This window comes from Pectobacterium betavasculorum (assembly GCF_000749845.1).
Classification (GTDB): Bacteria; Pseudomonadota; Gammaproteobacteria; order Enterobacterales; family Enterobacteriaceae; genus Pectobacterium; species Pectobacterium betavasculorum.
The window spans coordinates 1-56801 of the sequence record NZ_JQHM01000010.1; the positions used below are offsets into that span (position 1 = coordinate 1).

Sequence of the window (56801 nt, forward strand, 5' to 3'; positions counted from 1 at the left end):
GCCTGTCACTGAGTCTGGCGAGTGCGTTGCCGGATATCGATTTTGGCGCGGTGCTCGACCAGCCGTGCGAGCTGATGATTTGGTATGAAGGTGAATTGAAGCGTCGTGTCAGCGGCATTATCAGTGGATTCACGCAGGGCGATACCGGATTCCGGCGCACGCGCTATCAGGCGGAAGTGCGTCCGGCGCTGTGGCGGCTGGGGCTACGCACCAACGCCCGCATTTTTCAGGCGCAGAAGCCGGAAACGATTATCGGCGCGTTGCTGGAAGAAGCCGGTATCACTGACTACGCCTTTGCGCTGCGCCATGAGCACGCGGTGCGGGAATACTGCGTGCAGTATCGGGAAAGCGATTTAGCCTTTATCACCCGTCTGGCGGCGGAAGAGGGATTGTACTTCTTCCACGAGTACGAGGAAGGTAAGCATCGGGTAGTGTTTGCCGATGACGCGGGGGCGTTGACCAAAGGCCCGGCGCTGTTCTTCAATCTGGCGACGCAGGGATTGAGTGAAGGTGAATACGTGCGGCGTTTTCACTACGCGGAGCGGGTGAGCACCGCGGAAGTCGAGCTGAAAGACTACAGCTTCAAGACACCAGCTTATGGGCTGTCGCACAAGAAGATGAGCGGTGAGCTGGCACACCAGCGCGAAAGCTATCAGCACTACGACTATCCGGGGCGCTATAAACAAGACCCGAGCGGCAAGGCGTTCAGCGGCTATCGTCTGGATGCGTTACGGGCAGGCGCAGTAACCAGCGAAGGGGAATCCAACTGCGCGGGGCTGATGCCGGGCAATACGTTTACCCTGACGGAGCACCCGAATGCAACGCTGAACGGGGTATGGCAGACGGTGAGCGTGACGCACGTCGGGCAGCAGCCGCAGGCGCTGGAAGAGGAAAGCGGCGGCGAACCGACGACGATGAGCAACAGCTTTGCGGTGGTGAAAGGGACGACGACGTGGCGCGCTGCGATGCCGTACAAACCGATGGTGGACGGCCCGCAAATCGCCACGGTGGTGGGGCCGGCGGGAGAAGAGATTTACTGTGATCAGGACGGTCGGGTGAAGCTGCAATTTCCGTGGGACAGATACGGTGCGAGCAATGACCAAAGCTCCTGCTGGGTGCGGGTCAGTCAGGGCTGGGCAGGCGGTCAGTACGGCATGATCGCCATCCCGCGCATCGGCCATGAAGTGATCGTCAGTTTCCTCGAAGGCGACCCGGACCAGCCGATTGTGACGGGCAGAACCTTTCACGCCACCAACCGTCCTCCTTACGACCTGCCTGCCCACAAGACGCGCACCGTGCTGCGCACGGAAACCCATCAGGGCGAAGGGTTTAACGAGCTGCGCTTTGAAGATCAGGCTGGGCAGGAAGAAATTTATATTCACGGCCAGAAAGACCTGAATGCGCTGATTGAGAACGATGTGGTCTGGCATATCAAACATGATGCCCACACGGAGATTGATAATGAGCGCGTCACCCGCGTTAAAGCCAACGATCACCTGACGGTCGACAGCGAGAAACGTGATCATATTAAAGGCGATTACTCACTGAGCGTCGATACCTCGATGCACCAGAAACTCGGGCAGGCATTACTGGTTGAGGCGGGACAAGAGGTTCATCTTACATCCGGCAACAAGATAGTGCTGGAAGCGGGGGCTGAACTGACGCTCAAAGTGGGTGGCAGCTTCGTGAAAATTGACCCGAGTGGCGTGACGTTGGTCGGCTCCAGCATCAAGATGAACTCTGGCGGCAGCCCCGGTTTTGGCTCTGGCTGGGCAGGCCAAATGCCCATCTTTCCAGGGGAGGTTGAGGTGGTCAAACCGCCACAACCGCCACAGGTTCCGCCTCTTGAAAAACCGGTCTGTATTCCTTGTCTGCTACGTGCTATGGCGCAGGGCGATGCGTTGGTTCAGGGAGAATAAGATGCTACCCAAAACAATCTGGCACCGGAATGCCTGTATCGTCCTGCTGGAAGGGGCTTACCTCACCCCTGAGCAGCGGGAACGGTTGAGTGAAAGGCCATTTTTTCCGCTCTATTTTCATGATGACGTGTTTGAACTGATCAATCTTGGACCCTGGCTTTGGCACTGTCCGCAAGAGGAAGAAGAGTTACTGGCTACGCTCGTTCAGCAGGGGCATGTGGTTGGCCTGTTGGAGAGCGACCAATCCCTTAGCGCTTTGCAAAAGCAACTGGCTTTGGGGGCGAGGGTGATTGAACCCGAAGGGCAATTTAGCCAATTGCTGCGATTCTACACGCCGCACGCGCTGCCTCTGCTTGTCGAGCAACACGACGCCCCGTGGCTCGGTGGGCTTTTTGGGGGGATCGACCGCTGGTGGTTACGAGAATACGACGGCAGTTGGCGCGAACTGAGTTTATCGATCCCTCCCACGGAACCTGTTCTGGTGAAATTGACGCCTGAGTTATATCAAGCGTTGCAAGGTTCACCTGACGAGCAGCGCCTGCTGGCTCTGTGGCAAGAGGGGGAAAGCATCAGACATTTCCCGCCCTGTGAAAGAATGAGTATGGTTCGCAAGGCACTGAATAAAGCCGGGCAGGCTGGCGCGACAGAAGCACAACGACGGCTGTGGGCATTAGCCTATCTGGAAGGTGGCCGTCAGGCGTTGGAAGAACAAAAGAGACGAACATGAGTGCGGCAAACGGTTTGATAAGAGCAATTTCGGGACTGATAACGGCGATATGGCAGATCTTGCCGCGCTGGGGACGGTGGCTGGCGAGCATTCTGCTGGTGCTTTGGCTGGGCTGGACGTTCCTGATACAGGAACGACACGGCGGGGCGTCAATTGTTGTTATGTCAGTTATGGATCGCCCCATTAGCTATGCCTATGTCAACGGTAATATGGGGGGAAATACCTTTGCATTTGATGGACGAAATGCGGGGGGAAAAACCGCAGGCCCTTATCGGATCGGCGGAAAGACGGTCAAAATAGATTGGGAGTTGGATATGACTGAGGAACAGGAAAAAGCAGGATTCCAATTTGAAAAACATACGACCACTCTGTCGATGCCGAAACGTGAGAAAGGGCAGGATGATTTCTGTGTGCTGTTTTTACCAGATAATAAGCCGATGATACGTTGGGCCTATCGTTGTCACCTTGACATGCAGGATGTAATAAACCCTTACCGGACGAGGAAGTTGTAATGGTGGATTGGGATGAGTTGGAATGTCGCGTTGTCCGTGAAGAAAGCCGTCATCAGGCGGGCATGGTGACTATTCGGCGCATGACAAGGAAAGTGAACCAGCAAGAGAAAAAGGGACGAACATGAGTGCGGCAAACGGTTTGATAAGAGCAATTTCGGGGCTGATAACGGCGATATGGCAGATCTTGCCGCGCTGGGGACGGTGGCTGGCGAGCATTCTGCTGGTGCTTTGGCTGGGCTGGACGTTCCTGATTCAAGAACGACACGGCGGGGCGTCAATTGTCGTCCATTCGGTGGTCGACCGCCCCATTAGCTATGTGTATGTCAACGGCAATATGGGTAGCAATACCTTTGCCTTTGATGGATTTCATGCCGGAGGAGGAGGAAGTGCTGGACCTTATCGGATAGAGGGAGATACGGTCAAAATTGATTGGCTATTGAGTGCCACCCTAAAGCAACAAGAAGAACAGGGGCTTCGGCCTGAGAAACATACTATCACCCTACCGATGCCGAAACGTGAGAAGGGGCAAAATGGTTTCTGTGTGCTGATGTTACCTGATAACAAACCGATGATCCGGTGGGCTGAAAGTTGTGTCGTTGAAATGGATAGCATCGTCGACACCTATAGGACGAGGAGATAGATAAGGTGGATTGGGATGAGTTGGAATGTCGCGTTGTCCGTGAAGAAAGCCGTCATCAGGCAAGCGTGATGGCATCCTGCGCATGACAAGGAAAGTGAACCAGCAAGAGCCAAAGGGACGAACATGAGTGCGGCAAACGGTTTGATAAGAGCAATTTCGGGGCTGATAACGGCGATATGGCAGATCTTGCCGCGCTGGGGGCGGTGGCTGGCGAGCATTCTGCTGGTGCTCTGGCTGGGCTGGACGTTCCTGATTCAAGAACGACACGGTGGGGCGTCAATTGTTGTTCATTCGGTGATCGACCGTCCCATTAGCTATGTCTATGTCAACGGCAATATGGGAGGGAATACCTTTGCGTTTGATGGGCTTAACACTAGCGGCGGTACAGCAGGCCCTTATCGGATAGACGGAGATTCGGTTAATATTAAATGGTTACTGAGTGCCACTCTAAGGCAGCAAGAAGAACAGGGACTTCAGCCTGAGAAACATACAATTACTTTACCGATGCCGAAACGTGAGAAGTGGCAGGATGATTTTTGTGTACTGTTCTTACCAGATAACAAGCTGGTCGTACGTTGGGTAAGCAGTTGCTATCTTGATATGGATGATGTTATTGCCCCTTATCGCACAAGGAGAGGACGATGATTGACAGGGACGATCTGGAGTGTCGAATTGCTCGTGAAGAAAGCCGTCATCAGGCGAGCGTGATGGCTACCCGACGCATGATAAGGAAAGTGAACCAGCAAGAGTCAAAGGGACAGTCATGAGTGCGGCAAACGGTTTGATAAAAACAATTTCGGGATTGATAACGGCGATATGGCAGATCTTGCCACGCTGGGGGCGGTGGCTGGCGAGCATTCTGCTGGTGCTCTGGCTGGGCTGGACGTTCCTGATACAGGAACGACACGGCGGGGCGTCAATTGTCGTTCATTCGGTGGTCGACCGCCCCATTAGCTATGTGTATGTCAATGGCAATATGGGTAGCAATACCTTTGCCTTTGATGGATTTCATGCCGGAGGAGGAGGAAGTGCTGGGCCTTATCGGATAGAGGGTGACACAGTCAAAATAGATTGGGAACTTGATATGACAGCAGAACAGGAGAAAGCTGGACTTCAATTTGAAAAGTATACAGTTACCCTACCGATGCCGAAACGTGAGAAGGGTCAAAATGGTTTCTGTGTGCTGATGTTACCTGATAACAAACCGATGATCCGGTGGGCTGAAAGTTGTGTCGTTGAAATGGATAGCATCGTCGACACCTATAGAACGAGGAGATAGATAAAGTGGATTGGGATGAGTTAGAATGTCGCGTTGCTCGTGAGGAAAGTCGTCATCAGGCAGGGATCGGCACTTGCTCACTGGCGTTACAGATAGGCTTTTTCTTTGATGGCCTGAAACGCAATATCAACGTGGATGAAGAGAGCCAGCGTCTGACTAACGTAGGCCGTTTGTTTCGATCTCATCCTTTAGAAATCAAAGCCAGCCTCACATCCTCATACTCTTACACCAAAGTTTATATTCCCGGTTTAGGTACCCCTCTTGACGATACTCCCTCTGAAAGGCTGGACAGCATTCTGGATGCCAGACAGCAGGCGCTGCCTGAGGATTATGCCGATGCGCTGGTGGAGCAGGGCAAAGAAACGGCGGTCGATACTGTTAAGGGCGTTTTCAAAGGGGACTGGAGTCAGGTGCTCGCCAATAAGCTGGGCGACTTAGTGACCATGAAGAGTGGTTTCGATGCCACGGTGTCTGCGGCCAAAAAGGCGGCGAGTCGTGCACTGCTCGAAGCGACCGAACCGATTCGGGATAACCCGATCGTGGCCGAGTTGTTAATGACCGGCGTCGATGCGCGGGTGGATTCAGCAAAGAACCAGTTCAAGCTGAACGTGGAGGATGTAAAAAAAATTAACCAACTGCCCATCAAACTGATCCAGATTTCGGTATTCGGTGCCGATCTGGGCGCCGCGTTGGCCCGACGCTTTATCGACGAGTTACTGGAGTCGGTCTGTAGCAAAGTGGGAAATGAATACCGCTACGCAGACAGTAAGGTCGAGGTGATTTTTGCTGGCCTGTTCGACTGCACGCGCCGCAGTTCGCTGGATATGGGGGATACCGTGGCGACGGCCTCTGACGGGGCGGGGCTGCTTGCCCGTAATCCCGTTGTCGGGATTTTTACCACGGCCTTTGGTGCGAAAGTGATTGAATTCGACAAACCCCTGCATCCCGCCGTCAAAAACGCCCTGCACCTGATCGCGGCACATGAACGGCGAGAGTATCGCCCTCTGTTGCCTTTGGGGCCGCTCCGGTCCGGCTGGCGTGAAGTGCTCTGCCCCGGCATCAGTGAAGATGTGACGGGCGGGCTGCTGCCTAACGAACAACGCCCCAGTGCTGAACTGTGCCGGGTGCCGCTGCACCAAATGTACAAAGCCGCGTGTCGGGCGCAGGTGCCTTTTCCCAACTTTAAAACGTTGCGTGAGAAAGACCCATATGTAGCCAGCTATTTCATCATGCAGGATAGTCGGCTGGGATATTCCGTGAAGAAATACAGCGAGTTCTACAGCAAATGGGTAGGGAAAATGAACCCGACACCGGAAGCGTTCGAACTGCACATGATCCACTACTGCTTTTGGCTGGGGGAAAAATTGCATGACTATAAAATACTCCGTCAAAACGTGAGCGGAAGCGAGCGGGATAAACTCAACGCGCAGTGGGGCTGGTTAATACAGGTCGGGCGCGATGCGGAAAACGTGCTGAGAAGCAGGGGGCTGCGTCGGCAGATGTATCAAGGGGCCAATTTGGTGAAGTTCTTTGATGGCGCTAAGCGGGTGCCGCGTGAGGCGGATATCTTCTTCAATTATTTTATGCACGATTTTACGTCTGAGGAACTCAAGTTCGCTACCCTGAACGAGCAGGCGAATACGATGTTGAGGAACAATAATTTCTTCGTCCCGCGTGGCATAGAGCGAGTCGCTGCCGATGACGACGTTGCTGCGTGATCGTTGCAAAATCTGACTATTGAGAGAAAAGGAGTAAAAAATGGGTAACGCCGTTAAAGTAGGTGATAGCGACACGGGGCACGGCAGCCATCCACCGACGCCTGTCGTGGCGGGTTCCTCAACGGTCAAAGTAGACGGTCAGCCGCTAGCGCGGCAAGGCGACCCTTTGGCTCCTCACGGCCATGATCGGAGCATTAGCAGCGGTTCATCCAGCGTACTCGTTGATGGTAAACCCGCGGCTCGTTCCGGGGATGGCGTCAGTTGCGGTGGCGTGGTGATAGGCGGGGGAACCGTTACCATTGGGTGATGGATTCGCCGCGTCCGTGCGGCCTATCCTGAGTCTTTTTGTCGATAGGTGGCGTTGTCGTTACGTCAACGCCGTCTGAAATATCCCTTCTTTAACGTCCTGTGGCGTGACTATGCCAGTGTCGAGTACCCAGCCGCTGATTAAGGCGGCGGGGGTGACGTCAAATGCCGGGTTGTAGACCGCCGCGTTTTGTGGTGCCCACTGGCAGTGGCCGAAGCTGCCATAAACGCCGGTGACTTCGGCGGCGGCGCGCTGCTCGATAGGAATAGTTCGACCATCCGGGCAGGCGGGATCGTGCGTGGTGTGCGGTGCTGCAACGTAAAACGGAATCTGGTGATAGTGCGCCAGTACCGCAAGGCTGTAAGTGCCGATCTTATTGGCGACGTCGCCGTTGGCGGCAATACGGTCTGCGCCGACCCAAATCGCATCGACTTGCCCCTGCGCCATCAGGCTGGCGGCCATCGAATCACAAATGAGCTGATAAGGAATGCCCAGTTCGCCCAGTTCCCAGGCCGTGAGGCGTCCGCCCTGCAAGAGAGGTCGGGTTTCATCGACCCACACCTGAGTAACCTTCCCCTGTTGGTGTGCACGCAGCAGCACGCCGATAGCGGTGCCGATGCCGGCGGTTGCCAGCCCACCGGTGTTGCAATGGGTTAGCAAACGGCTGTTTGGCTTCACCAGCGCTGCGCCACGATCGGCGATGCGTTCGCACAGTGCGCGATCTTCTTCTACCAACCGCAGCGCTTCTTCCGCCAGCGCAGCGACAAATTGCGGCTGCGCCAGCGCCAGCTTCATGCGATCCAGATTGTTCATCAGGTTGACGGCGGTAGGGCGCGAGGCTCGTAGCGTTTCCAGCGCCTGCGCCAGTTCAGCCTGCGATAAGCCTTTCTCCGCCAGCAGCGCGAGCAGCAGGCTGGCAGACAGGCCAATGAGCGGCGCGCCGCGTACCCGTAGCGTCTGGATATGCTCAACCAGTGATGCGACATCCAGGCAAGGGAGCCAGCGTTTTTCTTGCGGTAGAGCCTGTTGATCGAGAATCCACAGTTGGCTATCAACGATTTTCAGGCTGGTTGTGTTAAGTGTCTGCATTGGTCGTTAAATCCATGTTGCATCGATATTCTTATTCTGCCAAGATGCTCAATAGATGTATAGACGTCCGAACGTTTTTATGTCCGTATCTTGAATTTAAGCATAGCGAGGAGTTGGAATGTCACTTTACCGCACTTTTACGGCGGATGACGCTGTTGAATATGCTCGCCAGTACGGCGGTGTCAGTCAGCCGCAAACGCTGGTAGCCGCAGAAGAGATCGGCGATGGCAATCTGAATCTGGTGTTTAAAATTAAAGATGAAACGGGTGTCAGTCGGGTGATTGTTAAACAGGCGCTTCCCTACGTGCGCTGTGTCGGAGAATCCTGGCCGCTGACGCTCGACCGCGCCCGCATTGAAGCTGAAACGCTGCTGACACACGCGCGTTTTTGTCCGCAACATACCGTGACGGTGTTACATCACGATCCCGAACTGGCGGTGATGGTTCAGGAAGATCTCTCCGATCATCGCATCTGGCGCAGCGAGTTGATCAAGGGAGTGGATTATCCTCAGGCGGCGGCGCAGTTAGGGGAATATCTGGCACAAACGTTATTCCATACTTCTGATTTCTATCAGCATCCGCATGAGAAGAAAGCGGCGGTGAGCCAGTTCACTAACCCTGAACTGTGTGAGATTACCGAAGATCTTTTCTTTACCGACCCTTATATCGATCACGAAAGAAATCAGTTTGATGCGGCGCTGACGCCGGATGTACTGGCATTGCGTGACGATCGGGCGTTGAAGCTGGCGGTGGCGAGGCTGAAGCACGGCTTCCTGAGTAAAGCTGAAGCGCTGCTGCACGGTGACATCCATAGCGGATCGATCTTTGTCGCGGAAGGGCGCTTAAAGGCGATTGATGCTGAATTCGGTTTCTATGGGCCGATGGGGTTTGACGTCGGCACCGCGATTGGCAACCTGCTGCTGAATTATTGTGGCCTGCCGGGGCTATTAGCCCCGCGTGAGGCGGCGGCAGGGCGTGAACGGCGTCTGGAGGATATCCGTACGCTGTGGCAGACTTTTTCCGCTCGTTTTCTGGCACTGAATGAAAGTGACAGCCGCGATCCGGCGCTGGCGGAATCGGGCTATGCCGCGCTGTTTTTGCAGCAGGTTTGGCTAGATGCTATCGGCTACTGTGGAACTGAACTGATTCGTCGCACGATTGGGCTGGCGCACGTTGTGGATCTGGACAGCATTCAGGAGGCGGAAGCGCGTTTAGCGTGTCAGCGCCATGCTCTTTCGCTGGGCAGAACGTTGGTGCTGGCGGCTCCGCATATCGCGGATGTGGATGCGCTACTGGCGCGTGTGCGGCAGAGCGGTGCTTAATAATTAGTTAGCAATTCCATGATCCGCTCCCGTCAACAAATCTGATGGGAGCGGCAATCTGATGATGTCTTATCTCTATTTCTTCCCTTTATTCATCATGGCCTGTAAATCCGCGAAAGGATTATGCGTGGCAACCCCAACATCTTTCTGCGCATCTTCACCTGCAACGACGGTCGAACCGTACATATCCGCATCGGTGTATTTCGAATGCTCATGGTCGTGGCAGTAGAGGCAGAGCATTTCCCAGTTACTGCCGTCTTCTGGGTTATTGCTGTGATCGTGATCGATGTGGTGAACGGTTAATTCACGCAGGTTGGAATAGACGAACTCACGTGAACAACGACCGCACACCCACGGGAAAAGTTTGAGCGCTTTTTCGCGGTAGCCGCTTTCAAGTCTGGCGTAGTTCTTAGGGATGTAAGCCATGTGTAGGGTTTCATTCAGAAGGAAAGATGATATGGATTTTACAACTGATGCACGTGTAAAGGAAAGAACAGGCCGGTATAACCGGCCTGATTCTCGCTTCTATTTATGCTGCTTCGGTCTTTCTTTCTGGCTGCGTTACGGACGCGGGCCTGTTGGCGGCCAGTGCGTCGAACGCAAAGTCATCCACGTTGATTGAACGTAAGCGGCTGGCTTCGGCTTTGGTCAGAATTCCCGCTTCTTCTGCGGTAATCTGACCTTCGATCAGCGCTTGCTCTGCCAGTTGATCCAATCGCATGAACGGCAGCGGTTTATCGCTGGCCTTCGACAGGCGGTGGTAAATCGGCTCGGCTGCGATGATATCCCGCAATGCTTCTTCCAGCAGCCCGACAGGATTGTGCTCACTGGCAACCAGATATTGGCCGCGTCCCAGACGACTGCGCGTTTCCGATGGCGTTTGCAGAATCTTCGCGACCTCATGGTCGAGGCGGTCAGACGGCGCAGCGCAGCGCAGACCCAGCGGGAAGATGATGAAAGTCAGCAGACCCGCGACGGCACGATTCGGGAAGTTACGCAGCAGCTCGTCCAGCGCCTGCTCGGCCTGATGCAGACTGTCCTGCACGCCCCAGTGCACCAGCGGTAGATCCGCTTTCTGGCGACCTTCATCCTCATAGCGTTTCAGTGTCGCAGAGGCTAAATAGAGCTGGCTGAGAATATCCCCTAAACGTGCCGAGATACGCTCACGACGCTTTAGGCTGCCGCCCAGTACCGCCATCGACACATCTGCCAGCAGGGCCAGATTCGCACTGAGTCGGTTGAGCTGTTGGTAGTAGCGACGCGTTTTGTCGTTCACTGGCGCACGGCTTAGAAGGCCGTTGGTCAGGCCGAGCCAGAAGCTGCGCACCTTATTACTGCCGACATGGCCGATGTGACCAACCAGCGCACGGTCAAAGCGTGACACATCGTTGTCCTGCGCGGCTGCCATTTCTTCCAGCACATAAGGGTGACAGCGAATGGCACCTTGCCCGAAGATGATCATGCTGCGCGTCAGGATATTCGCCCCTTCCACGGTGATGGCAATCGGGGCACCCTGATAGCTGCGCGCCAGAAAGTTGGACGGGCCGAGACAGATTCCTTTACCCCCGGCGATATCCATCGCATCCAGCACGCTGCGCTGACCTCTGTGGGTACAGTGGTATTTGACGATAGCGGAAAGCACCGCTGGTTTTTCACCCTGCATGATGCCGCTGGTAATCAACGTTGCGGCAGCGTCCATCACGTAAGCGTTACCCGCTATGCGTGCCAGTGGCTCTTCGATGCCTTCCATCTTACCGATGGAGATTTTGAACTGGCGGCGGATGTGGGCGTAAGCACCGATGCCGAGGGCAATCGATTTCAGCCCGCCAGTAGAGTTGGACGGTAGCGTAATGCCGCGCCCAACTGACAGGCACTCCATCAACATACGCCAGCCCTGACCTGCCATTTTCGCACCACCAATGATGTAATCCAGCGGGACAAAAATGTTCTCACCCTGCGTCGGCCCGTTTTGGAACGGAATGTTCAGCGGGAAATGGCGGCGGCCGATTTTAACGCCGTCGGTATCCGTCGGAATTAACGCACAGGTAATCCCTATGTCATCCTCATCACCTAGCAGGTGATCGGGATCGTACAGCTTAAAGGCCAGACCGAGCACGGTGGCGACTGGCGCAAGTGTGATATAGCGTTTATTCCAGGTCAGGCGCATACCTACGACCTGTTCCCCGTGCCAATTGCCGTAGCAGACAATGCCGATATCGGGAATCGAACCCGCATCAGATCCGGCTTCCGGGCTGGTCAGCGCAAAGCAGGGAACTTCCTGACCGCGTGCCAAGCGTGGCAGATAGTGATCTTTTTGCGCTTGCGTACCGTAGTGTTGCAGCAGTTCGCCGGGGCCGAGTGAGTTGGGAACACCGACGGTGATCGCCACAATACTGGAGACGCCCGACAGTTTTTGCAGCACCTGCGCTTGTGCATAGGCAGAGAATTCCAGCCCACCGTATTGCTTTTTAATGATCATGGCGAAGAAGCGATGTTCTTTTAAAAATGTCCACAGTTCCGGTGGAATATCGGCGCGTTCGTGGGTGATTTCAAAGTCGTTGGCCATCCGGCAGGCTTCTGCAACTGGCCCGTCGATAAACGCCTGCTCTTCAGCCGTTAACTGCGGGCGCGGGTAGTTATGCAGCTTTTTCCAGTCTGGTGCGCCGCGAAACAGGTCGCCTTCCCACCAGGTTGTTCCTGCATCGATCGCTTCTTTTTCCGTGTTCGACATCGGCGGCATGACCTTCTGGAACATGCGTAGTGCGGAAGCGGAAACCAGCTTTTGACGCAGGGCGGGAACCGTAATCGGAATCAGCAGAAGCACGAGCGGAATCATCAACCAGACGGGCCACAGCAATACCGCGGACATGGCGGCGAAGTAGGCCAGCAGTATGGCGCTGCCGAGCAGCAGGCTGAGCCGATGGTAAAACATCGCGCCGATGATAATCAGTAGGAGGAGGATACTGATAGCAACCATAACGTGTCTCCAGCATGTGATCGAATTAAGGGTTTCCCCCTTCCACCGAGCGTTACGTGATAGTGGAAAGCGAGAGCCGTTTCATCAGTGAAATAAGGCGTAATAGGTCAATGTTGTAAGAGGTCTGACCTGTTGCTTATATTTGTTGTAGTTTATTTGATTATTTTTATCAATTTGTTTACATCATAATTACAACTCACTTCACAAACCGAGCGACCGTCGTAAGTTTCCTGACAGGCATCAGCGATCCTCTCGATCCCGTGATTACGCGCTTCTCGCTGTTTGTTCAATCCGCTACACTGCATGCAGAAGATGATACTGTCACCAGACAAAATGAGAGGATTCCATGTATCAGGATTTAATCCGTAGTGAACTGAAAGAAGCGGCAGAAACACTGAATAATTTCTTGAGTGATGATGCAAACATTCAGTCGATTCAAAACGCTGCGGTACTGCTGGCTAACGCGTTTAAAGCGGGTGGTAAAGTGATTTCCTGCGGTAACGGTGGCTCACACTGTGATGCGATGCACTTTGCCGAAGAGCTGACCGGTCGCTACCGTGAGAATCGTCCGGGCTATCCGGCCATTGCGATTTCCGATCCGAGCCATCTGTCTTGTGTCAGCAACGATTTTGGCTACGATTTTGTCTTCTCCCGTTACGTTGAATCGCTGGGACGTGCAGGTGATGTGCTGCTGGGGATTTCTACTTCTGGTAATTCTGGCAATATCATTAAAGCCATTGCTGCGGCAAAAGCGAAAGGCATGAAGGTCATTACGCTAACGGGGAAAGACGGCGGTAAAATGGCGGGATCGGCCGATGTGGAAATCCGTGTTCCGCACTTCGGTTATGCCGATCGCATTCAGGAAATCCATATCAAAGCGATTCACATCCTGATTCAACTGATTGAAAAAGAGATGGCGGATCAGTAAGCCGTATTAATAGGCTCTACATAGTTCGAGTTTCAGGTCGTCAACGTATAGGCAACTTGAAATATGACGAGAAGGGAAGGGTTGGAAGTCAGATGTGTGAACTGCTGGGGATGAGCGCGAATGTACCGACGGATATCTGCTTTAGCTTTACCGGGCTGATACAACGCGGTGGGAAAACTGGGCCGCATCGAGATGGCTGGGGGATTACCTTTTATGAAGGGAACGGCTGTCGTACGTTCAAAGATCCGCTACCAAGCTATAACTCGCCGATTGCCCGGCTGGTGCAGGATTATCCGATTAAATCCTGTGCGGTGATTTCACATATTCGACAGGCGAATCGTGGCGCCGTGTCGCTGGAAAATACCCATCCGTTTACTCGCGAGCTATGGGGGCGAAACTGGACATACGCCCACAATGGGCAGTTGAAAGGTTACCATTCGCTTAAGACGGGCATGTTTCGTCCTGTCGGCCAGACGGACAGCGAATTTGCTTTCTGCTGGCTACTGTCCCAACTGTCCGAGCGTTATCCGCGCACACCGGGTAACTGGCCAGCGGTATTCCGTTATATCGCTAAACAGGCGGATGTCCTGCGTGAGAAAGGCGTGTTTAACATGCTGCTGTCGGACGGGCGCTTTGTGATGGGGTATTGTTCAACCAAACTCTACTGGATCACCCGCCGCGCGCCGTTTGGTAAAGCGACGCTGTTGGATCAGGATGTGGAGATTGATTTCCAGCAGCAGACGACACCCAATGATGTCGTCACCGTGCTGGCGACGCAGCCGTTAACGGGTAATGAAGCCTGGCATCAGATTATGCCAGGTGAATTCGTTCTATTTTGTTTCGGCGAACGCATACTTTAAGGTTGGCTGACTGGTCATCAACGGTGGGTTAACGACATATTGCCCGTTAAAAACCGTGATGGCCGGCGGCTGATTGTGCTGATTAAAATAGGTGTACCCCGGCTGAAGCTGTTTCCAGAAGCTGGCGTAGGTGGAACTACGGTGGCGCTGCATATTCTGTTCCGTCATGCGGAACGGATAGATGGCGATATCAATTTTCGCCTGCCCATGGCGTAGCGCCGCTTCGGCATAGCGATAAATCTCATCCATGTAGTTGTTGGTCATGGCATAGCAGCCAACCGACACGCATTCGCCGTGGATCATTAAATAGCGGCCAGAATATCCCTGTGATTTATCATAGTCGTTGGGGAAACCGATATTGATCGCGCGGTAATATTGGCTGTCTGGCTTGAGCTGGCGCAAATCGACCTGATAGAAACCTTCCGGGCTTTTTAAATCACCTTCAACGCGTTTTGGCCCTAATCCGCCCGAATATTTACAAATTGGATATTGTTCCAATAAACGATATTCGTTGCCGACTTTCGCATAAAGTTCGAATATTCGCTCTTCTTTAAAGATCTGAATATAGATCGGAGAGCCTAATAATTGCTGTTTTAATTCTTTTGCTATCGGCGCAAGCGGCGGCGCGATCTCGCTGGCGGCGCTGGTAACAACAAGAGAAGGCAAAAAAAACAACATCGCAAACGATAGCGCGATTTTTTGCATTATGGTTCCTGATAATAAAATTGCTGTGCTACATGCGGTATCCCTGTAGCGCTACTGGCGTTTTAGCGTAAGAGTTGGGCGACCGTTATGGTTCTGTATTTCGTCGTCATAGATAACGATGAAAACGAAATCACATTATCATTGGTTTCATATTAATCAAGCGTTGAAAAGCGCTAAAAAATAACATTTACAAAAAATGGCCCGAAAGAATGCGAGCCATTCAATTTGAGATCGTTTTTACGTCGTTAATTGCGGAGAAAAGCGTATCAGGCGCGGGTGGCTTCTATCATCATAATGTCGGTGACAAAGGAACCGTCGGGCTGTACCTCAAAATGCTGCACAACCTCGTCTGCCAGCGTTTTCTGCAACTCGCGAATAGCGACAGTGAAATGTTCTGGTGTACGCATACGTGCGATCCAACTGCTGAATTCCAGCGTCAACCTGTCGCTGGTGACGTTACGCACAATAAACCCCTCTTCTGTAAACAGACTCAGCCATTCGCCCGGCGCGTAGTTGCGCACATGTGAGGTGTCACGCAGCTTCTCTACCGTCTGCAAATACGCTCATATCTGCCAATTCTCTGAGTGGTCCAAAAGCGTTGGGAGCGTTCTTACGGGCGTTGCGTGAGCGGACAACGCCTGAAATGGTTGGTCTGCCTGCCTCTGGGCGGCGGCGCACCAGCGGATTGCGCCGCGAAGAATTGGCGCAAATCGCCCGAATTAGCACCACCTGGTATACCTGGATTGAGCAGGGGCGTGATGTGTCCGCTTCGGCCTCTGCGTTGACCCGTTTATCACAGACATTAAAACTGGAACCCGCCGAGCACGACTACCTTTTTAGTCTTGCTGGCGTGAAGGATCCTCAGAAGCAGAATAGGGCAACGTCGCTGGATGTACAGGTTGCTGCCAGCCTGCACCACATTATCTGCCCTGCGTATCTTCTGGATGGTTGCTGGAATATGCTCGCGTGGAATGCGCCGTCGGAACAGTTGTTTGCCGGATGGTTGGGAAACGATCCCGAACCGAATCTGCTGCGCTTCATGTTTCTTAATCCACTGGCACGATCGCTGGTGGTGGACTGGCCGGAACGAGCAAAGCGCGTGGTGGCAGAGTTTCGTGCGGAATCAAGTCATTACGCGATAAACGAGTCCGTAAGGCAAATCGTGATGGCGCTGTGTGAAGAAAGCTGCGAATTCAACCTTCGGTGGTCGCAGCAGGCAGTCACCGCCCGTGAAGGCGGCGAACGACGTTTTCATCATCCTTTGCTTGGCGATGTGGCCTATCATCAACAGACTTTCCATCCTGCCGGTCATGGGGAAGTTAAGCTGGTGATGCTCATCATGCAGTAAACACGGCAAGCACCGCGCAACTTGTCTACACTGACTTTGATCTGTATATTCATACAGCATTGTCAGAGGGCTAGTATGCGCAAAATCATTCATGTTGATATGGACTGCTTCTACGCAGCAATTGAGATGCGCGACAACCCACGCCTGCGCGATATTCCTCTGGCGATTGGTGGAAGCGCCGATCGACGCGGCGTTATTAGCACCGCTAACTATCCTGCCCGCCGCTACGGTGTCCGCAGCGCGATGGCGACCGCCACCGCCCTGCGCCTGTGTCCGAACCTCACGTTGTTACCGGGGCGCATGGACGTCTATAAGTCCACCTCGCGTCAAATCCGCGAGATTTTCGCCCGCTACACCTCTCTGATCGAACCGCTTTCTCTGGATGAAGCCTATCTCGATGTCACCGATAGTCCGCATTGCAACGGTTCGGCAACGCGGATCGCTGAAGAAATCCGTAAAACCATTGCGCATGAACTGAATCTGACAGCCTCGGCAGGGATTGCGCCGATCAAGTTTTTGGCGAAGGTCGCGTCTGAGTTAAATAAGCCGAATGGACAATATGTGATTACACCGGAGCAGGTGGATGATTTCCTGCTCGCGCTGCCGCTGGAGAAAATTCCCGGCGTCGGAAAAGTGACGGCGAAACGGCTGGAAGAACGTGGCCTGCATACCTGTGCCGATGTGCGGGAGTATGCGCTGGCGGATCTGCTAAAAGCGTTCGGCAAGTTTGGCCGGGTGCTATGGGAGCGATGTCAGGGGATTGACGATCGGCGGATTTCACCGGATCGGCTGAGGAAGTCGGTTGGGGTAGAGAAGACGCTGGCGCAGGATATCCACGACTGGGATCAGTGTGAAAATTTGATCGAACAGCTTTATCAGGAGCTGGAAGTTCGTCTGAAACGGGTAAAGCCCGACCTGCATATTGCGCGTCAGGGGGTAAAACTCAAGTTTGATGATTTTCAGCAAACGACGCAGGAACATGTGTGGCCAGTATTGAATAAACAAGATCTATTGAAGCTGGCGCAACAAACCTGGCAGGAGCGGCGTAAATCCAGAGGCGTCAGACTGGTTGGGCTGCATGTGACGCTGCTCGACCCGCAAATTGAGCGCCAACTGGTGTTTGATTGGGGGTAGTCGGAGATGGTTGGGAATAAAAAGGCGACGGATAGTCGTCGCCTCGGTTTTTACAGTAATGCGGTTAAACGCGTGGCGGAATCGCTCTCAGCAGTTCTGTCAGCAGTTTCCAGTACAGATCCACGCTGCCGATATGTACTTGTTCATCTGGCGAGTGCGGTCCGGTGATGGTCGGCCCGATGGAAACCATATCCATGTCTGGGTAGGGTTTCTTGAACAGGCCACATTCCAGCCCTGCGTGAATCACCATAATGTTCGGCGTCTTATTGAACAGCTTCTGATACGTTTCGCGTACCAGCGCCATGACCGGAGAATGCGCATCTGGCTGCCAGCCCGGATAGCCGCCTTTCGGTGATGTTTTCGCGCCAGCCAGTTGGCCGAGCGCCGTCAGCGTGCCGACTACGGCGTCTTTACCGCTGTCGATCAGTGAACGAATAAGGCAGATAATTTCCGCATGGTCGTCTTCCATGGTGACAACACCGAGATTCAGTGACGTTTCCACCACGCCTTTGACATCATCGCTCATGCGGATCACGCCGTTCGGCGTCGCGTTGAGCAGCGCCAGCAGACGGTCACGGCTGTCCTGTGTCAGCGGGTGTTCGTTACTGTCGCTGGCTTCCACCAGCACGGTCAGGTTTTTCTCAACGGCAGACAGTTCATTCTTCAACACCGCCAAATACTCCTGGCTCAGCGTCTTCAACTGCTCGACGTTAGCCGCAGGCAGTGACAGCGTCGCGAAAGCTTCACGTGGAATCGCGTTACGCAGCGTGCCGCCGTTCAGATCGAGAATGCGGATATCCAGTGCTTTCGCCTGCTCGAACAGGAAACGTGCCAGCAGTTTGTTAGCGTTGCCCAGTCCCAGATGAATGTCGCAGCCGGAGTGACCGCCTTTCAGACCTTTAATCGTCAGCTTCAGCGTTTGGTAACCGGCAGGTGGCACTTCACGCACCAGCGGCAGACGGGTAATAAAATCAATACCGCCCGCGCAACCCATGTAGATCTCACCTTCTTCTTCCGAGTCAGTGTTGATCAGAATTTCGCCCTGAAGCCAGTTAGGTTGCAGGCCAAATGCACCGTCCATACCGGCTTCTTCGGTCATGGTCAGCAGCACTTCTAGTGGACCATGCTCGACGTGCGGATCGGCCAGCACTGCCAGCGCAGAGGCCATACCAATACCGTTATCCGCGCCCAGCGTGGTACCGCGTGCTTTCAGCCATTCACCGTCAACGTAAGGTTGGATCGGATCGGTAGTGAAATCATGGACGGTGTCGTTGTTTTTCTGCGGCACCATATCCAGATGCGCCTGCAACACGACAGGTTTGCGATTTTCCATGCCTGCGGTTGCCGCTTTACGCAGCAGAATATTGCCAACCTGATCGCGCTCGGCATAGATGCCTTTCTCTTTAGCCCATTCCAGAATGTGCGCGGCCAGCGCTTCTTCATGATAAGACGGGTGCGGAATGGAACAGATCTTGGCGAAAATATCCCACAGAGGCTGGGGGGAAAGCTGAGACAATTCAGACACTATTTCAGTCTCCTTGTTAGCGCCTGTTTTCGCATTTTGGCGTGCAGGGCTAGAGGTTAAAAGTTGATCGCGGTTAGCCACGTAAGGTGGTGTGTCACAACAGAATATCATCTTCCATCAAAGCAGGGGAAATTGCCGTCGTCTCCTTTTACTTTTCCTGCTGCAATACGAATCAGTGGGCTTGGTAGGGCACAGTCTGTCAGGAAAAACTCGGTTCTCACGTTGAGAAAAACTGGTTTTTATGTTGTTGGCTATCTATAATCTCGCGCAACCTTTTTCCCCCCTCAGACTCAATTTAAGCCGGTTTTTATTCGGCTGGGATATATTTTATGAGCGAAAAGTACGTCGTAACCTGGGATATGTTGCAAATTCATGCCCGTAAACTGGCAGAGCGTTTACTGCCTGCCGATCAATGGAAAGGCATCATCGCCGTAAGCCGCGGTGGTCTGGTTCCTGGCGCGCTGCTGGCTCGTGAGCTTGGCATTCGCCACGTTGATACCGTTTGCATCTCCAGTTATGACCATGACAACCAGCGCGAAATGAAAGTGATCAAGCGTGCCGAGGGAGATGGTGAAGGGTTTATCGTCGTTGACGATCTGGTTGATACCGGCGGTACGGCAAAGGCGATTCGCGATATGTATCCGAAAGCGCACTTTGTAACTATTTTCGCCAAGCCTGCTGGTCAACCGCTGGTCGACGACTACGTGATTGATATTCCGCAGGATACCTGGATTGAGCAGCCGTGGGATATGGGCGTGGTGTTTGTTCCGCCTTTGTCTGGCCGTTAATTATCGATCCCTAACAATGCCCGGTTTAGCCGGGCATTGTTGTTTCTACCCCTTATGATTTATGGCGCGAGACTTGATCCGATCGTGTCTTTCTACCGTTGGTATTTGTCTTCCCTAGCCTGAGTTCGTTACACTTTAACGGGTGACGAAGAAGTCGTCCGATGTCCGCTAACGGCGGTTCACATTAACGGAGGCTGCTGTGACGCAAGCTAACCTGTCTGAAACGCTATTCAAACCATCCTTCAAACATCCAGAAACCTCGACGTTGGTCAGACGTACGCGACACGATCAGGAAACTCAGGGGTTACATTCTACGCTGGAAGGAGAAAAGACCAGCAGTTGGTATCGGATGATTAACCGACTGATGTGGATTTGGCGTGGTGTCGATCCGTGGGAAATCGAAGATGTGCTGTCGCGTATCGCCGCGAGTAAGGCTGACAGAAGTAACGAGCAACTGCTCGATACGGTGATCGGTTATCGGGGGGGGAACTGGATTTATGAGTGGACGAAGCAAGGCGCAGACTGGCAGCAGCGGGCAATAGAAAGTATTGATAATGCGCAAACCGGACAGTTTTGGTTGAATGCAGCCAACCTCTACAGCATTGCCGCGTATCCGCACATTAAAGGCGACGAACTGGCGGAACAGGCGCAAACGTTGGCAAATCGCGCCTATGAAGAAGCCGCTAAATACCTGCCTTACGAACTCAAAGAACTGGCCTTCCCGATTGCAGGCGGCGGTACGCTGACCGGCTTTTTACATATGCCATCGCAAGGAAAAGCCCCTTTTCCTACCGTCCTTATGTGCGGCAACCTTGAAATGTTGCAGAGTGATTATCACCGCCTGTTTCAGGACTATTTTGCGCCAGCGGGCATGGCGATGCTGACGATTGATGTTCCCTCCGTTGGATTTTCTTCCCGCTGGAAGTTGACTCAGGATTCCAGTTTCCTGCACCAGCAGGTCTTACGTGCGCTGCCGGATGTCCCGTGGATCGATCACACTCGCGTTGCCGCATTTGGTTTCCGCTTTGGTGCCAATATTGCCGTTCGGCTGGCTTATCTGGAATCACAGCGCTTATGCGGCGTGGCCTGTCTTGGCCCGGTGGTGCACCATCTGTTAAGCGATCCGACTCGCCAGCAGCAGGTACCGGATATGTTTATGGATGTGCTGGCAAGTCGGTTGGGTATGCCGTATTCGACGGATGCCTCGCTGAAAACCGAACTGGGGCGCTATTCGCTGAAAACGCAGGGGCTACTGGGACGTCGCTGCCCGACGCCGATGCTGGCAGGCTTCTGGGATAACGATCCGCTCTGCCCGAAAGAAGAAGCGAGCCTGATTGTAAATTCATCTGCACAAGGGAAGTTGATGCCGGTTAATTTTTCGCCGGTGTACCAGAATTTTGATCGCGCACTACAGCAAATCAGCGCGTGGTTGCAGGATAAAGTGTGTTGAGCATGATGAAAAACACTTAGGCGCCGAACCGGCACCGTATGCCAGATGGTTGATAAATTGCCATTCTCTGCTAAAAAGAATGTTCAACCAGAGGAGATCGTAGATGATGTTACCGAGTGGACACTCCAAAAGCCGACTCATGAAAAATTTTACGGCGTTGGGGCCTTATATCCGTGAAGCGCAGTGCGGGGATACCGCGTTCTTCTTTGATTGTCTGGCGGTCTGCGTCAATATCAAGCCAGCGCCAGAAAATCGCGAGTTCTGGGGCTGGTGGCTGAATTTGGAAGATACCGGTAAAGCCTTTGCCTATGAATATCACTATGGTCTGTTTGATAAGCAGGGCAACTGGCGTGAAGAAAAAATTAAGGACAAAGCCGTGATTGAACAGGTAGAAAATGCCAAACAGGCTTTCCATGTCCGACTGGAGAAACTGCTGCACTCGCTGGAACCCGCCTGTACCCTCGTCGCACGACCGTGATGCTTCCTTGACGATCCCCGATTTATTCGCAGGTTTTCGCGTTGTGCCTGTTGGCATAACGCGTCTGTCCTGCTACAACGTTTTCCTTATTCTTATTTTTTGACATCCAACGGCAGAGAAATTATGAGCGGCAGCCAGACTTTGGTTGTAAAACTAGGCACCAGCGTGCTAACCGGCGGTTCGCGCCGTCTTAACCGCGCCCACATTGTTGAACTGGTGCGTCAGTGCGCACAGCAACATGCGGCAGGGCATCGGATTGTTATTGTCACCTCTGGGGCGATTGCCGCCGGACGTGAACATTTGGGTTACCCCGAACTACCGGCCACGATTGCGACCAAACAACTGCTGGCCGCCGTGGGTCAAAGCCGCCTGATTCAACTGTGGGAACAGCTGTTCTCCATCTACGGTATCCACGTCGGGCAAATGCTGCTGACACGTGCGGATATGGAAGATCGTGAGCGTTTCCTAAACGCACGCGATACCATGCGCGCGCTGCTGGATAACAACATCGTTCCGGTGATTAATGAAAATGACGCGATTGCGACCGCGGAGATCAAGGTCGGCGATAACGACAACCTATCCGCGCTGGCGGCGATTCTGGCCGATGCGGATAAGCTGCTGTTGCTGACCGATCAGGCTGGGCTGTTTACTGCCGATCCGCGTAATAATCCTGATGCTGAGCTGATCCGTGAAGTGGCTGGCATTAACGATGCATTGCGCAGTATTGCGGGAGACAGCGTGTCTGGCCTCGGAACGGGCGGTATGTCGACCAAATTACAGGCTGCCGATGTTGCCTGTCGCGCAGGTATCGACGTGGTGATCGCCGCAGGCAGCAAGCCAGGCGTGATTGGTGATGTGATTGCCGGTATTTCTGTTGGGACGCGTTTTCATGCACTGGATGCACCGCTGGAAAGCCGCAAACACTGGATTTTTGGTGCACCACCGGCGGGGGAAATCATTGTTGACGACGGTGCACTTTCGGCGATTTTGGAACGTGGCAGCTCGCTGCTGCCTAAAGGTATTCGCACCGTGGACGGGAATTTCTCTCGTGGCGAAGTGATTCGCGTGCGCAGCCTGGCTGGCCGCGACGTGGCGCATGCTGTGACGCGCTATAACAGCGATGCGCTGCGTCTGATTGCCGGCCATCACTCTCAACAGATTGCCGCGATTCTTGGCTACGAATATGGTCCGGTAGCTATCCACCGCGATGATATGATTATCAATTAAGGAGTTCGCGATGCTTGAACAAATGGGTAAAGCGGCAAAAGCGGCCTCTTATCATCTGGCTGTCTTGAGCACGGCGCAGAAAGATCGCGCGCTGCTGACGATTGCGGATTTGCTGGAAGCTGAGAGTGCAACGATTCTGGCGGCTAACGCGCTGGATTTAGCCGATGCGCGCCAAAATGGCATGAGTGAAGCGTTGCTGGATCGTCTGCTCTTAACGCAAGAAAGACTGAGTGCGATTGCCAGCGATGTGCGTCAAGTATGCCGCCTGACCGATCCGGTAGGGCAGGTGATTGATGGCAACATGCTGGATAACGGGCTTAAGCTGGAGCGTCGCCGCGTGCCGCTGGGCGTAGTCGGTGTAATTTATGAAGCGCGCCCGAACGTCACCATTGATGTAGCTTCCCTGTGCCTGAAAACCGGTAATGCGGTGATTTTACGCGGTGGCAAAGAGACATACCGCACCAATGCGGCGACGGTAAACGTGATTCAGCAGGCGCTGTCGCAGTGTGGCCTGCCTGCTACTGCGGTGCAGGCGATTGAAAGTCCAGATCGTGAACTGGTTAATCAACTGCTGAAGTTGGATCGCTATGTGGATATGCTGATTCCGCGCGGTGGTGCAGGCTTGCATAAGCTGTGCCGCGAACAGTCGACGATTCCAGTCATCACCGGGGGGATTGGTGTTTGCCATATCTATGCGGATGACAGCATCGATTTCGACAAGGCGCTGACGGTGATTGAAAGCGCCAAAGTGCAACGTCCTAGCGCCTGCAACAGTCTGGAAACGCTGCTGGTCAATCAACGTATCGCCGATCGTTTCCTGCCAGAACTGAGCAAGAAAATGGCGGCATCGGGTGTTACCTTGCACGCCAGCCCTTCCGCTATGCCTTACCTGACTGGTGGCCCAGCAAGTGTCGTTGCCGTGGAAGAAGCCAACTACAGTGATGAATGGCTCTCTAACGACCTGAACGTCACGCTGGTGGACTCCCTGGATGCGGCTGTTGCCCATATTCGCGAACATGGCACACAGCACTCTGACGCGATTCTGACTCGCTCCTTGAGCAATGCTGAACGCTTCGTGCGTGAAGTGGATTCCTCAGCGGTGTATATCAACGCCAGCACGCGTTTCACCGACGGCGGCCAGTTTGGTCTAGGCGCGGAGGTGGCGGTCAGTACCCAGAAACTGCATGCACGTGGCCCAATGGGGCTGGAAGCGCTGACTACCTATAAGTGGATTGGTTATGGTGATGATTTAATTCGTGCCTAATCGATGAATAGCTGCGTATATCAAAGAGATATACGCAGCATGATGTTCACTCTGTTATTTTTATTTCATTCTTTTTTCTAAATAAAATATATCATTCCAGTTCTGATTCTTTTCTTCGCGGTATTTATTTAAATACAGCAATAGAGAATAAATCAACCATGCAAGATAAACATCCTCCAATCGCAACAAACTAGGCTTTTTGCGATATTTCACACAGAGTCATAGCCTGTCTTGCTATCGGAAGATAATTATTTTTCCTTTGTTGTAATAATACATTTTTTCATATTAATGCTGATGTTTCTCAGCGGAATTATTGATTGAATTGGCGGTTTCACGAGCCTGTTTTTCTGCACGGTTGTTAAAGTTATCCGCTTTCGTTTTGGTATCAGTCCAGCCTTTTTCGGCGTCTTTTCTGACTGCGGATTCTCTGGATTTCACATTAGCTTTGACGTTGTCAGTTTTTTCCCGAGTTTCTGGCCCTCTTGATTTGAGATCGGATTTGAAATCATTCACTTTTTCCCGCGCCTGAGTTTCATGCTCATGCGCTTTAGTTCGTGCTTCTGACACTTTCTCTCTCGCTTCAGCACGATCGTGGCTGAAGGCAGACTCCAGATCGTTTGCTGCCGCCATGCCAATGTAAGTGGTTCCCAGTATTAATCCTAAAAACAGTGGTTTCATATTCATGGTCTATTTCCTCTTACAGCACGTTATAATTACGCTAACAATAATCTTGCCGTCGACAACGTATTATTGAGAGCTTCACGTTAAGACAATGTCCTTTTCGTCCTGGTCGCCTAAGTAGAGCAAAATAGAAAATAAAAAGAATAGGGAATTATCTTAAACCGTACAGGTGAGTATTGTTATGTGTTGCGGTTATAGTAGAAAGGTAAAAAGGTATTTTTATTGTAAATATCACGCTGTATATAAAACTGAATATTTATCTCCACGGAAAACTACCTTTTTACATAATCAGGTATTATCTTTTTGGTCATTCTTCTGAAAAAGATGGCGATTTAGGTGACGTGTTATGTATGCGCCTCTGTTAAGCCAAAAAGATATAGCATATGCCGTTATTAGTACGGAAAATTATCACCACAGAGTGGATGATGATAAAACCAGCAGACGATCGCCAAACGCTTGACTTGCTGTACCATTATCACTAATTTGTCACCCCGTAGTTCACGTCTGGCTCTCGCTACGACGACCCTAAGCCGATATAGCTCAGTTGGTAGAGCAGCGCATTCGTAATGCGAAGGTCGTAGGTTCGACTCCTATTATCGGCACCATCCTCCCTATTTTAACGTCTCCCTAAGTCTACTCAAACACCCTTTAAACCCTTATAATACGCGGTTTCACGGCCCTTATTGTCCCTGCTCGTCTACTCACGTTCACAGAAATCTACGGTGAGTTGGGGGTATCAATGGGGGTATTCGCTGTTCGGTCTAAAGGAGATACCCCCAGATGAAGCTCAATGCCAGACAGGTCGAGACTGCCAAGCCCAAAGAGAAACCCTACAAGATGGCTGATGGTGGTGGCCTCTACTTATTGGTTAAAACCAACGGGTCACGCTACTGGCGTTTAAAGTATCGTATCGATGGAAAGGAAAAGTTATTGGCGCTGGGGGTATATCCCGATGTGTCCTTGGCTGATGCCAGAGCAAAACGTGATGAAGCTCGAAAGGGTATCGCTGGGGGTATCGATCCTTTAGAGGTTAAAAAAGAACAAAAAGTTGAGCGTGAAGCGCAGATCAAAAACACCTTTCAAGAAATTGCGCTCGAATGGCACAACATGAAAGTGAAGAAATGGTCTGCGGGGTATGCCTCAGACATTCTTGAAGCGTTCAACAAAGACGTCTTCCCGTTCATTGGTCAACGTCCTGTTGCAGACATCAAGCCGTTGGAACTGCTAAACGTGCTTAAAAAGATGGAAGACAGGGGAGCTACCGAGAAAGCCAAAAAAGTGCGCCAACGCTGCGGCGAAGTGTTTCGCTACGCCATCGTGACAGGCAGAGCCGAGTATAATCCCGCGCCAGATCTCACCAGTGCCATGCAAGGGCATGAGTCTACACATTACCCGTTCCTGACCACTGAAGAGCTTCCTGCTTTCTTTAAAGCCCTTGCTGGCTACTCTGGTAGTGAACTGATGGTGCTGGCAGCGAGATTGCTGATCATTACTGGCCTGAGAACAGGTGAATTGCGCGGTGCGTTATGGTCAGAAATCGATACCAAGAAAGCGCTATGGGAAATTTCCGCTGAACGCATGAAAATGCGCCGTCCTCATATCATCCCGCTATCTACCCAAGCGTTAGCCATTATCGAACAGATCAGAGCAATGACGGGGCAATTTCCTTTACTGTTTCCGGGACGCAATGATCCAAGTAAGACCATGAGCGAAGCCAGTATCAATCAGGTATTTAAGCGAATTGGCTATACAGGCCGGGTTACGGGTCACGGCTTTCGTCATACCATGAGCACCGTTCTTCATGAACAGGGCTACAACACCGCATGGATTGAAACCCAACTGGCCCATGTTGATAAGAATGCTATTCGTGGCACCTACAACCATGCGCAATATCTCGATGGCAGACGCGAGATGCTGCAATGGTATGCCGACTACATGGTAAGCCTTGAGAAAGGCGGCAATGTGGTGCAGGGAGCGTTTAATCGGCGTGGGTAAGGATAACTGCTGATGAAAGAAGGGCTATGTCTTAACGGGCATAGCCCTTTTTCATGGCTAAAGCAGATAAGAATTAGGTCAGAATTTAAACCGCAAATATATAACCAATTGATTATTAATCATATTTAAAGATTTTTTAAAACAAGAAAATAAGTAGCACTTTTTGCTAAATCACTCTACACCCAGCCCAGCGACAGCTCCCCCACTATTTCATCCGGATTTGTCTAAAAAACGCTCAATTCAGCTTCAATTCTGATTTTCCGAGGGTTGAACGTCATAAGCGATCTGCAGATACTACATTCATCAAAACAACAACGGAGAAATATATGACAACAAGAAGACTTATTCGCCTGCCGGAAGTGATGAATAAAACAGGATATAGCAAAGCATGGATTTATCGACTTATTAGCAGGGGCGTATTCCCAGAACCGATAAAGATTGGAATAAGAGCCAGCGCTTTTGTTGAAAGTGAAATCGATGAATGGATTGAAAACATTATTCAGTTTTCACGTAAACACGCTGATTAATGAAAAATACACTATTAATATGATTAGGAGGTTTTATGTAAAACGTTAAATGCTGTTTTTTACAATACTATAAAACAAAAACTAAAATATTTTATGCATTAATAATGCAGGGTATTTTACACTATAAACAAAGAAAAGGAAAAATATATGAATAAGAAAAATAATGGTTTTGATAGGATCGCTACTGAGATGTTTCTACTATCAGCTATGAAAGAGTATTACCGTATTTATTGGGATATAGTCAAAAAAGGGCCAAAAGAGGCATTTAATTTACTTACTGATAATCATCATATGGAAACAGTCTATGACCAAGTAATAGAACGAGCTAAAAAGGGTGTAGCAAAAAATAAGCGCTATCTTATCGATTTCGAAGGGGTGAGAATGGAGGTAATGACACTGCATACCAAAGCCTTAGTGTTAGCCTATATGTAAATCTATTTGGCCCCTTATTGGGGCTGAAAATAAACTAAATATTAAATAATCATATAAAAGTGAGGGTTAATTATGTCTAAAAATAATAAAGTTAAAAACAAATCTACAAAACTGTTCCTTGATCTTGCTAAAAGATCGTTTGAGGTAAGTTGGATCAGTTTACAAAATGATCACGATGGGGATATAAGAGAGTATATTAGTGATCATGATTTTATGAGTGCAACTATCATGTGCGTAATAATGCATATTAAAAATAACTTTGAGAGTTTAACACAGAAAGAAGGAAATAATGGAAATATTGACGAAGTTGATCTTAAGGTAATCGCTAATCTGCTGGTGAGGCATTCGTATTTATTTGTTCATAAATCTTTGTAGTTTCCATTGAAGACATATTTGCCTCGTAAGGGGCAGATAAACAACCTTTATGATAACAGGAGAAATCTGATGATTGATGAGTTCCACGTTATGTTTATGTATAAAAAAATCCAAGCTGAAGCCGCTACTACTGATATCAAAACACTGAACCAACTGTTGAAGAAGTTCCGAAAAGTGGTAGAGGAGCGGCGTGAAGAATATTATCAGGATATTGGCAAGAAGAAGGCGCGTAAACTGAGGATAAAGAGGATTCTCACGTTGATGGGGAAGGATAGAGTTTCACCAGAGGAGCTATGCTCTGTTGGCTCAGACTTGATCTAAAACTTCTGTAGCTCAGGGCAATACCAAATCTGACAGACAGCTTTATGCCAGAGGCGAATGTTAAACCATCAAAAGAGATAGTAAAGCGGAAGTAGCTCAAAACGACGTGCCTTGCGCCTCTGTTGATTCATCCAGTTATTTTCTTGTTTTTACCCCTCAAATGAGGTATAAAAAAGGGAAAATAATGATGGGGCCTTTACCGATGTACTCGCATAATCTCGCAAAAACCGTTGTATTGGCTGATCCGAATGATGTCGAATCTTACCTGCAGCCGATGAACCTTAGCCAAAGCGATCTTGCGCTTATCCTTGAGCGTGGCTTGTCTGGTCGCTATTCGACGACACAAAACCACCCCGCAACTTCTCGGGGGCAGTATTTCTACGGTGAAGGTGTAAGTGCAGCCCGTGAAATTCTAGCATCCAAAGGATATTCGCGATTGTCTTTGCGAAACGTAGAGTTGACCGTCAGCGATAAGGTGGCAATTTACCTTTGCCGTGGTTGTAGTCAGACTGGCTTTGTACATGGCTATCCTGAGTCACGTATGAAGAAGGGCGACTTTACTCGCGAGCTTATGGGGCTAATCCATAATAACAACCCGGGTCAGGGGGAGTTAACGCTGGGCGATAGTCAGATCAAGCTAGATTTAGACCTGCCGGAAGGCGATATTATTCCCCTACTTCCTAATAAAATCGGAAGGGACTTATGGTTTTTACTTTACGAGTTATATGATCTGGATGAGTTCGATCGGAAAGGCATTCGTGCAGAGCTATCTCGACCTGTTTCTTACAATAACAAGAATGTTGTTAACAGCTTCTCTACTCGTTTGATTCTTGATATCCATCAACCGGATCCAATTGTTCGGAAAGGTGATGCTCCTCAGTTTACACCTGACATCGATCTCGACATTTTGAAAACAGGCTAAATATGCAACATGTTTAATTCAGAGCGTTTATGTATAGCAAGAGAACGAAGAGGCCTGACTCAAAGAGCACTAGCTGAAGCGGCTGGGTTAACCAGCAAGACAATTTCTAACTATGAAAAAGCCGGTATCTTTGATGCGATCGCAAGCGATAGCATGGAGAGAATCTCTGCTGTCTTAGAATATCCCATCGAGTTTTTCCTCGATCGGGATGTTCCTTCGTTAACACCCGAGGCAGTCAGTTTTCGCGCAATGACAAAATTAAGTGCGCAAAAACGTGATTCAGCTCTTGGGGCTGGGAAGTTGGCACAGGAATTATCGGCATGGATTGACGGGCAATTCAAGTTACCAAAACCTAACGTTCCTGACAGTAGCTTCGATGGCTATTCAGAGCCTGAACGTGCCGCCAGAACGGTTAGGGAAGCTTGGGGAATAGGTGAACTATCGATATCCAACATAGTTCACTTGCTTGAAGCCAATGGTATTAGGGTTTTTTCACTTGCTGAAAATTGCGTTGAGGTGGATGCTTTTTCTTTTTGGATGGACGAAAAACCTTTTGTTCTGCTGAACACAATGAAAACTCCAGAACGAAGTCGTTTTGACGCGGCTCATGAGCTTGGTCATTTAGTTCTTCATAAGCATTCATGTAACAACGGGCGTCAGGCGGAACAGGATGCAGATCGTTTTGCATCGGCATTCTTGATGCCTGAACGTAGTATCTTAGCCTCGGTTCCAAGGATGCCAAGACTGGAACAGCTCATTTTGCTAAAGAAGAACTGGAAGGTTTCATTAGCTGCACTAGTGCGACGTACGTTTGATGTTGGGTTATCGACAGAGTGGCATTATCGCCAACTCTCAATAGAGCTTAACCGTCGTGGTTACCGTACGGGAGAACCTCAAGGTATGCCGGAACGTGAGAAGTCATTGATTTTGGAAAAGGTCTTTTCAGCATTGCGCACTCAAGGGATAAAGCGCACCGAGATCCTCGGGCAACTTAGGTTCCCTGCTGATGAAGTAAGTGCCCTGACGTTTAACAACCGCTTCTTCATGGAAGCTATTACAGGCGACGGTTCTCAATCGAATATTGAGCGTAAGCAACCTCCCCAGTTAAGCCTTGTCAAATAGGATTATTTGTTACGAACGGCGGTTGATTCCGCCGTATTTATAGTTATCTCCACAAGCCCTGTATACTGTTCCTTCCAAATAAATTTTAATACATTTTCTATACTCATTTTTCGTGTGTAATTTAGGCTGTTGTATCATTTATTCTTAAACTACGATGTTAGTTCCTCACTGAATATTCACTTCTTCAGGAAGCAGTTTTCAAGTGAATGTTTAAGTTAACTAAGTCTTTTCTTGCCGCTTCATTTTCTTTCGTTCGTTTGTATACCTTTCTGGGTTTATCGATGTTAATACTATTTTTAGCATTGGGAACGGCGTTATTCTTTTTCTTCTTACTAAAAACAAAGGCATCCGTGTAGATCTCTTTCGTTTCTGTTTCCAACGCTAAGCTTCGTCTTTCTTGCTTTGAGTAATCAGTATAGTTTTCTGGATATTGTTCAATCTCAGCATTAAGACTTCTGGCATTACTTAAATGCTCTTTACGTTTCTCATCAAGTTGATGACTCATACCCTTGGCGAAAATATTTGAGTTGATATATAGATGTCCATGATGCTCAACGAGTATTCCTTTCTGTTTTAGCTTTTTAAAGATGTTTGACATATTACCAGACGCGATATTCAACGCTTTACAGAGTGAAGACTGTGAAAGGTTGATAAGATTTCCGAACTCCATGTATTCTAAAATATAAGTTAATACACGGAATTCATTCTTAGATATATCTAAATCAGAAAAAATACGAAAGTTGGAAGTGAAAGCAAAAACATAAGGCTGTGCAAATGAGATTGCTTTATCTTCTTCTGTTGCAATAACGGTAGTTGATTTTATATCTTTGTTTTGCAGCAAGTGTCTTGCGATATCAATCTTTTGTTCAGTGGTTAATGTTTCAAATAAACGAAGTAGTTCAGTGTCATTAGTATTCATATTATTCTCTCTTATAGTTTTTATTATGTTATTTTTAATACTATGCAGAAAAATAAAAGTCAATAGTTAAACTATAAATAAAATAGAACTTTTATTATTATGCTATTGCTATATGTTAAAAAACCTATGTTCAAACATAGATCCTGCTATGTTCGAACATAGGACGGATCTATGTGCGCACATAGGTATTTACTATGTTTGAACATAGCAAAAAGAGGTGTGAAGCCTTGATTTTATTGGGCTGGGACCGTGCTTATAATTAAATAATTAGTAAGAAGTTAAGAGAGTCTAGCTTTCCTTTTTTCTTATGTACAGAGAGTTTTAGGTAGAAAGATGTGGTTTTCTTGATGATTATATTCAGCGATGTGATTGTTTCGTACAATCACGAAGCGCTGTTTTCTTTTTTAAAATTTATAATCACAGTATTCCTGTAGGGGATGAGGTTTTCTCTTAAATTTATTAGCGGCTAACGCCGAAATTCTTTATGGATAAATCCATCATTAACAGGGACAAGCCCTGTTCCAGCAATGTGATTGTTTTGGACAATCACTAAGTGCTGCTTCGTTGAATATAGTTTTCCTATACGTTTAAGAGCAAATGCTATATGTTATCGCGGTAATACTGTGTGCAGACATAGGATCAATTTGTTTATTATATGATGGAATGATCTAAAAAAGATCTTCCCTCTATTTACTATCAATATTGAGAAGTTATCTCATCAAGATAAAAATACATATTTCAGAGTTAGGGCGTAGCCGTGCTCATGAAAATAGGTTCATCGTTTTCGATGGAACATGAGCGTTAGCTCATAATATAAATATATTTTCAAAAGAAGATGAAAATAAAAAAGGAAAATGTTATCACGGAAAAATTATTTTTTTTTGCTGGAATTGATGAATAGCATTAAAATCAAGAGGCATATTATTATGCCAATAAGCTCTTACTATTTATGGCTTGTGTGGTTAAATATGTTAACGGAATAAACAAATAATTAAAAGGCACATCGCAACGATAAAATTTATTTCTTCGAATGATGCTTAATTATTTCCTCAATTGAATCAAAAATTTTGATGAAATTTTTAAAGTCAATAGTGTCTTTGTTTTTTAGAACAACGTGTTTGGCAAAATATTCTTTACCATATTCATTTGGCTTACAGTCTTTATTGGTTTTGTTAAATACTTTACCATTCAATGTAGTGGCTAGTGTTTTAGTATCAAATAAATCTTCCAGCGAAGAGTCTTGACCATCTTTTAAAGGTGTGAATATAACATAAAGGTTTTTTGTAACCCATAACCAATCAACCTTTCTTATATCCTCACGACTTAACTTTATATTAGGAAAAACATTCGACAAAAGCAATGAAAAAATATCCCCGCTTCCAGTGGAACCGCTATCATTATCCAATATAATTATAACGGGGTTAACACCACCATCTGCCTTATACTTCTCTATATTCCGGTCATAATCTTTTATGAAATTTTTGATATGTGAACTGCCATCTTCCAATTTCAGCAAAAATTTTGTTTTTGCATTTTTAATAAAAAATGAAAATTTATAATCATTAATCTCGCCTTTATATGATTTCTTTTTTTCAATAAGAGAAGGGTATTTTTTGCACAGTGAGTTTAATGCCACTCTTAAGTAGGTTATATCAGTCTTACCTTCTGTAATAACCGTTAGTTTTGTATTGAAATGAAATCTAGTAAAATAAATGAAATCAGCAAGTAATCTTTCTCGCTTATTAGGCATATGTTTTGAATTATTGGGAAGGTTGTTATTATACTTATCGATTGAATCAACAAATCCAAGCATGCCTTGAATTTCATTTATTGTTCCAAATCGGGGTTCTCTTGTCTTTTTGTCTATAAGAGTGTATTCTCCGCTAAGAAATAGTTTATGAACCATAGATCTAACTCTACGTGAATATTTATCATCAACTGAAATCTTAGAATTTACAGTTAACCCAGTAACCTCTTGTCTTAGTGTATTAAAGCGTAGGCGAGTCTTATCATTGTTTATACTAAACCCAGCCCTTAGTATCTCTTTAATAAATCCATTATTTAGATTAACCTCTTTGTCACTGTGGTTTGATACAATGGCCTTTGGAAATTTCTTCTTGTTTGTTGATATGGTTATATCATCAGCGTATCGACTATAAGTACATCCATTTTTCTTACAGATATTGTTAAGTCGCTGATCAAGTGATTGTAAAATTAAATTTGAAATTACTGGTGAGCAAGGGCTTCCCTGAGGGAGTTTGTTTTTATAACAAGCTATCTTAGCTATAAGATTGGCAATATTACTATGGAGTTCAAAAAACTTGTTTTTGATGAAATAGCCACTTACTCTCCCATAATTAAATTGATCAAAGAAATTTGAAAGATCAATGTTCAGAACCCATTTTTTTGATTTATGTCTCTCAGCATTAGTTATTATATTTTTACCAAGTTCAAAACCATGAGATAATTTATTATTGGATTTGTTCTCATTTCGTATAGTGGTAAGACAATCTAAAAGCAAATCAGAAATTTTTCTTTGAATCTCTTTCAACTCTTCGTCAGGAGCCGAAATAACTCTTTGGGTTTTATTTTTTTTTAATATGGTAAAGTCGGTATAGAGTTTTTCGGTGTCTCTCATATAGACAACTCTAGTTAGAAATACCGGATCTAATTCTAATAACCGAGCAAAGTCTGGTTTGCTGAAGCAAAGCTTCAAGCGTGCAAGCTGAGTTGTCATCGTCTCTCCTTGAATAGCGGTGCGCGGGCACTCCTATGCATTTAACCGTTGACCGCAAGATACGCTATGAGAATCATAGCAGGCGAGAACTTGTAACATTGAAAATAAAAGATTGCGAAACACAACCTAAAAATCTGCCTGCGCACCTCTAATTAATCTCCCATGATGTAAATCACTTTGCAATGTTTTTCATTAAATTGCTCTAAATTTATTGCCGCAACTATTCTAAATAGCTTCACGTAGTAGCACTACACTTGGAAGTGTGCGCCCTTCCGTCCTCGTTGTCCTCGTTCGATGCGAAGTGAAGCATCAATGTGCGAAGCTATTTAGTTGTGAACTATACGAAATTGAAACCATCTGTCATGTTGACAAGTAGTCATAGCAAGATTAATCCAACATTCCGCGCGAAACCTTACTTGCTGTCTGGCTAAAATTATATCGGTCAACAACATTCCCTTTGAACCAGATCTCAAGGGAGTTCATATGCTCTGTGTTGCTGTTCTTCAGCAGGGCCAGACCGGGGATGTAGTTCGAGATCTGGCTTTCGCCAGACATGCTGGAGTAAGACCACATTTCCTGACCGTCATTTGTAGCTCGTGTTTGTGGTTCCCCGAATGCATTAATAACATCTTGCTGGGTAGTTTTCCCTTTAACTATTTTGGTTTTTACGGTTTGTTGCGATTCGTCTTTCAGGGATTTGTTGCCATAGGTGGTGCAAGCGGTAAGAGGCAGGAGTACCAACGCAGCGATAAACAATTTTCTCATGTTAACTCCATAAACAGTAAACGTAAAAATAGGCGTAAAGAGGCCGGAGCCAGTGTTATGCCGCATCTGGCTATTAAAGTTTGTGTTAACCAATAGTGAAAAAAAGCCGCTTATTAAAAGCCTGTGATTTTTTTATCTAATCAGCTAGCGGCATCCTTCACTGTTGTTTTCCCTGATGTTGCATTGATAAAGTCCAAGAAAGGGCCATAGAACAGTGCTGGCTGTTGGTCATAGGGTTATGTTCTATCCCTACAAACCAGCGCATAAACGGTCCAGTGAGCCTTCTGTTCACTCTATCCAGTAACGATTCATCTAGCAAGAAAATGATCGGTAAATCAGATCGATAAATTGATATTGATAGTTATTAACGATTAATAACGTTTTTTCGATCGGTAAGTTAATTGATTTAATCGATCGATATATATTTAATGATAGGTGATAACTATCATTATTTTGATTTTGATCGTTACAAACGATATGACGGCCCACAAAAATAATTTAATCCTATCAATTGGTTAATCAGGTGGTTTTGCCGTGTTGTGCCAGTAACAACAAGCTTTAACGACTACTGGGGCACAGCAGGCTACCTCTACATAACAGCATTTTGATTATCAGGATGGATAGGAAGATGAAGAAGATTTTGCTCGTTGCTGGTGCTGCTCTTGTTCTGGCGGGATGTGGTGAGAAAGGCGACTTTGAAAAGGCTATCAACGCGAAAATTGCAAAATCAAAGGTGTGCACTAAATCAAGGACAGATCACTTTGCGTTCAACAAAGGTTTTCCAGTAAAGGTTAATCATGGCTACCGTTCTGCTGGATACAATGTCAGCGATGAAATCCTAAGAGGGCTTGTTGAGCAGGGTCTGCTCACTGTTTCGCAGCAACCTAACGGCTTTGGCAGCGTTGATGTTCTGGAAGTAACAGACAAAGGACAAGAGGTTGAATTTTGGAACCGTGAGGAAGGTGCCTGCGTTGGTCATCGTGTTGTAGCTGAGATCACAAGCTGGACTGAACCGAGTGATGGTAATAGCGCTAAAATCACACAAGTGACTTATACGTGGAAACTCGACGCTGTTCCGGGGTGGGTGGATAAAAATGCGTTCTCTGGCGTGAAGGGGATGGCTGAACCAGAAGAAGCAAAAATTGTTCTGGTGAAAACCAATAAGGGCTGGGCCGTACGGTAATTACAGGAAAAGACGCTATGAACACTATCTATTGGGCGTTTTTCATTGGCCTGCTGATAAACATACCATCACTGGCTCCGGTGCTGTTTCTCCGTAAGGTATCAAAGAAAGTGAAGGTATCGATGGCGGTGAGGCTTTTCCTTCTTAACGCCTTCTTAGTCATATCTCTGGTGACGGTATCGCAGAATACAACACAAAAATATGGGCTGTTTCCTATATGGCTGGTCTTTGCCGCCATTGGGCTATTTGTGGTCATGCTGGTGCCAACGGTAAAATTTATGCGTAATCATTTAACTGTAGGTAAAAGCAGGGCTGTTATCCTGTCATCATTCCTGATTGTCTATGCCATTAGGTTTCATGGCGTTTTTTCAGTTGGAAATGGTAGTGGATATACGCTTAACGGATACAATGCAGTATGGACATTTTTCTTTTTGTTTGCCAGTTTGTTGGTTTATCTCGGTTGTGCTGGGAGTAAAACATATTCTGGATCTTATGCGCCGCACTCAGATTATGTTGAGCCGACCAAAGAATATGAAACACAATCCCAAATTGACTACGATATTGCTGTGAAGGGGCGGAGTGTCCTATCTGATCCCAATCTGAGCATCGTTGAGCAACAGCGTTATCGCGATGCTATTGAAAAAAGAGATAATTAATACTAACCATTTAATAAAAAGCCGAATAACATCGGCTTTTTATCAGATTTAAATTTCATCGAGACTTTGCTAACCATATCGTTCTTTCACAGCTGGGATCATTTTCTATATGATAAATAATATCAAAACCATTATTATCTAACTGGCTGCGATATTCTTCCGGTGATAAGCTGGCATGGTATAGGTCATCACCAAGAAATTTTCTGATAACTTCCCCATCATGGGTTCCGCTGGTAAACATTAGCATTGTTCCTTTGTGAGAATGTGCCTTATAGAGAGGAAACATTTTTCTTTGGTCATGCTGAGTTAGATGGAAGAAGCTGTCCCAAGCAAGGATGCCATCAAAGGATTTATTCAGTGATAGTGAGCGCATATCGCCTATAATCCAGTTATGCGAAGGATGACGTTTTATGCAGAGTTCAATTAATGGTGAAGATGAGTCAATCCCTGTAAGCTTATATCCTTGATTGATTATATATCCACCCAGCGGATTACCAGAACCACAGCCAATGTCAAGTATATTGCCGTTCGATGGGGTTTCTGATAAAAAACGCTCCATCCAAGATTTCTCACGGAAATTTTTTTGCCTTATCTCATCCCATTTATGAGCATGTTTTTTATAAAAATCAATGGTGGTTTCTGATATAGGGTTTGGCATAAAACCTCTGTTAGCAACATAATTTATAGACATTGAATACCATGTTTCGTCCGTTCAATCCAATTGCTTGTTTTACATTCAATCGTGATGATAACCCGGCGGTTTCAACTGTGGTGTAGGCGGTTTTCTATCCCCCGAAAGCGTAGGTATGTATTCCAGAGCGCTATCTGGTTGTTCGGGCTTAAGCTGACGGCTTGGGAAACGCCTGATCTCCTCCTTGGTAGGCTTGTAATCATCACTATTAAATTTGACACGTCTTTCATGCTCAGCACGTGGTACATAGATCCCCTGCACTTCATCAAACACATAGTTTTCGGCAACACGCTTGTCATGGTCAACATCAGGAGCAACAGGCTTCTTCTAGGCCCAGACAAATTTCTCTTTTATGTATTCAACCACCAGTAGGGTGAAACGCTTGAACACATTACTCTGACGAGGTTTAACCTGCTTCCACTTACTTTTAACAGAAGCGCGTTTAACCACTCTGGTAGTTGAAGAGGATGGAGTTTTCAATTTGCTGCGTATATGAGGTGCAGAGGCTACCAGAACAGGTTTTTGGCCTTCGGATGATGATGACTGCGAACCTGTTTCTGGCAATACGATTTCAACAGGCTCAGGCAGTTCGGATACGGTGAAACTTCTGAGGTCAACAACGATCTGAAGATCCAAATCTTTGAATGTGTTGTATGTGGCCTGAGCTTCTTGTTTCATCTCATCACGAACAGCCTGTTCAGCAGCACGATTCTCCTGAACGTGCTTATTGTTCCACTTGGCACGATGAACACGCTGCATTGGTGGACGGCTGGTCAATGTTGCCTTTGCAAGCCATAACGCTTTTTCTTCAACATCCAATGTAATAGCGGCGGTTTCGACTGCTTCCGCGTGTTGAGCACCAATAGAGCGATGATCAATACGTTCATTACTGCCAGCAGCAGTAAGATAGCGATTGGCAATCACTGACCATGATTCGCGCCAAAGGATCACGTTTTTCTTGTCGTTCCAGCTTCTTTCTTTTTTACCGAAGCCATCAGCGGTGATCGGTTTTAATGTCAACATCACATGCGCATGAGGATTATTGCTATCAAGATCGTGAAATGCGATATCAGCAATCATTCCCTTATCAACGAAGTTTTTCTGACAGTATTCGGCTACTAATTTTATCTTGGCTTCATTGCTAAGCTCACAGGGAATAGCCACATCAAAATAACGGGCTGTCTGACCATCTTTCTGACGCTCGACCCTTTCAACCTCATTCCATAAAGCGGCAGAGCTTTCAATAATATGAGCAGGGGCGGAAACAGGTGCTAATATCTGATGATGGAATAAATCTGTCCTGTGGCTGAAATCATATGGGTTTCCAGTGCGATCATCTGTTATTCTGCAACGCGCATGATAAGCAGCCTTCCTACAGGAAGACATGCCCTCAGAACGTTTCACAATTTTAAACTCCAGATGAAAAATCGCCATATAATAAATAACCTCAAATATAACTATGTTGCTGTTAGTTTTTCGTAAGAAAAACTTTTGTGTTGACGTTGACCTTTCTTTTAGCCTGCGGCAGGCAACCGTCGGTAGACCCCACACGCTCACGAAGTGAGTGTATAAGTGGGCATTGTTTTCTCTAACAATGTAAAAACCGCTTACTTAATTAATACGAAATATATGAATGTCTGTAAAACCAGAACAGAACAAAACGCCAAATTAAGCGGCGCTATATGGATGAAAGGGCGAAGTATTCCGCTATATTAAACAGAGGGGTTTTGGATGGTGTCCGAAGGACAAGAAAAATGTTAATTTTTCCCGCCGTAAGGCGGGAAAACACTCAAACAAGAAAATAGTGGCTTTTATCTGTAGTTTCTCTGTTGCACAATTCACAGCTTAAAATGGAAAATCAGAGTGAAAAATTAACAGATAAAATTAAAAATACTAACGAGAAAAATTAAGTAACGTGGTGAGTATTAGACAAAACAGTGAGTGATTACTATCGCATAGTGTTGCTTAATTTAATTTTCTGCCATAATTTTTGCAATTTCATTCAGCTGGTCAGACCGCCATGCCTTAATGGTATGAAATTTATGGGACAGTTAGCCGCTCATATATAAGCGCTTAACCCACTTAATCGCTCATTTGTGAGCGGTTAAGTTAATTATATAGTGGCTAACAACTAAACTTGTCAATATGGGTGATATAAGTTAAATAAAATGGAACGTGAAAAAGGAGAATAACATGAAACTTGGTGAGTTGGATGAAACAGCATTAATTTTAATTGGCATTAATGCTGTGATATGGGCTATTAATGTCAGTCTTGTGAGCTTGTATTTTATAAAATAAAATGAGTTTCCTATATTGATAATTATTCAAAATATGGTAAAGGATAATGAACAACAAACACAAGGAGGTTTAATGTATAAAAATAACGATGAAGCCATTGATTGGGAAGCCAAAAAACTTCTTGATGAAGGTGTTTATACCGATACAGAACAAGCCTATTTAGAAGCAGAAAAACGAGTGAATCAGATAAGGGAGAAATTCAGAGAGCATCAGGTTAAACAGCAATTTAAATTGAAGATAAAATCAATCAAGAAAAAACTGAATAATGATGACTATGCGAATGTTCCTTATAATAAAAATAGAAAATATTGGGAGAGTGACATATGACAACAAAGACAATCAAACAGCAAATTGCTTCAGCACAGGAACGCTTATTCTTCTTGGAAGCTAAAAAGAAACAACAAACAAAAAAAGAAAATACACGTCAGAAAATTATTTTCGGTGCAGAGGTTGCCAAAGCCTTAGGATGTGATATTGGTTATGTAGATAAGGAACTGGTCTTTGGGATTCTGCTTGATATCCCGAATCTTCATGAAAGTGATGTTGATGCCTACAGAGCACAAGGCCAAGTCTATATCGAAAGTGTTTTAAATAAATCCAAGTCCTAATCATGTTTTTCACGCCCGAACGGTGAACCGGCCTAAAACTTGCTTTTAGACCGGTGAACTGTTGAGCAAGCCCCAGAGGGCGCGGTAGTTATCGAAATAATAGATAATAAATTTGTTTTTAATCCTAACTTAATTATACCATTAATGTATAGCATAGGAGGTATTATTAATGTTGGGTAAAGTAAAAATGTATTCAGTTCAAAAGACAAAACAACTAAATGTTTCTCTTATTTGTGGTCTTGCATTGTTTTCAATAGATTCTTGTTTTGTGTCGTATTTGGTTGATCTAATAGATGAAAATGAAAGAATGAACTATTGCCTGACACATTACAATGAAGGGAAAGGCACGACGGAAGCAATGATAACAATAGCAAGAAAGATCTGTATCAACTACCCGATGTATATAAATACAAACGCCATTGCCAATCATTAGTGTCTTTTCTGATTTCTCTTTATGTTTTACCTTGAACTCTTTTTATTTTCTGTTAATTAATGATTACGTGAAAATAAAAAGGGCGATGAAAATGAAAATATTAAACAAAAAAGGTTTTTCCTTATTGGAAATAACATTGGTTTTAGGTATTAGCACTGCAATGGCTTTTATGAAGTTTCAGGACATGAAAAAAGATCAAGAAAATATCATGGCGAATACCGTTGGTGCTCAAATGAAACAGATGGGGGAGGCGGTTAACCGATATATCAGCATCCGCTATGACAAGCTTTCAACCCTGTCATCCAGCAGCAGCCAGACCAGCGATCCGGGACCAAGAACCTGTTCGGCTAATGGCTGTGAAATTACCTATCAGACGTTGCTCAATGAAGGGTTGCTTCCTGCGGGACATACTGGCGTCAACATGCAAAAGTCTTCTTATAAGATCTTGTTAAAACGCGCTGGAACCACACCTAACTATGTTATCAATGGACTGATAATAACAACCTTGCCTTGGACCGAAGGAAACCGTGTTCGCTATGACTTGTTAGGCAAAGCCATGCAAGCTGCTGGCATTGATAGCGGCATGACGCAATCAGCATCTGTTGCATCAGGTTCAGGTGGTCAATGGACAGAAAGCCAAAATAATTATAGTGGGATCAACGCAGCGGGATTGTTGGCCTACCGAACAGGATACGATTCCTCTATGTATTCGGTTTACCTGCGTCGTGATGGCACATTACCAATGACGGGCGATCTCAACATGGGAGGCCAAAGCATCAACAACGCCAAAGACATTACCGCGTCAGGTGATGTCAATGCGGCTTCTTTCAATGGTTCCTATGGGCGCTTTGCCAAGAACGTGAGCGTTTCAGAAGATTTTTCAGTGACGGGCTTCTCCTCCTTTGGCAAAAACGTATCAATGAATAGCTACCTTACCGTTAAGAACGGCGTGGATTCTGATAGCTATGTAGCGGCTAAAACCAACAGCAGTCGTCTTCAGATTGGGGGCGGTGGTTCCAGTAATCAGAATGCAGTGTTGATTAATGTCTCAGGCGGTGCGGGTGATGGTTATCTCTCCCTCAATGGTGATAACAACTCATCTGTTAAGCTGGATGTATGGGGAAGTCAAAAGATACGTGGTGATCTTGTTTTGTCAGCGTCAAATGATGGCAAAACCACGGGCGGGATCAGTGCATCAGGCAATATAGCGGGTAGATATATTCAACCAACATCAATAGCCACAACCGGGGAGACATGCTCATCTAACGGGCTTATCAGCAAGGCTGTCAATGGTTCGCCTGTGTGGTGTGTTGATGGCGTATGGAAGGGTAATGAAGGGAACACGATTGTTTCGTCAGGGAATATCAGCAACAATTCGGCGTTTACTTGCAGAAGTGGCGCTTCTGGTAAAATATTGGTTCACGCCTACTTCAATTGGGTGGTTTACTATGCCGTTTATCAAATGACAGCCAATCTTTATGCTAACGGGCTGCTAGTTGAATCAGATAAGACTGCTGCTTTTGAATACGATCATGGCAGGGCATCCGGTTCGAGCGTGACGCTATTCCACACGTTAGAGACTCCATCGGGCAGTGATTATACCTTTTCAGTTGCGGCAACTAGCGATAACCTTGTTAAGGTGAGTTATTCCTGTGTTGGTGTTTAAGGTAATCCCTTGTATCAAGTAAATATCGAATGATACTATTGGTAATAATTTATCATCCAGTAAGGTATGGATGGATTAACAAATGCCTACCGCCCTTTTTCCATTTTATAGTTTCAGGCGAATGATTTTTTTATCCTACCTAATAAATGTGATTACATGGAAAAATGTGAACTGAAAGCTCCAGAGAAGTTATTTGTTTTTCTCCCTTATGGCGCTGTGCCGGGATATTTATAAGGGGATTTCAGGTCAGATAATCTCTATGGGTTAAATGTTTAATCCTCAATGTTATAAATAAAAAAGAGCAGTGAATTTTTCATTTATCGGTTATAATGATGATGCCGACTAATTATATATTTAATTAACGAGGGATGCCTGCCAATGCTTTCCCCCAGATGTATTCTACTTCGTATTTTAGTTCTCTAGCTTTATTCTCGCATAATTTAAGAGCTTTTAACCATTGTTCTTCCGATGGTATTTTTGATATGTCTTTAGAAACAATAACCATATATAAACATCGGCCTGTCCCTTTAGCTCCTGCAAGCAAACAAGCAATTTTAGTTTCGCTTACCAAATCTATACAAGCTTTTCGCATTTCTATTTCCTTTTTTTGTTGATTTTATCTACTACATCTTGAATTACTTAACTCTATTGCTGCTTGGGTGAAATGTAACAATAATTTAACATTTAAAAAATTTGTTATCTTCACTCAGTTCTAATATTGTATGTTCTTTAATAAAACTCTTTTCAATACTAGATAATTTATCACTCAATATTGCGAGTATATATTGACCATCAATTGATGACGCAATATCGAATAATACTCTAATTTGGTTAGGATGTATGGCTTCTATCCCGTCGTGTGCAACGAACCTGACAGATTTAGAATTTATTTCAGCTTGGAGTGCTAAATATGCCAAATCTAGTGCTGAAACCTGAGCCTTTTTCTTGCCATCTCCTAGGTTTCCCTTTGAATTGACGACTCCTACTGGATCAATCTTGAAGTCATATACACCATTCTTTTCGGAGAATGTTAAAATGAACTCTTCCTCATAGAGCTTTCTTGTGTATATGGAAAAATATTTGTTGAAAATTTTTATGTTATTGTCAAAATTATCTATTTCCTTCTCTATTTTAATAGATATTTCTTTTATTTTTTCTGTAAGATTACTTGTTTTTTCTTCATAAGATTTTATTTGCTCCAATGAGCTTTCGAAACTCCCTTTACTTTCGTAAAGCTTATTTAACTCTTTTTGGAGCAGCTGTAAGTCGCTTAGGCTGCCAAGACTTGATAATTCTTTAAGGATGCTCGACTCTTTTGTTAGCCAAGATGCAAGAAGAACACCCTTAATATTTATTTTTTCATTTAACCCATCCATTTGCGACTCTATAAACTCAACCTTTTTAAAGATCATCTGGTTGTGAAAATTTAACGCATCTTCAAATGTTTTGGTTAACTTTTCAACTCTGTTAGTTGCTTCCAAATATAGAGCTTTTAAATCATTCGGATCTGAGTTGTCTTTTTGTTGAAGTAATTCTTCAATAGCTTGTAAGTTTAAGCTTTTTTTCATATTTAAAGATGCTAAGTCTAAAGATAAAGCTGATACTTCCAATTTTATAGCATTTAGTTCGCGCATTTGTGAATCGTAAGACTCACCTAGGTCATAGTTTTCAATTGCGCTATTTCGTTCATCAATATCACGATTTATAATTTCAAGTGACTGTTCTAGTGAGTTTTTTGATTTTATTTTTGTTAGAATGGCAAGCTCAGATTCTAATTTTTTTAATTTTCTGTTTATTATTTGTTTTTCTGAAAGAATTGAAGGGTTTTCGAATCCGAAAATGAATAGATTTAAAGTTTCATACTCAGCACCTGAACTTTTATTATATAAGGTTTTTAAAGTGTTAGACATTTTATCCGACGTATCTCGAATAATCCTGCTCATTATTTGACGTAAGCTTGGTTTATCTGCGGAACTGAAAAATAGCGCAATCTTCAAGTCTTGGCAAAAAGCTTTGAGGTTGCTGTATTCATTGTCATTAATTTTGCAAAATACTTTTGGTTCGGGCAATGCTTTTCTTATGATTGTTAATTCATCGCCCTTGCTTGACGTTAGAGTTAGGTTGAACTCAACCTCATTGTCTATTAGAAAGCTTTTGATAAGTGCGTTTGTAGTTTTAAATTCGGGGTCTGTATAAAAAGATTCTTGCTTTGCACCCATACAGAAATCCAGTGATCTTAAGACTGTTGTTTTACCGACACTATTACCAGTTCCTGATAGATCAGTAGTGCTTTTATCTAATATTAGGTTAACGCCCTTGTGAAATAAAACCTTTCTTATCTCCCCTAAATAAGGTGATTTAACAATCAACTCCTTTAGAAACATATTACAATATCTCCATTTTCGTTCAGCTCTATTAAATCAAGTAGATACAACCAGTTCAGTGTGTACATATATTGTACAAATGTTATTTTTGAAGTTGTTTTTTTTCTGAATTTATCAAATAAATCAATGCTATCGAGAGTAGACGATGCTTGCTCTCGGATGCACTGTATTAATTTTGCCCCAAGGTAGTAAATAGTATACTGAGGTCTTATGCTATTAGATAGAATCATACTGGTTTTTCCAGAACTTTACATTCTACAAAAGCATGGAAGACAATATACTCGGCATGCATTTCTATTTCCTCTATTGTTACCGTTCCTGCGTCTATGGAGGTAATACATGTTTGTCTTACATGTTCAATAACGCAGGCTATTATATCATCTGAATTGGTCTTGATAAGCTCTCTTTCGAAATTCTTTCTTTCTTCTTTGTTGGTTATTTTTTTTAAATTTTCCTTATTCTTAATTTTTATTTCACCAACACAGTCTTTATAACAAGAGTTTATACGACCTAAGGCTTTTTCCCTAGCGGTTGGGATTTTTTCGTTTAGAGCTATATATGACTTCTCGATCATACCGTTGTAGAGATAATAATCTTCAATTTTATCTCTGTATTTAATCACATCATTGTGATCTATTTTATCATCAATGTCATAAGAAGCATAATCATCCGAGGAACTATTATCATGCAAGTAATCACCGGATGAAATTATTGAAACTAGATTCATGAAAATCGAAGGTGAACGCACAATATCCAAAGATGAATTATTGAAAATGTTTTGAGTGTTTGTTGAGCGGTATCCACCTTTTTGAGATATCTCGTTCATTTATCGGTACCTCCGGGTTTACTCCCTAAGGATATGGTTTGAGTGTTAGTAGAGTGTGAGCCACCTTTCTGAGTTACATGAATGCTCGAACCGGAATGTGCTTGTTGGCTTTTGGCGAATGTGCCCAAAAATGCCAAAAATAAACTGAGTGAGGTAAAATAAAATGCATTATTTTTCAATAAAAAACCGGCAGTTAGAGCACATAATGCCCCAATTAGGCTGAGGATTCTTATAGAGATTCTGATCACAATTAACTCCATGTTAATCGACTGAGAGCGACTTAGCACTCTCTTATCATTATGGGTATGTGAGGATAATGCATTGTAGTGCATGAATTTGCATCAGTAATTAGTGATTTTTCATAAACCAAGGTATCTGCTCATACGGTTGTCCATTATTTTACTTACAGTGAGCGATTGCCCACAGCCTTTCGGTGGTGCCAGTCCAGATGCCTTTGAGCAGACCTCTTCATGAGGACAGGTAATGTCTATGGTTGTGGGGGAGTCTTGGTATTTTAAAACTTAACCCTTCTGTGCAAATTCAAACGGTGTGATCATTTCGTTAAGGGTGGCGTCGCGAAAATCAACCCTCCATTGGTGTAAAAGGTGAAGCTATCCGAGATGCTTGGTCTTACAGATCTTGGCTGCGCAAACATTACTTTGCTTTACAGCTTATCTTGCCCTCGTAAGTAGACTTTAATCGCCTCCGTATATTCTATAAACACAAAAATTGATGTACGCTTTGATGTGCATTATGCTGTATGCAATAAAACATACTTTTAGGTGGGTTATGGAACGCATCCTCGCAGAAAAATCTATCAACATCACTGAGTTAAGAAAGAACCCGGCGAAGTATTTTATTGATGAGCCGGTTGCCGTTCTTTCCAACAACCGTCCTGCTGGCTACATGGTCAGTGCCAAGGTGTTTGAAGAACTGATCGATCTGTTGGAAGAGAAGCAGGGCAGGGTTCATACCGCTGCGCGGTTCAGGCCAACGGCTGAGCGTTTAAGTGATATTGCGGATGGTGGGCAGAAACTGCTGCAAAACGCCTCCGACAAGGATCTGACCGAGTTCACGGAATGAGTATCAGGATTTTCAAGTCAGCACTGATCCGTAAGCAATTGAGCCAACAAGAGCTTGATGATTTGGCGGCGGATTTTCTTTCCTACAAAAAGGATGGCGTGTTGCCAGATACCTTTGGTCGTGATGCACCCTATGATGATGACCGCACCTATCCCTTGGTAAAAGAAGAACAAGTGGCCCACATTCATCTTGCCGATGCGGATGCCCCTTTCCCGAAGTTTTTACGACAGTTCAAACGAACCAGCGATCAGGCGCATTTGGTATACTGCCAAGGTGCGATGGATCCTGATGCCTACCTGCTGATTATCATCCTTAAACCCGAAGCGCATAAAATGGCACGCAACAATAACCATATGCATAAGATCGGGATGATGGCAGAAGCGTTCAGGATGAAGCATTAAGTCGGTCAAAAAACACTCTGTCATTTAGGGCAGAAAAACATATGGGGGCATCATTGGGGGCATGTAGGTAGTTGAAACAGAATATTAATTAATATTATCAATGCAATACGTCTCAGGTATTGTTCCTATTATCGCACCAGTTAAATCAATCACTTACTAAATATCTCCTATTGTTCCGTTGCTAACGTGGGACAGATTTGGGACACAAACGTTAAAAACAGCATCAATTTGTCGTGCGTGCTCGGTGAGATGATTGGGTGCCAGATGCGCATAGCGTCGAACCATCTCTATAGATTCCCACCCGCCCATTTCCTGCAATACAGATATTGGCACTCCAGCTTGCACCAGCCAGCTTGCCCATGTGTGCCTCAGATCGTGGAACCTAAAATTATCTATCCCTGCTCGTTTTAGCGCTGCTCTCCATGCCGTGTTGGCATCGTAGCGCATTTTTCTTACAACCGGGCTTTTCGTTCCGTCTGGCTTCGTGCAACTTTCCCTATACACGAAAACCCAACGGTGATGATGGCCTATTTGTTTTTTCAGCACGCGACATGCAGTATCGTTTAGCGCGATCCCGATAGCTCTGTTAGATTTGCTGTCTTCGGGATTAACCCATGCTACGCGACGCTGCATATCTATTTGTTGCCACTCCAGATTGATGATGTTCGACCGACGAAGGCCAGTAGAGAGCGCGAATTCTACTACTGACTTTAATGGCTCTGGGCATTCATCAATCAGCCTTTTGGCCTCGTGAGGCTCAAGCCTGCGTATGCGTCTGTTTTTTGGCGATGGCACTTTGATATTTGGTGCTCTCTCCAGAACGCGCCAGTCCCTCTCTGCTGCTCTCAATAGTGCTTTTATAAAAGCAAGGTGAGTCGCCTTTGTTGCTGTAGCGGCTGGCTTCGGAGTATACATCGGGATTTCCTTTCCCCGCTTCCTTGCAGCTTCGGCTTGTGATTTCCAGTTCTCTTCGTGCCTGCGATTCACCATCTTTTGCACTGCTGAATAAATTTTGGCCTCGTTAATGTCCTTTAGCGCAACGCCTGAAAAATACTGCATCCAGAAACCAATCCTGCTTTTATCATCGTCCAGTGATTTTTTGTTGGCTTTTTCCTCTATCCATCTCAAGCACGCTTCTTCGAATGTGATAGACGGGAACTCGCCTAACTTGCTAACTCTCCACGCCTCGGCCTTTAACTTGTCGTGCAACTCCTGAGCCTGCCTTTTGTCCTCTGTTTTAAGTGACTGTTTAACTCTGCTGCCGTCTGGCGCTGTGAAACTCGCGTACCAAACGGAACTCCTGCGGAAGATTGACATATTGATACCTCCTGATCTGCCGCGTTCACGGCAGTAGTGTTGATCGGATTGTCTACTGCCGCAATGCAGGCTCGACGAGTAAATAGATAGGGTGATGATTTTTTGGCGGGATTCTTTCGTGAATATGCAATACGTCCGGCACGGCACCAGGCTGATAGTGTATCTTCATCAATACCTATAAATGCGGCGGCTTCTTTTCTAGTTAGCGTTATTTTCTCCATAATTCCCTCACTTAGCTTCAGCATCCACGACGCGCACGAAATAGCTCAGCCACAACTTTGCACTGAATGAATTAGGCGGCAGGGCGGTTATGCGTTTAGCGTGTTTGTCGAGAATGCGGGTGATAATCGGATCGTGGTTTTTTTTCGGCTGGCCTGCTGTCGCGTTGATGATTTCGCTACGGCAAGACTTAGCAACGCTTCTGATAGCGTTCTCCGTTTCAGTATTCATACAATTGAGATAAAGGCATAAACAGAGCACAAAAAAGCCGCTGTGATAGCGGCTATGGCGAGCGTTGCGGCTGGGGTTGTTCGCTTCATGACACTTCAACCTCACTCCTGAAGGCCGTTTCAATCTCCATCGATAATCGCGCTATATGCTGTTCTACGGCCTGCAAAGTCTGCACGTCAGAGGTCATCACTTCCAGGTGGCACAATCGGACAATAAGCTGTGACAGCTTCGGGAAATAGCCAATATTTGATAGATACTCACCGCCTGCATCCTTTCCCTCTTTCTTCGTCTTGCGCTCCTGCAAAACGTATTGATACTGGTCTGCTGTAATGACGTATTTGTCACCGATGCTGATTTCCATAATCATCTCCAAAAATAAGCCCCGCAATCGCGGGGCTGGTTAGTCGTCGTTGACCGGAGCGCAGAGTAACGTTGCCGCTGGTCTCTTTTCGTGAATTAACGTTATCCAATTCTGACACTCGTTAAACGTCATAACGCGCTCAGAAACTGGCAGAGCATCGCAGTAATCATTGCCGCATGCGCTAACGAGTAGAATGAATCCGATAATCATGATTTGCCATTCGGCTGGGGAGCGGCGGCAATCATGGCTTGATAGATCACTTGCGGACTGTTCCCGCCTGTTTCTTCCAAATGTTTACGCGCAGCCGCGCCACCGGCTTTAATCATCGCTATGCTTGCATTGAGTGGAACAACCGCCCAACCTTCCGGTATAGCCGGATAGTTGCCGCCTGCATTTGGATGTAGAGCACGGATGCCTTCTTCGATATCGCGTAGCGTTTCTGAATAATCCAGTTGCGCATCGTTACCGAATTCGAACGTGCCGGTGTCTGGGTCATGCCGACCGTGTTCGCTATCGTAAGCCTCTCGCTTCTTCTCCACCCACTGCGCAGCAGCTACGATGCCATCACGATAGAATGATATGGTTGGCGTCACTTGTTCGGAATTACCGGACAACTTGACCATATCGGTAGTTTCACCGGAATGCTTGGTACCTTCATTGATGAGGGTACCAGACTGGAGCATTGCGGCGCGGCAGGCGTTGTAGCCATTCATAAAATCAACAGGGCTTGCTGTGTGAATATCCCCCTTTAATTGAAGCAAAGTGATGTTTTCTTCTGTCAATTCATCAGGCACTACAGGCAGGGGTGGGGCGGTGAATAGTGGCTGAGAGCGCCAAAACTTAACTTCACGCCCCAAAATTCTGGCCGCGTGCGCCATAGGTGAATTATCCTCGGCGTCTGAAATCACATTTTGGAGCGTGGGCGCTTTTAAATATGTGAGATAGTCAGGCACTTCCACCGTCAACTCCAACAGACCACCGATTAACCATAATAATTCTCCCGTCTTAATCTCTTTTCGTAACCACTCCAAAGTCACCGATAACGGAACAGTGGAAAAGTGATCGGGCTGCTCAGCACTCATCTGTCACAACCAACTGGAAGACATTCATTTAGGATGAATGGCTACGACATTTGGTCGAGATGGCGCTCGCCAATAACCGAGAATAACGCTGCCGTTATTTTCCCGCGGAAGCAGCATGGCTAACCTTAGTGTGGCAAATCTGCGAAAGGATATTGCAGTAGCTGATTATGAAAAAACTATTCAGACGACGTTTCGTGATGTGTCAGATGCTCTTGATGCAACGGATACATTACGGCGGGAAGCGTTGGCACAGGAAAGCGCTGACCTCGTTTTTCAAAGAAAATCTGAAGTAATACAAAGAAGGGCGTCCTATCGGAACGTTCTTATACCCCCACGATATTGCTGGTGACCCGTTTCATGGCAGGTTTTGATAGCACCATACCTGATTCCTCATTTCTCTCTGCGTTGTGCTTTTGCGCCAAGTATCTTCTGGAGAGTTCTCCTGCCGGATGATTACTATTTTTTAACCTGAAAACGTCACTTAAAAGATCACTTCACTGCTTTGCTCGGTAGTTTTTGTTATGAAATGCCGAAAATTTTAACCGCCTGGTTAATTAAACTGGTTGTGTGTTTTTTAATAGTATAAAAATCTAATAATTTTCATTAAAAAATCAATGATTGCTAAACTATCTAATATTTATTTCTTAACATGAAAATAGTTTCTTAAGGTTATAGAGATATTTATTCTGCCAAAAGTAAAAAATAAAGAGTGAATGTTTTTACTAAATTAAAATTAATGAGTTATTTTTAAGTTTTGTAATTTATTAGTGGGTTAAGTATTTCGTTTTTAACGAAATTAAAAGGCGCGAAATATATTCTTTTTCCGCCAATTGAAACCCTATGAGTTATTCTATTTTTTTATGGGTATTTTTGCTTAGGTTTAACTTAAGATTTTGTTTTTACTTGGCTTTTTGTTTTAGTGGTTCTATTTACTTGCTCTGCTATATAATCATTGACCATACGTTTATGTTGTGTGTATGATTCAAACTCGAAATATGAATGTATTTTACTTCCTTCTTGGTGTGACTCTTTTACACCGATATAAATCGTAAAGTTACGAATTTATTATGGTTTTTTAACTCAGTTTTAATTTATTTCATCTCGCTGGTCGAAAAACAAATACGTTATTTGTTTGCCGAACTACTGCCGTGCTTATGGTTTTCGGCGGGTTTTTGGTAGGAGTCGACTTTACTTTCCCGGGCTCGAGTGCCCTTACGTTGGTATAGACACATGGCAAAAGGAACTGATGGTGCATCTGTTGCACCAAAGGAACGTATTAATATCAAATATGTTCCGGCCACTGGTGGTCAGCAGGCAGAAATAGAATTGCCGTTAACGCTGATGATCGTGGGAAATATGAAAGGGCGCACAGAGGAAACGCCGATCGAAGAACGTCAGACCGTATCGATCGATAAAACCAATTTTACCTCCGTGATGAAAGAAGCAAACCTGGAACTGAATTTCAGTGTGCCAAATCGCCTTGAAGAAGAAAATCAGGACGATCTGCCAGTGAAACTGAGTATTGGCGGTTTGAATGATTTCTCCCCTGACCGCATCGCCCAGCAAGTGCCTGAATTACGTAAGCTGCTTGATTTACGTGAGGCTCTGGTCGCACTGAAAGGCCCCCTCGGTAATATCCCTTCATTCCGTAATCGTTTGCAGGATCTGTTGTCCAGCGAAGAAGCCAGAGAACAGCTTTTGAAAGAGCTCGATCTGGTGAAACCCGCCGAATAATTGATGTTTACTGACGAAATAGGGAAACGATATGTCAATAATTGAAGAACAGGCTCAGGCAGGGGCGGCCAGCGCCTCTGGATCATTGCTTGATGACATCATGGCTCAAGCGCGCATCAGCCCGGTCGATGAAGGTTATAGCGTAGCTAAACAGGGTATTGCTGCGCTGGTTGCTAACATTCTTGATAGCGGTAATGCAGCAGAACCCGTGAATAAAGCGCTGGTCGATAGCATGATCGTTGAACTGGACAAAAAACTCAGCAAGCAAATTGACGTTATTTTGCATGCGAAAGAACTTCAGGAACTGGAGTCTTCCTGGCGTTCAATGAAACTGCTGGTTGATCGCACCGATTTCCGTGAAAACATCAAACTGTTGGTGTTGCATGCGACGAAAGAAGAGCTGTTGGAAGACTTCGAATTCGCGCCTGAAATCTCACAGTCTGGCTTCTATAAACATGTTTACTCCAGCGGATATGGCCAGTTCGGCGGTCAGCCTATCGGTGGCGTGATCGGTGACTATGCGCTGACGCAAAGTTCACCAGACATCAAACTGATGCAGTATGTCAGCGCCGTTGGCGCGATGGCGCATGCGCCGTTCATCTCTTCCGTTGCTCCGACCTTCTTTGGTGTGGATCGCTTCACCGATCTGCCTTCCATCAAAGATCTGAAATCTGTTTTCGAAGGCCCCGCCTATACAAAATGGCGCGCGCTGCGCGAATCTGAAGACGGCCGCTATCTTGGGCTGACGGCGCCGCGCTTCCTGGCTCGCTTGCCTTATGACCCGGTAGAAAACCCAATTAAGGGCTTCAACTACAAAGAAGATATCAGCACCGATCACGAACACTATCTGTGGGGCAACACCGCCTATCTGATGGGAACGGCGCTGACGGACAGCTTCGCGAAATACCGCTGGTGTCCAAACATCATTGGCCCGCAGAGCGGCGGTGCGATTACCGATCTGCCAGTGCATGTTTACGAAGCCATGGGCCAACTTCAAGCCAAAATCCCGACGGAAGTTCTGATCACCGATCGTCGCGAATATGAAATGGCTGAAGAAGGCTTTATCACGCTGACGATGCGCAAAGACAGCGACAATGCTGCGTTCTTCTCGGCTAACTCGGTACAGAAGCCGAAGGTATTCCCGAACACCAAAGAAGGCAAAGAAGCGGAAACCAACTACAAGCTGGGTACGCAACTGCCGTATATGTTCATCATTAACCGTTTGGCGCACTACATTAAAGTGCTTCAGCGTGAACAGATTGGCTCATGGAAAGAGCGTCAGGATCTTGAGCGTGAGTTGAATACCTGGATTAAACAGTACATCGCCGATCAAGAGAACCCGCCGGCAGATGTTCGTAGCCGTCGTCCTCTGCGTGCTGCACAGATCAAAGTGCTGGATGTAGAAGGAGAACCAGGTTGGTATCAGGTCACCATGTCTGTGCGCCCGCACTTCAAGTACATGGGGGCGAACTTTGAGCTGTCGCTGGTAGGGCGTTTGGATAAGGAATAAGACTCATGCCGTCTCTTTCTGCCTGGGAAAGGGGAAACGCGGCAAGTCTGTTTGATCGTATCCGTGGGGAGGAACGTCGTTCCTCCCCTGAAACGGAAGTTGAAGCACTGATCGAGTCCGTTAAGCGTCAACTGGATAATGTGCTCAACACCCGGCCCGGAAATTGTCGCAGCGCACCTGAGCTTGGCGTGATTGATTTTAATGACGCGACGCAGGGTGGTGCGGATATCCGGGGGAAAATCCGGGAGGCGATCCGACAGTGTATCTGTCGCTTTGAACCGCGAATTGTGCATGTGGATGTCGACGCATCGGACTATTTATTGAATCCGATGGAGATGTCGTTTCAGGTTACCGCCCGGGTCAGATTGGAAGATCTGGAGCAGGTCGCCTCTTTCAATATCCATATGGATAGCCACCGCCATTACAGAATGATCTGATTATGTCACTGGAACATTTTTTCAGGGATGAACTGACCTACTTGCGCCTGCAAGGGCGTGAATTCGCCAAGGCGCACCCTGAGCTTACCCGATTTTTGTCAGAACAAACCACGGATCCAGACGTCGAGCGTTTGCTGGAAGGGTTCGCCTTTTTGACAGGGAGCCTGCGGGCGAAGATCGAGGATGAATTTCCTGAACTGACACACGGTCTGCTGGGCATGCTATGGCCTAATTACCTGCGCCCCGTACCGAGCATGACCATTATGCAGTTTTCGGTACTCCCCGGCGCGATTGCTCAACCCGCGTTTGTTGAGCGTGGCTGTGAGCTAGACAGTCTACCGATTGACGATGTGGTCTGCCATTTTCAGACCTGCCACGATGCCTGGATTTATCCGGCGGATATCCGCGACATCAAGGTACAGAGCGGCAACGATCTTTCCACCATCACGCTGGATATTGGGCTGCATGGTCCGCTATCACTCAGCGATCTGCAACTCGACAAACTGCGCTTTTATCTAGGCGGTGATACCTATACGGCCTACGAACTCTATTTCTGGATCGCCAGCCAGCTTTCACACATTGAGCTGGAAGTTGATGGCCAACGCTTCCGTCAGGAAGCCAGCGTGCTGAAGACGGTCGGCTTTGAGCGCGAAGATGCATTATTGCCGTACCCCGGCAATGTCTATTCTGGCTACCGCATCTTGCAGGAGTACTTTTGTTTTCCTGAAAGTTTTCTCTTTTTCCAGCTTGCTGGCGCAGTGTGGCCGGATCTTCCGCTGACGATAACGGAATTCCGTCTGCATTTTTGCTTTGACCGCCCGCTGCCAGCTGAACTGAAAATCCGTCCTGACTCGTTCATGCTCAACTGTGTGCCGGCAATCAATCTCTTTCAGCACGATAGCGAACCGATCAACCTCAGCGGACGCCAGACGGATTACCCGTTGAAAGCCAGCTACCGCAACGCCGATAGTTTTGAAATTTTCTCTGTGGATAAGGTTGAAGGCTGGGTTGAAGGGAATTCAGGTCGTGCCAGGGGCATTCCGCGCACCTATCAGCCTTTTGAGAGCTTTCAGCACCAAATCGAACGAGCCAAAGGACGGCTCGCGCTTTATTACCGCATCCGGGTAAGAGAAGCCGTCAACGGCAACGGTTTTGATCACATGCTCTCTTTTGTGCGTGGTGATGAGCAAGAAGTGATTGATCTGGACGAGTCCATCTCGGTCACCCTGACCTGTACCAATCGATCGCGGGCGGCACAGCTGTCCGTTGGGGCGATCTGCGTACCAACCGGGAATTCGCCGTCTTTTGCGACGTTTCGTAATTTGGTTCGTCCGACGCGCCCATTACGGCCTGCGATGGATGGCAGCTTGCATTGGACGCTGATCTCCAACCTGTCCCTGAACTATGTGTCGCTACTGCGGCGTGATGCGCTGGTACAGATTCTGCGTACCTACGATTTCCCGGCACTGCACGATAAGCAGGCAGAACAAGCCTCGCGTAAGCGTCTGACGGGTATCGAGTCTATTGAAACCACTCCTATCGATCGTCTGGTTCAGGGGATGCCGGTTCGCGGCTTGAAATCCATCCTGTCGGTACGGCAATCCGCGTTTTCCAGTGAGGGAGAACTCTATCTGTTTAGCACGGTGCTGGCGCATTTCTTCTCTCTATACGCCAGCGTTAACGCTTTCCACCTGCTGGAAGTGGTCAACATCGATAACAAGGAGCGCTACCGATGGCCGGTACAGATAGGTCAACACTCAATGATGTGACGTTCCGTCAGGATGTCTCACGCTTTAATTTTTTCCAATTGGTGGAGTTGCTTAATCAACTGGAAGGCGTGGATCTGGAACAAGAGCTGGATTTTCGCCCTGAACAGGAGCGTCTGCGCTTTCGCTCTACGGCATCTATTGGCTTTCACCCCAGCGATATTTTGCAGGTGGGATGCGATGAAGAGGGGCGTCAGGAGTTGGAGGTCGCGTTTCTGGGCCTGCACGGCAGCCAGTCGCCGATGCCCGGCTATTACCTTGAAGAGTTGGCCTGGGAATACGCGCAGGGCGAACAGAAGCTGGGTGTGTTTCTCGATTTCTTCCATCACCGCTTACTCACGCTGTTGCATCGCGCATGGCGTAAATACCGCTATCACGTCCGCTTTCAGAATGAGGGGGAGGATGGATTCTCTCGGCTGATGTTCGCGCTCGTCGGGTTAGGGAATGATGCCGTGCGCGACAGCCTGCCGGTTAACCGCGCCAAGATGCTGTCCTACGCTGGGGTGCTGGCAAGCCCCAGCCGTTCCCCGGAAGTCGTCGCGGGTCTGGTTATTCACTGTTTTGATCTGGATGACGTCGCCGTCATGGCCTGGCAGCACCGCCGTGTTCCCATTCATGAAGGGCAGCAAAACCGCCTGGGAAAAGGAAACATGATGTTAGGTGGTGATTTTGTTATTGGCGACAAAGTGAATGACTGCGCCGGCAAATTTTTGCTCAAGGTCGGCAATCTCAGCTTTAGCCGCTTTCTCAGCTTTTTGCCCAACGGCGAGCATTTTCAGCCGCTGGTGCGTTTTGTCTCTTTCATTCTTCGCGATCAGTTGGCCTGGGATCTGCGTCTTGGTTTCGCGGAAGGCGAAGCTAAGGGCTTAAGCCTGGGAAGTGAGCAAAGCAGCCGGTTGGGATGGAGCAGCTTTCTCGGGCAG

59 protein-coding genes, 1 tRNA gene and 2 pseudogenes (1 of these 62 running past the window's edge) are annotated in these 56801 nt (G+C 46.9%); 42 read left to right on the forward strand and 20 right to left on the reverse strand.

Going from position 1 to position 56801, the window contains the following annotated elements:
- The 10 genes from KP22_RS16165 to KP22_RS16200 all read left to right on the forward strand — a co-directional run.
- Positions 1–1919: type VI secretion system Vgr family protein (locus KP22_RS16165; protein WP_039325186.1), on the forward strand; the 1919-nt coding region annotated here is incomplete at its 5' end.
- A gap of 1 nt (position 1920) precedes the next feature.
- Positions 1921–2646, forward strand: coding sequence for a DUF4123 domain-containing protein (locus tag KP22_RS16170; protein WP_039325188.1), 726 nt, complete (start codon positions 1921–1923; stop codon positions 2644–2646).
- On the forward strand, positions 2643–3158 hold the full coding sequence (locus tag KP22_RS16175) for a membrane protein (protein ID WP_039325190.1): 516 nt from the start codon (positions 2643–2645) through the stop codon (positions 3156–3158). Before KP22_RS16170 ends, KP22_RS16175 begins: the two co-directional genes overlap by 4 nt.
- Positions 3158–3283 carry a hypothetical protein gene (locus tag KP22_RS22900; RefSeq protein WP_280513144.1) on the forward strand — a complete coding sequence of 42 codons (126 nt, stop codon included), beginning with the start codon at positions 3158–3160 and terminating at the stop codon, positions 3281–3283. The genes KP22_RS16175 and KP22_RS22900 overlap by 1 nt, the downstream gene beginning before the upstream one ends.
- Positions 3280–3798, forward strand: coding sequence for a membrane protein (locus KP22_RS16180; protein ID WP_039325192.1), 519 nt, complete (start codon positions 3280–3282; stop codon positions 3796–3798). Before KP22_RS22900 ends, KP22_RS16180 begins: the two co-directional genes overlap by 4 nt.
- A gap of 123 nt (positions 3799–3921) precedes the next feature.
- The gene (locus tag KP22_RS16185; protein WP_039325194.1) at positions 3922–4443 is read left to right on the forward strand and encodes a membrane protein; all 522 of its coding nucleotides are present in this window, start codon (positions 3922–3924) and stop codon (positions 4441–4443) included.
- On the forward strand, positions 4440–4565 hold the full coding sequence (locus tag KP22_RS22905; RefSeq protein ID WP_280513145.1) for a hypothetical protein: 126 nt from the start codon (positions 4440–4442) through the stop codon (positions 4563–4565). The genes KP22_RS16185 and KP22_RS22905 overlap by 4 nt, the downstream gene beginning before the upstream one ends.
- Positions 4562–5077 carry a membrane protein gene (locus KP22_RS16190; RefSeq protein WP_039325196.1) on the forward strand — a complete coding sequence of 172 codons (516 nt, stop codon included), beginning with the start codon at positions 4562–4564 and terminating at the stop codon, positions 5075–5077. The genes KP22_RS22905 and KP22_RS16190 overlap by 4 nt, the downstream gene beginning before the upstream one ends.
- 5 nt (positions 5078–5082) lie before the next feature.
- Positions 5083–6795 carry a DUF2235 domain-containing protein gene (locus KP22_RS16195; RefSeq protein ID WP_039325199.1) on the forward strand — a complete coding sequence of 571 codons (1713 nt, stop codon included), beginning with the start codon at positions 5083–5085 and terminating at the stop codon, positions 6793–6795.
- Positions 6796–6835: 40 nt separating this feature from the next.
- On the forward strand, positions 6836–7102 hold the full coding sequence (locus KP22_RS16200; RefSeq protein ID WP_039309009.1) for a type VI secretion system PAAR protein: 267 nt from the start codon (positions 6836–6838) through the stop codon (positions 7100–7102).
- 60 nt (positions 7103–7162) lie between these two features.
- Here the strand turns inward: KP22_RS16200 and mtnA are convergent, their stop codons facing one another.
- Positions 7163–8191: an S-methyl-5-thioribose-1-phosphate isomerase gene (gene mtnA, locus KP22_RS16205; RefSeq protein ID WP_039325201.1), complete on the reverse strand. Its 1029-nt coding sequence runs from the start codon at positions 8189–8191 to the stop codon at positions 7163–7165.
- A 118-nt stretch (positions 8192–8309) separates the two neighbouring features.
- Here mtnA and mtnK point away from each other — a divergent pair, with 118 nt between their 5' ends.
- Positions 8310–9512 (forward strand): S-methyl-5-thioribose kinase, encoded by a 1203-nt coding sequence (gene mtnK / locus KP22_RS16210; protein WP_039325203.1) that lies wholly within the window; start codon positions 8310–8312, stop codon positions 9510–9512.
- A 75-nt stretch (positions 9513–9587) separates the two neighbouring features.
- On the opposite strand, the gene yajD is transcribed toward mtnK, so the two are convergent.
- Together yajD and fadE are read right to left on the reverse strand one after the other, a co-directional pair.
- On the reverse strand, positions 9588–9938 hold the full coding sequence (gene yajD, locus KP22_RS16215; protein ID WP_025920021.1) for an HNH nuclease YajD: 351 nt from the start codon (positions 9936–9938) through the stop codon (positions 9588–9590).
- A 103-nt stretch (positions 9939–10041) separates the two neighbouring features.
- Positions 10042–12489: an acyl-CoA dehydrogenase FadE gene (gene fadE, locus KP22_RS16220; protein ID WP_039325205.1), complete on the reverse strand. Its 2448-nt coding sequence runs from the start codon at positions 12487–12489 to the stop codon at positions 10042–10044.
- 346 nt (positions 12490–12835) lie between these two features.
- Here fadE and lpcA point away from each other — a divergent pair, with 346 nt between their 5' ends.
- On the forward strand, positions 12836–13417 hold the full coding sequence (lpcA, locus tag KP22_RS16225) for a D-sedoheptulose 7-phosphate isomerase (RefSeq protein WP_039308998.1): 582 nt from the start codon (positions 12836–12838) through the stop codon (positions 13415–13417).
- A gap of 92 nt (positions 13418–13509) precedes the next feature.
- Complete coding sequence (locus KP22_RS16230) at positions 13510–14277, forward strand: class II glutamine amidotransferase (RefSeq protein ID WP_039308995.1); 768 nt, start codon at positions 13510–13512, stop codon at positions 14275–14277.
- On the opposite strand, the gene dpaA is transcribed toward KP22_RS16230, so the two are convergent.
- Both dpaA and KP22_RS16240 read right to left on the reverse strand, forming a co-directional pair.
- Positions 14248–14982, reverse strand: a complete 735-nt coding sequence (dpaA, locus tag KP22_RS16235; protein ID WP_039308993.1) for a peptidoglycan meso-diaminopimelic acid protein amidase — start codon at positions 14980–14982, stop codon at positions 14248–14250. The two genes, KP22_RS16230 and dpaA, sit on opposite strands and share 30 nt — an antisense overlap.
- 266 nt (positions 14983–15248) lie before the next feature.
- A pseudogene (locus KP22_RS16240) lies at positions 15249–15542 on the reverse strand (SAM-dependent methyltransferase); the annotation flags it as partial.
- 5 nt (positions 15543–15547) lie between these two features.
- Between KP22_RS16240 and KP22_RS16245 the strand changes: the two are divergent.
- Both KP22_RS16245 and dinB read left to right on the forward strand, forming a co-directional pair.
- On the forward strand, positions 15548–16330 hold the full coding sequence (locus KP22_RS16245; protein ID WP_039325282.1) for a helix-turn-helix transcriptional regulator: 783 nt from the start codon (positions 15548–15550) through the stop codon (positions 16328–16330).
- Between the two features lie 75 nt (positions 16331–16405).
- Positions 16406–17464 (forward strand): DNA polymerase IV, encoded by a 1059-nt coding sequence (gene dinB / locus KP22_RS16250; RefSeq protein WP_039325206.1) that lies wholly within the window; start codon positions 16406–16408, stop codon positions 17462–17464.
- 64 nt (positions 17465–17528) lie between these two features.
- Here dinB and pepD read toward each other — a convergent pair whose 3' ends face one another.
- Positions 17529–18989 (reverse strand): beta-Ala-His dipeptidase, encoded by a 1461-nt coding sequence (gene pepD, locus KP22_RS16255; protein ID WP_039308270.1) that lies wholly within the window; start codon positions 18987–18989, stop codon positions 17529–17531.
- A gap of 329 nt (positions 18990–19318) precedes the next feature.
- Between pepD and gpt the strand changes: the two genes are divergently transcribed.
- From gpt to proA, 5 genes are all read left to right on the forward strand, one after another.
- Positions 19319–19777: a xanthine phosphoribosyltransferase gene (gene gpt / locus KP22_RS16260; RefSeq protein WP_039325208.1), complete on the forward strand. Its 459-nt coding sequence runs from the start codon at positions 19319–19321 to the stop codon at positions 19775–19777.
- A 199-nt stretch (positions 19778–19976) separates the two neighbouring features.
- Entirely contained in the window at positions 19977–21227 is a 1251-nt protein-coding gene (gene frsA, locus KP22_RS16265; RefSeq protein WP_039308264.1) for an esterase FrsA, read from the forward strand.
- A 103-nt stretch (positions 21228–21330) separates the two neighbouring features.
- Positions 21331–21705: a sigma factor-binding protein Crl gene (gene crl, locus KP22_RS16270; protein ID WP_039308261.1), complete on the forward strand. Its 375-nt coding sequence runs from the start codon at positions 21331–21333 to the stop codon at positions 21703–21705.
- 123 nt (positions 21706–21828) lie between these two features.
- Positions 21829–22932: a glutamate 5-kinase gene (gene proB / locus KP22_RS16275; RefSeq protein WP_039308259.1), complete on the forward strand. Its 1104-nt coding sequence runs from the start codon at positions 21829–21831 to the stop codon at positions 22930–22932.
- A gap of 10 nt (positions 22933–22942) precedes the next feature.
- Entirely contained in the window at positions 22943–24196 is a 1254-nt protein-coding gene (gene proA / locus KP22_RS16280; RefSeq protein ID WP_039308256.1) for a glutamate-5-semialdehyde dehydrogenase, read from the forward strand.
- A gap of 285 nt (positions 24197–24481) precedes the next feature.
- Here proA and KP22_RS16285 read toward each other — a convergent pair whose 3' ends face one another.
- Positions 24482–24880: a hypothetical protein gene (locus KP22_RS16285; RefSeq protein ID WP_039308253.1), complete on the reverse strand. Its 399-nt coding sequence runs from the start codon at positions 24878–24880 to the stop codon at positions 24482–24484.
- 526 nt (positions 24881–25406) lie between these two features.
- On the opposite strand from KP22_RS16285, the gene KP22_RS16290 reads away from it, so the two are divergent.
- The 8 genes from KP22_RS16290 (at position 25407) to KP22_RS16325 (ending at position 30571) form a co-directional block, all read left to right on the forward strand.
- Positions 25407–25482 (forward strand) — tRNA-Thr (locus KP22_RS16290).
- 175 nt (positions 25483–25657) lie between these two features.
- The gene (locus KP22_RS16295; RefSeq protein ID WP_039325210.1) at positions 25658–26872 is read left to right on the forward strand and encodes a tyrosine-type recombinase/integrase; all 1215 of its coding nucleotides are present in this window, start codon (positions 25658–25660) and stop codon (positions 26870–26872) included.
- Positions 26873–27198: 326 nt separating this feature from the next.
- The gene (locus tag KP22_RS16300) at positions 27199–27399 is read left to right on the forward strand and encodes a helix-turn-helix transcriptional regulator (RefSeq protein WP_039325212.1); all 201 of its coding nucleotides are present in this window, start codon (positions 27199–27201) and stop codon (positions 27397–27399) included.
- A 147-nt stretch (positions 27400–27546) separates the two neighbouring features.
- A complete protein-coding gene (locus KP22_RS16305; RefSeq protein ID WP_019105355.1) occupies positions 27547–27831 on the forward strand; it encodes a hypothetical protein in 285 nt (94 codons plus the stop codon).
- 72 nt (positions 27832–27903) lie between these two features.
- Positions 27904–28206, forward strand: coding sequence for a hypothetical protein (locus KP22_RS16310; protein WP_039325217.1), 303 nt, complete (start codon positions 27904–27906; stop codon positions 28204–28206).
- A 69-nt stretch (positions 28207–28275) separates the two neighbouring features.
- Positions 28276–28527, forward strand: a complete 252-nt coding sequence (locus KP22_RS16315) for an H-NS family histone-like protein (protein ID WP_039325219.1) — start codon at positions 28276–28278, stop codon at positions 28525–28527.
- A gap of 184 nt (positions 28528–28711) precedes the next feature.
- A complete protein-coding gene (locus tag KP22_RS16320) occupies positions 28712–29449 on the forward strand; it encodes a hypothetical protein (protein WP_244880040.1) in 738 nt (245 codons plus the stop codon).
- A gap of 9 nt (positions 29450–29458) precedes the next feature.
- On the forward strand, positions 29459–30571 hold the full coding sequence (locus KP22_RS16325) for a helix-turn-helix domain-containing protein (RefSeq protein WP_014606016.1): 1113 nt from the start codon (positions 29459–29461) through the stop codon (positions 30569–30571).
- A gap of 184 nt (positions 30572–30755) precedes the next feature.
- Here KP22_RS16325 and KP22_RS16330 read toward each other — a convergent pair whose 3' ends face one another.
- The 3 genes from KP22_RS16330 to KP22_RS16340 form a co-directional block, all read right to left on the reverse strand.
- A complete protein-coding gene (locus tag KP22_RS16330; protein WP_039325223.1) occupies positions 30756–31490 on the reverse strand; it encodes a helix-turn-helix domain-containing protein in 735 nt (244 codons plus the stop codon).
- Positions 31491–32508: 1018 nt separating this feature from the next.
- Positions 32509–34227 (reverse strand): retron Ec67 family RNA-directed DNA polymerase/endonuclease, encoded by a 1719-nt coding sequence (locus KP22_RS16335; RefSeq protein WP_039325225.1) that lies wholly within the window; start codon positions 34225–34227, stop codon positions 32509–32511.
- 387 nt (positions 34228–34614) lie between these two features.
- Complete coding sequence (locus KP22_RS16340; RefSeq protein ID WP_039325227.1) at positions 34615–34992, reverse strand: hypothetical protein; 378 nt, start codon at positions 34990–34992, stop codon at positions 34615–34617.
- 628 nt (positions 34993–35620) lie between these two features.
- Between KP22_RS16340 and KP22_RS16345 the strand changes: the two genes are divergently transcribed.
- Positions 35621–36175, forward strand: a complete 555-nt coding sequence (locus KP22_RS16345; protein WP_039325229.1) for a membrane lipoprotein lipid attachment site-containing protein — start codon at positions 35621–35623, stop codon at positions 36173–36175.
- A 17-nt stretch (positions 36176–36192) separates the two neighbouring features.
- Positions 36193–36831: a hypothetical protein gene (locus tag KP22_RS16350; protein WP_039325230.1), complete on the forward strand. Its 639-nt coding sequence runs from the start codon at positions 36193–36195 to the stop codon at positions 36829–36831.
- A gap of 55 nt (positions 36832–36886) precedes the next feature.
- On the opposite strand, the gene KP22_RS16355 is transcribed toward KP22_RS16350, so the two are convergent.
- Both KP22_RS16355 and mobQ read right to left on the reverse strand, forming a co-directional pair.
- Positions 36887–37522: a class I SAM-dependent DNA methyltransferase gene (locus tag KP22_RS16355; RefSeq protein WP_209428710.1), complete on the reverse strand. Its 636-nt coding sequence runs from the start codon at positions 37520–37522 to the stop codon at positions 36887–36889.
- Positions 37523–37567: 45 nt separating this feature from the next.
- Positions 37568–38956 (reverse strand): annotated as a pseudogene (gene mobQ / locus KP22_RS16360) (MobQ family relaxase).
- Positions 38957–39892: 936 nt separating this feature from the next.
- On the opposite strand from mobQ, the gene KP22_RS16365 reads away from it, so the two are divergent.
- From KP22_RS16365 to KP22_RS16380, 4 genes are all read left to right on the forward strand, one after another.
- A complete protein-coding gene (locus KP22_RS16365; protein ID WP_039325235.1) occupies positions 39893–40147 on the forward strand; it encodes a hypothetical protein in 255 nt (84 codons plus the stop codon).
- Positions 40144–40428, forward strand: a complete 285-nt coding sequence (locus KP22_RS16370) for a conjugal transfer protein TraD (protein ID WP_039325237.1) — start codon at positions 40144–40146, stop codon at positions 40426–40428. Before KP22_RS16365 ends, KP22_RS16370 begins: the two co-directional genes overlap by 4 nt.
- A gap of 169 nt (positions 40429–40597) precedes the next feature.
- Positions 40598–40861: a hypothetical protein gene (locus KP22_RS16375; protein WP_039325238.1), complete on the forward strand. Its 264-nt coding sequence runs from the start codon at positions 40598–40600 to the stop codon at positions 40859–40861.
- Between the two features lie 91 nt (positions 40862–40952).
- Positions 40953–42527: a shufflon system plasmid conjugative transfer pilus tip adhesin PilV gene (locus tag KP22_RS16380; RefSeq protein WP_244880041.1), complete on the forward strand. Its 1575-nt coding sequence runs from the start codon at positions 40953–40955 to the stop codon at positions 42525–42527.
- A gap of 358 nt (positions 42528–42885) precedes the next feature.
- Here the strand turns inward: KP22_RS16380 and KP22_RS16385 are convergent, their stop codons facing one another.
- The 4 genes from KP22_RS16385 to KP22_RS16400 form a co-directional block, all read right to left on the reverse strand.
- Positions 42886–43119 carry a hypothetical protein gene (locus tag KP22_RS16385; protein WP_039325239.1) on the reverse strand — a complete coding sequence of 78 codons (234 nt, stop codon included), beginning with the start codon at positions 43117–43119 and terminating at the stop codon, positions 42886–42888.
- An 85-nt stretch (positions 43120–43204) separates the two neighbouring features.
- Positions 43205–44911, reverse strand: coding sequence for a DUF2326 domain-containing protein (locus KP22_RS16390; protein WP_039325240.1), 1707 nt, complete (start codon positions 44909–44911; stop codon positions 43205–43207).
- Complete coding sequence (locus tag KP22_RS23060; RefSeq protein ID WP_052012550.1) at positions 44902–45141, reverse strand: ABC-three component system middle component 6; 240 nt, start codon at positions 45139–45141, stop codon at positions 44902–44904. The genes KP22_RS16390 and KP22_RS23060 overlap by 10 nt, the downstream gene beginning before the upstream one ends.
- Complete coding sequence (locus KP22_RS16400; protein ID WP_039325241.1) at positions 45138–45737, reverse strand: hypothetical protein; 600 nt, start codon at positions 45735–45737, stop codon at positions 45138–45140. Before KP22_RS16400 ends, KP22_RS23060 begins: the two co-directional genes overlap by 4 nt.
- A 789-nt stretch (positions 45738–46526) precedes the next feature.
- Here KP22_RS16400 and yafN point away from each other — a divergent pair.
- Both yafN and KP22_RS16410 read left to right on the forward strand, forming a co-directional pair.
- Entirely contained in the window at positions 46527–46820 is a 294-nt protein-coding gene (gene yafN, locus KP22_RS16405) for a type I toxin-antitoxin system antitoxin YafN (RefSeq protein ID WP_039325242.1), read from the forward strand.
- The gene (locus tag KP22_RS16410; protein WP_039325243.1) at positions 46817–47221 is read left to right on the forward strand and encodes a type II toxin-antitoxin system YafO family toxin; all 405 of its coding nucleotides are present in this window, start codon (positions 46817–46819) and stop codon (positions 47219–47221) included. Before yafN ends, KP22_RS16410 begins: the two co-directional genes overlap by 4 nt.
- A 156-nt stretch (positions 47222–47377) precedes the next feature.
- Here KP22_RS16410 and KP22_RS16415 read toward each other — a convergent pair whose 3' ends face one another.
- From KP22_RS16415 to KP22_RS21325, 4 genes are all read right to left on the reverse strand, one after another.
- On the reverse strand, positions 47378–48538 hold the full coding sequence (locus KP22_RS16415; protein WP_039325244.1) for a site-specific integrase: 1161 nt from the start codon (positions 48536–48538) through the stop codon (positions 47378–47380).
- 228 nt (positions 48539–48766) lie between these two features.
- Positions 48767–49087: a hypothetical protein gene (locus KP22_RS16420; protein WP_231566896.1), complete on the reverse strand. Its 321-nt coding sequence runs from the start codon at positions 49085–49087 to the stop codon at positions 48767–48769.
- Positions 49074–49349: a DUF5405 family protein gene (locus tag KP22_RS16425; RefSeq protein WP_052012551.1), complete on the reverse strand. Its 276-nt coding sequence runs from the start codon at positions 49347–49349 to the stop codon at positions 49074–49076. Before KP22_RS16425 ends, KP22_RS16420 begins: the two co-directional genes overlap by 14 nt.
- 206 nt (positions 49350–49555) lie before the next feature.
- Positions 49556–50431, reverse strand: coding sequence for a hypothetical protein (locus KP22_RS21325; RefSeq protein WP_052012552.1), 876 nt, complete (start codon positions 50429–50431; stop codon positions 49556–49558).
- Positions 50432–50519: 88 nt separating this feature from the next.
- On the opposite strand from KP22_RS21325, the gene KP22_RS21955 reads away from it, so the two are divergent.
- The 6 genes from KP22_RS21955 to tssG all read left to right on the forward strand — a co-directional run.
- A complete protein-coding gene (locus tag KP22_RS21955; protein WP_269321079.1) occupies positions 50520–50780 on the forward strand; it encodes a TolC family protein in 261 nt (86 codons plus the stop codon).
- 881 nt (positions 50781–51661) lie between these two features.
- On the forward strand, positions 51662–52165 hold the full coding sequence (gene tssB / locus KP22_RS16440) for a type VI secretion system contractile sheath small subunit (protein ID WP_039325245.1): 504 nt from the start codon (positions 51662–51664) through the stop codon (positions 52163–52165).
- Between the two features lie 31 nt (positions 52166–52196).
- Positions 52197–53675: a type VI secretion system contractile sheath large subunit gene (gene tssC, locus KP22_RS16445; RefSeq protein WP_039307979.1), complete on the forward strand. Its 1479-nt coding sequence runs from the start codon at positions 52197–52199 to the stop codon at positions 53673–53675.
- Positions 53676–53680: 5 nt separating this feature from the next.
- Complete coding sequence (tssE, locus tag KP22_RS16450; protein ID WP_039307976.1) at positions 53681–54112, forward strand: type VI secretion system baseplate subunit TssE; 432 nt, start codon at positions 53681–53683, stop codon at positions 54110–54112.
- A gap of 2 nt (positions 54113–54114) precedes the next feature.
- Positions 54115–55881: a type VI secretion system baseplate subunit TssF gene (gene tssF / locus KP22_RS16455; RefSeq protein ID WP_039307973.1), complete on the forward strand. Its 1767-nt coding sequence runs from the start codon at positions 54115–54117 to the stop codon at positions 55879–55881.
- Positions 55845–56801: the 5' portion of a type VI secretion system baseplate subunit TssG gene (gene tssG / locus KP22_RS16460; RefSeq protein ID WP_039307971.1), read on the forward strand. 42 nt of this gene lie beyond the right edge of the window; 957 of the gene's 999 nt are visible here — the first part of the coding sequence; its start codon is at positions 55845–55847; its stop codon lies beyond the right edge, outside the window. The genes tssF and tssG overlap by 37 nt, the downstream gene beginning before the upstream one ends.

Excerpts from the sequence above, each read along its gene's own strand:
- KP22_RS16170 (WP_039325188.1), top strand. The coding sequence starts at position 1,921 with ATGCTACCCAAAACAATCTGGCACCGGAATGCCTGTATCGTCCTGCTG.
- KP22_RS16175 (WP_039325190.1), top strand. The coding sequence starts at position 2,643 with ATGAGTGCGGCAAACGGTTTGATAAGAGCAATTTCGGGACTGATAACG.
- KP22_RS22900 (WP_280513144.1), top strand. The coding sequence starts at position 3,158 with ATGGTGGATTGGGATGAGTTGGAATGTCGCGTTGTCCGTGAAGAAAGC.
- KP22_RS16180 (WP_039325192.1), top strand. The coding sequence starts at position 3,280 with ATGAGTGCGGCAAACGGTTTGATAAGAGCAATTTCGGGGCTGATAACG.
- KP22_RS16185 (WP_039325194.1), top strand. The coding sequence starts at position 3,922 with ATGAGTGCGGCAAACGGTTTGATAAGAGCAATTTCGGGGCTGATAACG.
- KP22_RS22905 (WP_280513145.1), top strand. The coding sequence starts at position 4,440 with ATGATTGACAGGGACGATCTGGAGTGTCGAATTGCTCGTGAAGAAAGC.
- KP22_RS16190 (WP_039325196.1), top strand. The coding sequence starts at position 4,562 with ATGAGTGCGGCAAACGGTTTGATAAAAACAATTTCGGGATTGATAACG.
- KP22_RS16200 (WP_039309009.1), top strand. The coding sequence starts at position 6,836 with ATGGGTAACGCCGTTAAAGTAGGTGATAGCGACACGGGGCACGGCAGC.
- mtnA (WP_039325201.1), bottom strand. The coding sequence starts at position 8,191 with ATGCAGACACTTAACACAACCAGCCTGAAAATCGTTGATAGCCAACTG.
- mtnK (WP_039325203.1), top strand. The coding sequence starts at position 8,310 with ATGTCACTTTACCGCACTTTTACGGCGGATGACGCTGTTGAATATGCT.
- yajD (WP_025920021.1), bottom strand. The coding sequence starts at position 9,938 with ATGGCTTACATCCCTAAGAACTACGCCAGACTTGAAAGCGGCTACCGC.
- fadE (WP_039325205.1), bottom strand. The coding sequence starts at position 12,489 with ATGGTTGCTATCAGTATCCTCCTCCTACTGATTATCATCGGCGCGATG.
- lpcA (WP_039308998.1), top strand. The coding sequence starts at position 12,836 with ATGTATCAGGATTTAATCCGTAGTGAACTGAAAGAAGCGGCAGAAACA.
- KP22_RS16230 (WP_039308995.1), top strand. The coding sequence starts at position 13,510 with ATGTGTGAACTGCTGGGGATGAGCGCGAATGTACCGACGGATATCTGC.
- dpaA (WP_039308993.1), bottom strand. The coding sequence starts at position 14,982 with ATGCAAAAAATCGCGCTATCGTTTGCGATGTTGTTTTTTTTGCCTTCT.
- dinB (WP_039325206.1), top strand. The coding sequence starts at position 16,406 with ATGCGCAAAATCATTCATGTTGATATGGACTGCTTCTACGCAGCAATT.
- gpt (WP_039325208.1), top strand. The coding sequence starts at position 19,319 with ATGAGCGAAAAGTACGTCGTAACCTGGGATATGTTGCAAATTCATGCC.
- crl (WP_039308261.1), top strand. The coding sequence starts at position 21,331 with ATGATGTTACCGAGTGGACACTCCAAAAGCCGACTCATGAAAAATTTT.
- proB (WP_039308259.1), top strand. The coding sequence starts at position 21,829 with ATGAGCGGCAGCCAGACTTTGGTTGTAAAACTAGGCACCAGCGTGCTA.
- proA (WP_039308256.1), top strand. The coding sequence starts at position 22,943 with ATGCTTGAACAAATGGGTAAAGCGGCAAAAGCGGCCTCTTATCATCTG.
- KP22_RS16285 (WP_039308253.1), bottom strand. The coding sequence starts at position 24,880 with ATGAATATGAAACCACTGTTTTTAGGATTAATACTGGGAACCACTTAC.
- KP22_RS16295 (WP_039325210.1), top strand. The coding sequence starts at position 25,658 with ATGAAGCTCAATGCCAGACAGGTCGAGACTGCCAAGCCCAAAGAGAAA.
- KP22_RS16300 (WP_039325212.1), top strand. The coding sequence starts at position 27,199 with ATGACAACAAGAAGACTTATTCGCCTGCCGGAAGTGATGAATAAAACA.
- KP22_RS16305 (WP_019105355.1), top strand. The coding sequence starts at position 27,547 with ATGAATAAGAAAAATAATGGTTTTGATAGGATCGCTACTGAGATGTTT.
- KP22_RS16310 (WP_039325217.1), top strand. The coding sequence starts at position 27,904 with ATGTCTAAAAATAATAAAGTTAAAAACAAATCTACAAAACTGTTCCTT.
- KP22_RS16315 (WP_039325219.1), top strand. The coding sequence starts at position 28,276 with ATGATTGATGAGTTCCACGTTATGTTTATGTATAAAAAAATCCAAGCT.
- KP22_RS16320 (WP_244880040.1), top strand. The coding sequence starts at position 28,712 with ATGATGGGGCCTTTACCGATGTACTCGCATAATCTCGCAAAAACCGTT.
- KP22_RS16325 (WP_014606016.1), top strand. The coding sequence starts at position 29,459 with ATGTTTAATTCAGAGCGTTTATGTATAGCAAGAGAACGAAGAGGCCTG.
- KP22_RS16330 (WP_039325223.1), bottom strand. The coding sequence starts at position 31,490 with ATGAATACTAATGACACTGAACTACTTCGTTTATTTGAAACATTAACC.
- KP22_RS16335 (WP_039325225.1), bottom strand. The coding sequence starts at position 34,227 with ATGACAACTCAGCTTGCACGCTTGAAGCTTTGCTTCAGCAAACCAGAC.
- KP22_RS16340 (WP_039325227.1), bottom strand. The coding sequence starts at position 34,992 with ATGAGAAAATTGTTTATCGCTGCGTTGGTACTCCTGCCTCTTACCGCT.
- KP22_RS16345 (WP_039325229.1), top strand. The coding sequence starts at position 35,621 with ATGAAGAAGATTTTGCTCGTTGCTGGTGCTGCTCTTGTTCTGGCGGGA.
- KP22_RS16350 (WP_039325230.1), top strand. The coding sequence starts at position 36,193 with ATGAACACTATCTATTGGGCGTTTTTCATTGGCCTGCTGATAAACATA.
- KP22_RS16355 (WP_209428710.1), bottom strand. The coding sequence starts at position 37,522 with ATGTCTATAAATTATGTTGCTAACAGAGGTTTTATGCCAAACCCTATA.
- KP22_RS16365 (WP_039325235.1), top strand. The coding sequence starts at position 39,893 with ATGTATAAAAATAACGATGAAGCCATTGATTGGGAAGCCAAAAAACTT.
- KP22_RS16370 (WP_039325237.1), top strand. The coding sequence starts at position 40,144 with ATGACAACAAAGACAATCAAACAGCAAATTGCTTCAGCACAGGAACGC.
- KP22_RS16375 (WP_039325238.1), top strand. The coding sequence starts at position 40,598 with ATGTTGGGTAAAGTAAAAATGTATTCAGTTCAAAAGACAAAACAACTA.
- KP22_RS16380 (WP_244880041.1), top strand. The coding sequence starts at position 40,953 with ATGAAAATATTAAACAAAAAAGGTTTTTCCTTATTGGAAATAACATTG.
- KP22_RS16385 (WP_039325239.1), bottom strand. The coding sequence starts at position 43,119 with ATGCGAAAAGCTTGTATAGATTTGGTAAGCGAAACTAAAATTGCTTGT.
- KP22_RS16390 (WP_039325240.1), bottom strand. The coding sequence starts at position 44,911 with ATGTTTCTAAAGGAGTTGATTGTTAAATCACCTTATTTAGGGGAGATA.
- KP22_RS23060 (WP_052012550.1), bottom strand. The coding sequence starts at position 45,141 with ATGATTCTATCTAATAGCATAAGACCTCAGTATACTATTTACTACCTT.
- KP22_RS16400 (WP_039325241.1), bottom strand. The coding sequence starts at position 45,737 with ATGAACGAGATATCTCAAAAAGGTGGATACCGCTCAACAAACACTCAA.
- yafN (WP_039325242.1), top strand. The coding sequence starts at position 46,527 with ATGGAACGCATCCTCGCAGAAAAATCTATCAACATCACTGAGTTAAGA.
- KP22_RS16410 (WP_039325243.1), top strand. The coding sequence starts at position 46,817 with ATGAGTATCAGGATTTTCAAGTCAGCACTGATCCGTAAGCAATTGAGC.
- KP22_RS16415 (WP_039325244.1), bottom strand. The coding sequence starts at position 48,538 with ATGTCAATCTTCCGCAGGAGTTCCGTTTGGTACGCGAGTTTCACAGCG.
- KP22_RS16425 (WP_052012551.1), bottom strand. The coding sequence starts at position 49,349 with ATGGAAATCAGCATCGGTGACAAATACGTCATTACAGCAGACCAGTAT.
- KP22_RS21325 (WP_052012552.1), bottom strand. The coding sequence starts at position 50,431 with ATGAGTGCTGAGCAGCCCGATCACTTTTCCACTGTTCCGTTATCGGTG.
- tssB (WP_039325245.1), top strand. The coding sequence starts at position 51,662 with ATGGCAAAAGGAACTGATGGTGCATCTGTTGCACCAAAGGAACGTATT.
- tssC (WP_039307979.1), top strand. The coding sequence starts at position 52,197 with ATGTCAATAATTGAAGAACAGGCTCAGGCAGGGGCGGCCAGCGCCTCT.
- tssE (WP_039307976.1), top strand. The coding sequence starts at position 53,681 with ATGCCGTCTCTTTCTGCCTGGGAAAGGGGAAACGCGGCAAGTCTGTTT.
- tssF (WP_039307973.1), top strand. The coding sequence starts at position 54,115 with ATGTCACTGGAACATTTTTTCAGGGATGAACTGACCTACTTGCGCCTG.